Annotated in this window: 44 protein-coding genes, 1 tRNA gene, 1 pseudogene and 1 riboswitch (1 of these 47 running past the window's edge); of the genes and pseudogenes, 35 read left to right on the top strand and 11 right to left on the bottom strand. The window is 37.5% G+C overall.

All coding sequences use genetic code 11. The features are described from left to right. Nucleotides 1–145: 145 nt before the first annotated feature. The 3 genes from J0871_RS00675 to J0871_RS00660 all read right to left on the bottom strand — a co-directional run bounded on the left by J0871_RS00675 (nt 146) and on the right by J0871_RS00660 (nt 3,210). The gene (locus J0871_RS00675) at nt 146–1,441 is read right to left on the bottom strand and encodes an amidohydrolase family protein (RefSeq protein ID WP_208222767.1); all 1,296 of its coding nucleotides are present in this window, start codon (nt 1,439–1,441) and stop codon (nt 146–148) included. A gap of 430 nt (nt 1,442–1,871) precedes the next feature. Then, on the bottom strand, nt 1,872–2,528 hold the full coding sequence (locus J0871_RS00665) for a hypothetical protein (RefSeq protein ID WP_208222765.1): 657 nt from the start codon (nt 2,526–2,528) through the stop codon (nt 1,872–1,874). Further along, nucleotides 2,521–3,210, bottom strand: coding sequence for an HNH endonuclease (locus J0871_RS00660; protein ID WP_208222764.1), 690 nt, complete (start codon nt 3,208–3,210; stop codon nt 2,521–2,523). The genes J0871_RS00665 and J0871_RS00660 overlap by 8 nt, the downstream gene beginning before the upstream one ends. Nucleotides 3,211–3,432: 222 nt before the next feature. On the opposite strand from J0871_RS00660, the gene J0871_RS00655 reads away from it, so the two are divergent. From J0871_RS00655 to J0871_RS00625, 7 genes are all read left to right on the top strand, one after another. Further along, nucleotides 3,433–3,855, top strand: a complete 423-nt coding sequence (locus J0871_RS00655) for an OsmC family protein (RefSeq protein WP_075324798.1) — start codon at nt 3,433–3,435, stop codon at nt 3,853–3,855. Continuing rightward, nucleotides 3,855–4,361, top strand: coding sequence for a hypothetical protein (locus J0871_RS00650; protein ID WP_208222763.1), 507 nt, complete (start codon nt 3,855–3,857; stop codon nt 4,359–4,361). Before J0871_RS00655 ends, J0871_RS00650 begins: the two co-directional genes overlap by 1 nt. 194 nt (nt 4,362–4,555) lie before the next feature. Next, nucleotides 4,556–4,666: riboswitch (SAM riboswitch) on the top strand. A 52-nt stretch (nt 4,667–4,718) separates the two neighbouring features. Next, nucleotides 4,719–5,735 (top strand): homocysteine S-methyltransferase family protein, encoded by a 1,017-nt coding sequence (locus J0871_RS00645; RefSeq protein ID WP_208222762.1) that lies wholly within the window; start codon nt 4,719–4,721, stop codon nt 5,733–5,735. Further along, the gene (gene metH / locus J0871_RS00640; protein WP_208222761.1) at nt 5,732–8,467 is read left to right on the top strand and encodes a methionine synthase; all 2,736 of its coding nucleotides are present in this window, start codon (nt 5,732–5,734) and stop codon (nt 8,465–8,467) included. The genes J0871_RS00645 and metH overlap by 4 nt, the downstream gene beginning before the upstream one ends. A gap of 107 nt (nt 8,468–8,574) precedes the next feature. Continuing rightward, nucleotides 8,575–9,531: a methylenetetrahydrofolate reductase [NAD(P)H] gene (metF, locus tag J0871_RS00635; RefSeq protein WP_208222760.1), complete on the top strand. Its 957-nt coding sequence runs from the start codon at nt 8,575–8,577 to the stop codon at nt 9,529–9,531. Between the two features lie 24 nt (nt 9,532–9,555). Further along, complete coding sequence (locus tag J0871_RS00630; RefSeq protein ID WP_208222759.1) at nt 9,556–10,656, top strand: acyloxyacyl hydrolase; 1,101 nt, start codon at nt 9,556–9,558, stop codon at nt 10,654–10,656. Continuing rightward, complete coding sequence (locus J0871_RS00625) at nt 10,653–11,414, top strand: head GIN domain-containing protein (protein ID WP_208222758.1); 762 nt, start codon at nt 10,653–10,655, stop codon at nt 11,412–11,414. Before J0871_RS00630 ends, J0871_RS00625 begins: the two co-directional genes overlap by 4 nt. A gap of 113 nt (nt 11,415–11,527) precedes the next feature. Here the strand turns inward: J0871_RS00625 and gldA are convergent, their stop codons facing one another. Next, a complete protein-coding gene (gene gldA / locus J0871_RS00620; protein ID WP_208222757.1) occupies nt 11,528–12,433 on the bottom strand; it encodes a gliding motility-associated ABC transporter ATP-binding subunit GldA in 906 nt (301 codons plus the stop codon). Between the two features lie 422 nt (nt 12,434–12,855). On the opposite strand from gldA, the gene J0871_RS00615 reads away from it, so the two are divergent. The 12 genes from J0871_RS00615 (at nt 12,856) to J0871_RS00560 (ending at nt 23,693) form a co-directional block, all read left to right on the top strand. Beyond that, a complete protein-coding gene (locus tag J0871_RS00615) occupies nt 12,856–13,680 on the top strand; it encodes a prephenate dehydratase (RefSeq protein ID WP_208222756.1) in 825 nt (274 codons plus the stop codon). Further along, nucleotides 13,680–14,828 (top strand): aminotransferase class I/II-fold pyridoxal phosphate-dependent enzyme, encoded by a 1,149-nt coding sequence (locus tag J0871_RS00610; RefSeq protein ID WP_208222755.1) that lies wholly within the window; start codon nt 13,680–13,682, stop codon nt 14,826–14,828. Before J0871_RS00615 ends, J0871_RS00610 begins: the two co-directional genes overlap by 1 nt. Beyond that, nucleotides 14,825–15,673 carry a prephenate dehydrogenase gene (locus J0871_RS00605; protein ID WP_208222754.1) on the top strand — a complete coding sequence of 283 codons (849 nt, stop codon included), beginning with the start codon at nt 14,825–14,827 and terminating at the stop codon, nt 15,671–15,673. Before J0871_RS00610 ends, J0871_RS00605 begins: the two co-directional genes overlap by 4 nt. A gap of 23 nt (nt 15,674–15,696) precedes the next feature. Beyond that, complete coding sequence (locus J0871_RS00600) at nt 15,697–16,779, top strand: bifunctional 3-deoxy-7-phosphoheptulonate synthase/chorismate mutase type II (RefSeq protein ID WP_057480513.1); 1,083 nt, start codon at nt 15,697–15,699, stop codon at nt 16,777–16,779. A gap of 239 nt (nt 16,780–17,018) precedes the next feature. Then, nucleotides 17,019–17,969, top strand: a complete 951-nt coding sequence (rsgA, locus tag J0871_RS00595) for a ribosome small subunit-dependent GTPase A (protein ID WP_208222753.1) — start codon at nt 17,019–17,021, stop codon at nt 17,967–17,969. Next, complete coding sequence (dtd, locus tag J0871_RS00590) at nt 17,966–18,418, top strand: D-aminoacyl-tRNA deacylase (protein ID WP_075324788.1); 453 nt, start codon at nt 17,966–17,968, stop codon at nt 18,416–18,418. The genes rsgA and dtd overlap by 4 nt, the downstream gene beginning before the upstream one ends. A 2-nt stretch (nt 18,419–18,420) precedes the next feature. Next, a complete protein-coding gene (locus J0871_RS00585; RefSeq protein ID WP_208222752.1) occupies nt 18,421–18,747 on the top strand; it encodes a nucleotide pyrophosphohydrolase in 327 nt (108 codons plus the stop codon). Next, a complete protein-coding gene (locus tag J0871_RS00580; protein ID WP_208222751.1) occupies nt 18,747–19,010 on the top strand; it encodes a hypothetical protein in 264 nt (87 codons plus the stop codon). Before J0871_RS00585 ends, J0871_RS00580 begins: the two co-directional genes overlap by 1 nt. A gap of 12 nt (nt 19,011–19,022) precedes the next feature. Continuing rightward, the gene (aroA, locus tag J0871_RS00575; RefSeq protein ID WP_208222750.1) at nt 19,023–20,252 is read left to right on the top strand and encodes a 3-phosphoshikimate 1-carboxyvinyltransferase; all 1,230 of its coding nucleotides are present in this window, start codon (nt 19,023–19,025) and stop codon (nt 20,250–20,252) included. An 81-nt stretch (nt 20,253–20,333) separates the two neighbouring features. Then, nucleotides 20,334–21,389, top strand: a complete 1,056-nt coding sequence (gene queA, locus J0871_RS00570; RefSeq protein WP_177195650.1) for a tRNA preQ1(34) S-adenosylmethionine ribosyltransferase-isomerase QueA — start codon at nt 20,334–20,336, stop codon at nt 21,387–21,389. A gap of 201 nt (nt 21,390–21,590) precedes the next feature. Continuing rightward, complete coding sequence (gene rlmN / locus J0871_RS00565) at nt 21,591–22,634, top strand: 23S rRNA (adenine(2503)-C(2))-methyltransferase RlmN (protein ID WP_208222749.1); 1,044 nt, start codon at nt 21,591–21,593, stop codon at nt 22,632–22,634. An 81-nt stretch (nt 22,635–22,715) separates the two neighbouring features. Continuing rightward, on the top strand, nt 22,716–23,693 hold the full coding sequence (locus tag J0871_RS00560; protein ID WP_208222748.1) for a polyprenyl synthetase family protein: 978 nt from the start codon (nt 22,716–22,718) through the stop codon (nt 23,691–23,693). 64 nt (nt 23,694–23,757) lie between these two features. Here J0871_RS00560 and J0871_RS00555 read toward each other — a convergent pair whose 3' ends face one another. From J0871_RS00555 to J0871_RS00535, 5 genes and pseudogenes are all read right to left on the bottom strand, one after another. Next, nucleotides 23,758–23,988, bottom strand: a complete 231-nt coding sequence (locus J0871_RS00555) for a hypothetical protein (protein WP_208222747.1) — start codon at nt 23,986–23,988, stop codon at nt 23,758–23,760. A gap of 80 nt (nt 23,989–24,068) precedes the next feature. Beyond that, nucleotides 24,069–24,269 (bottom strand): hypothetical protein, encoded by a 201-nt coding sequence (locus J0871_RS00550; protein ID WP_346014316.1) that lies wholly within the window; start codon nt 24,267–24,269, stop codon nt 24,069–24,071. Between the two features lie 81 nt (nt 24,270–24,350). Further along, the gene (locus J0871_RS00545; protein ID WP_208222745.1) at nt 24,351–25,133 is read right to left on the bottom strand and encodes a TIGR03915 family putative DNA repair protein; all 783 of its coding nucleotides are present in this window, start codon (nt 25,131–25,133) and stop codon (nt 24,351–24,353) included. Then, nucleotides 25,134–26,392 (bottom strand): annotated as a pseudogene (locus J0871_RS00540) (putative DNA modification/repair radical SAM protein). It lies immediately after the preceding gene. A gap of 55 nt (nt 26,393–26,447) precedes the next feature. Further along, entirely contained in the window at nt 26,448–28,130 is a 1,683-nt protein-coding gene (locus J0871_RS00535) for a sulfatase (protein WP_208222744.1), read from the bottom strand. A gap of 93 nt (nt 28,131–28,223) precedes the next feature. Between J0871_RS00535 and J0871_RS00530 the strand changes: the two genes are divergently transcribed. The 10 genes from J0871_RS00530 to bglX all read left to right on the top strand — a co-directional run bounded on the left by J0871_RS00530 (nt 28,224) and on the right by bglX (nt 46,348). Next, a complete protein-coding gene (locus tag J0871_RS00530; protein ID WP_208222743.1) occupies nt 28,224–30,974 on the top strand; it encodes a LuxR C-terminal-related transcriptional regulator in 2,751 nt (916 codons plus the stop codon). Nucleotides 30,975–31,198: 224 nt separating this feature from the next. Then, nucleotides 31,199–34,201 carry a TonB-dependent receptor gene (locus J0871_RS00525; protein WP_208222742.1) on the top strand — a complete coding sequence of 1,001 codons (3,003 nt, stop codon included), beginning with the start codon at nt 31,199–31,201 and terminating at the stop codon, nt 34,199–34,201. Between the two features lie 10 nt (nt 34,202–34,211). After that, nucleotides 34,212–35,786 carry a RagB/SusD family nutrient uptake outer membrane protein gene (locus tag J0871_RS00520; protein ID WP_208222741.1) on the top strand — a complete coding sequence of 525 codons (1,575 nt, stop codon included), beginning with the start codon at nt 34,212–34,214 and terminating at the stop codon, nt 35,784–35,786. 6 nt (nt 35,787–35,792) lie between these two features. Continuing rightward, nucleotides 35,793–37,511 (top strand): LamG-like jellyroll fold domain-containing protein, encoded by a 1,719-nt coding sequence (locus J0871_RS00515; protein WP_208222740.1) that lies wholly within the window; start codon nt 35,793–35,795, stop codon nt 37,509–37,511. Between the two features lie 138 nt (nt 37,512–37,649). Next, the gene (locus J0871_RS00510; protein WP_208222739.1) at nt 37,650–38,984 is read left to right on the top strand and encodes a glucoamylase family protein; all 1,335 of its coding nucleotides are present in this window, start codon (nt 37,650–37,652) and stop codon (nt 38,982–38,984) included. Nucleotides 38,985–39,009: 25 nt separating this feature from the next. Further along, nucleotides 39,010–40,386: a glucoamylase family protein gene (locus J0871_RS00505; RefSeq protein ID WP_208222738.1), complete on the top strand. Its 1,377-nt coding sequence runs from the start codon at nt 39,010–39,012 to the stop codon at nt 40,384–40,386. A 5-nt stretch (nt 40,387–40,391) separates the two neighbouring features. Then, entirely contained in the window at nt 40,392–41,390 is a 999-nt protein-coding gene (locus tag J0871_RS00500; protein ID WP_208222737.1) for a metallophosphoesterase, read from the top strand. A 19-nt stretch (nt 41,391–41,409) separates the two neighbouring features. Beyond that, nucleotides 41,410–42,207: a prolyl oligopeptidase family serine peptidase gene (locus J0871_RS00495; RefSeq protein ID WP_208222736.1), complete on the top strand. Its 798-nt coding sequence runs from the start codon at nt 41,410–41,412 to the stop codon at nt 42,205–42,207. Nucleotides 42,208–42,230: 23 nt separating this feature from the next. Beyond that, complete coding sequence (locus J0871_RS00490) at nt 42,231–44,036, top strand: family 43 glycosylhydrolase (RefSeq protein WP_208222735.1); 1,806 nt, start codon at nt 42,231–42,233, stop codon at nt 44,034–44,036. 59 nt (nt 44,037–44,095) lie between these two features. After that, nucleotides 44,096–46,348 (top strand): beta-glucosidase BglX, encoded by a 2,253-nt coding sequence (gene bglX / locus J0871_RS00485; RefSeq protein ID WP_243870356.1) that lies wholly within the window; start codon nt 44,096–44,098, stop codon nt 46,346–46,348. A 130-nt stretch (nt 46,349–46,478) separates the two neighbouring features. On the opposite strand, the gene J0871_RS00480 is transcribed toward bglX, so the two are convergent. Beyond that, nucleotides 46,479–47,378 carry an alpha/beta hydrolase gene (locus J0871_RS00480; protein ID WP_208222733.1) on the bottom strand — a complete coding sequence of 300 codons (900 nt, stop codon included), beginning with the start codon at nt 47,376–47,378 and terminating at the stop codon, nt 46,479–46,481. A gap of 131 nt (nt 47,379–47,509) precedes the next feature. Between J0871_RS00480 and J0871_RS00475 the strand changes: the two genes are divergently transcribed. The 5 genes from J0871_RS00475 to J0871_RS00460 all read left to right on the top strand — a co-directional run bounded on the left by J0871_RS00475 (nt 47,510) and on the right by J0871_RS00460 (nt 49,518). Beyond that, a complete protein-coding gene (locus J0871_RS00475; RefSeq protein WP_208222732.1) occupies nt 47,510–47,962 on the top strand; it encodes a GatB/YqeY domain-containing protein in 453 nt (150 codons plus the stop codon). Nucleotides 47,963–48,029: 67 nt separating this feature from the next. Then, nucleotides 48,030–48,103, top strand: a tRNA-Arg gene (locus J0871_RS00470). Between the two features lie 108 nt (nt 48,104–48,211). Beyond that, entirely contained in the window at nt 48,212–48,586 is a 375-nt protein-coding gene (locus J0871_RS00465) for a hypothetical protein (protein ID WP_208222731.1), read from the top strand. 176 nt (nt 48,587–48,762) lie between these two features. Continuing rightward, entirely contained in the window at nt 48,763–48,885 is a 123-nt protein-coding gene (locus J0871_RS17355) for a hypothetical protein (RefSeq protein WP_262897373.1), read from the top strand. Nucleotides 48,886–48,927: 42 nt separating this feature from the next. Further along, a complete protein-coding gene (locus tag J0871_RS00460; RefSeq protein WP_208222730.1) occupies nt 48,928–49,518 on the top strand; it encodes a TrkA C-terminal domain-containing protein in 591 nt (196 codons plus the stop codon). Nucleotides 49,519–49,580: 62 nt separating this feature from the next. Here the strand turns inward: J0871_RS00460 and J0871_RS00455 are convergent, their stop codons facing one another. Continuing rightward, nucleotides 49,581–50,006, bottom strand: a complete 426-nt coding sequence (locus J0871_RS00455) for a DUF1801 domain-containing protein (protein WP_208222729.1) — start codon at nt 50,004–50,006, stop codon at nt 49,581–49,583. 281 nt (nt 50,007–50,287) lie between these two features. Between J0871_RS00455 and J0871_RS00450 the strand changes: the two genes are divergently transcribed. Beyond that, nucleotides 50,288–50,512: the 5' end (the start) of a glycosyltransferase gene (locus J0871_RS00450; RefSeq protein ID WP_208222728.1), read on the top strand. It continues 1,233 nt past the right edge of the window; only the first 225 of its 1,458 coding nucleotides appear in the window; it begins with the start codon at nt 50,288–50,290; its stop codon lies off the right edge, out of view.

The raw sequence follows: 50,512 nt of genomic DNA, 5'->3' as shown, positions 1-50,512 counted from the left end.
GGTCAATGCCAATTAGGAACTGGGGCATTATTTTAAATCAGTTCCTTACGATCTATGAAAAAAGGGTCAGACTTTAAAAAGTCCAACCCCTGTTATTTTAACTTTACACACTTTGCGGGATAGTGTCTTTGATTCAAATTTAATCTTAATCGGTTGTTCGGTCATAAATCTTTCCATCTTTCATTATGAATTCAACGTTTTCTATTGTAGAAATAAAATCATTAATTATATCTCCTTTTACAGCTATAATATCCGCATTAGCTTGAGGTTGTATATAGCCAATTTCATTTTCTTTATTTAAATGAAAAGCTGAAATGTATGTACTGGATTGTAGTATATCTAATGGTTTCATTCCTGCTTCAAAATAATATCGAAACATGTCTGATGACGATTCTCCTCTAGATACTTTTATATCTGTATAATTATCAGAACCGGCTATAATTGGTACTCCTTTATCAATTGCCTTGTTTAGCCTATCCTTCATTATGCTTAGATAATTATCAATCCATTCAGTCTCTTCATAACCGGCAAGCTTAACATATGTATTCATATAATCCCTACTGTTTTCTGTGGGTACCATATAAATTCGTTTTTCTGCCATTTTAGCTAGTGTGCTATCAGCTAAATTAAAACCATGTTCAATGCCATCAACACCAGCTTCTATTGCATTCCATGCAGATTGGTTGGTAACACAATGAGCTGTTACCTTTAAATTGTATGAGTGTGCTGTCTCAACAATAGCTTTTATTTCATCTATGGTTAAAAATGTTTTATTTGGAAGATTATCAGCACATATTTTAATTAAATCAACATTTTGGTTCACATGTTCACGGACAGCATTCTTTGCATCTTCAGGACTGGATATTATTCGATATTCTGAATCTATTATATTCTGGTGTTCAGGCAGTACACCGTAAATTTGCCCTCCAGTGGCAGCCAAAATAGGTCCAGAAGTAAAAATACGTGGGCCTTCAATCGTTCCTTCGTTAATGGCATTTCTAAGGGCTACATCAAGATATAAGCCTGAATTTCCTAAATCTTTAATACTCGTTATTCCCTGGTCTAAATAACTTTTGGCTCTTTTAGAACCCCGAAGGACTCTTAAAGCATCACTTTCCATGGTTAGAGATTGTATACTATGTTCTGAAAAATCTTCGTTGGCATCTTGAGAAAAAAGAACATGTGTATGTGCATCTATTAATCCTGGAAGAACAGTATACTCGGTTAAATCAATGGCTTTGCTATTTTTAGGTAAAGATTCAAATTCTCCAATAGATATAATTTTTGTGTCTTGAATATGTATAAGCTTGTTTTTTAGCAACTTATTTTCTTTGCTGTCATATAACAAGCCAGCCTTGATATAAACACTATTTTCCTGCCCTATTAATCGCTCTTGTGTGGAAATAAGAATTATAAATAAAAATATAAGGGTTTTGAACATGCGCTTTTATTTTAGTTTAAATGAATGCCAAACGTTTCGGTTATCGCCAGCTGGCGGAGAGAGGGGACGCGAACTTGTCAGATTAACCATTTGTTTCCTGGTTTCTAAAATTACATTTTTTCGATAAAACCCGTAATTTGAGATGAACCGCTGTTGTGTGTAGTTTTAATTAACTTAGATTTTGTTCGTTCAATAAAATCCAATTCAATTTCTTCCTTATAAGTAAAACTAGTGATATGAATTAATTGTTTCGAGAACTTACTACTAATTTGTTTAATAACTATTTCTAACTCTTTGTAGTCCTCGTAAACTATTAATAAATCTATATCAATAAATTTTTTTGAGTTAGCAAATGATCCAAAAACGTAAAACTTCAGATTACTGAACCCTAAAGGTTCAATTAATTCACACAATTCTTTTTTAAAATATTCTAGTTCCAGAATGAATTAAGTTTTCCCAGGAAGTTACCCCAACTACAAATATAAATACCTAAGTCTTTTGCAACAGCTTCAGCATCCTCAGTGATTCGAGCATTTGGATTAGTAGAAAGTATTACTTTAAAATCAACAAATTTAGCTTTTGTACTCCTTACGGATTCGACTCCTAAATCATAATCATTGTTCATTACTGCAATAACGTCCTTCATATTGAGTCGTTCAATTAGGATTCTTCTATTATCTAATCGTTCTAAGTTGAGAACTTTTGTATGTTGCTTCAATCCTCTTTTTACAAAACCATATTCTTTATCAAGATATAGAGAATTATTTTTTTGTCGAGTGAATCTCATCACATCGCTCATAGTTCCAAATGATATTCCACTAGACTCTAAATAATGTAATGATTCACCATCAATTTTAAAACTCTTTTTTATGTTGGAAATAAAATTTACTTGAGGATAACCTTGAACAATTTCGTGTATTTCTGCATAGTTAATATCCTCTAGTGACAAACTGAATACTTTAAATCGAGGGCCTTCTTTTCTATCAATTATAATATAATTTGAATCTTCAACGGTAATGGAAGAAACATTATCAAATTCTTCCAATTTTTCTTGAACAAAATTTGCAGACCAATTATCGTTATACATAAATGCTAGTTAATTTTTTTGGAAACCTAATACCATTTGTCTGTTCGTTATAAATGTGCTTTGCTTCGAAATCGTTTATATGATTTTTAAATTCCACGAGAGTCAATTTTTCATCACTGTTTAAGAGGGAATAATTCTTTTCAATGATATCTAATATTTTTCGATTGTTAGGAATTATAATTTCTCGAATTTTTTTTCTCCAGATCACGGGCATTGTGCTTTCAGGATTAAATTTTTCATCTGTGTTAGGACCATATGTTTCAAAAATAAAATTATTTTCAAGGAATAATTGTTCTAAAACTGACCTAACTTTTTCTCTAGTCGAATATTTTTTAATTCCAAATGTTCTATTCAGCTTTTGTTTATGTTCCTCTTTCCATTTTAAAATTAGCTTCTCTGGGAAATCCTCCTCTGATTTATCAATAGTAGTATGACAATTCGCGCATAGAAGTATGAGATTGTTATAAGATCCCTTTTGCTTAGGAGTAAGTTTATTATTTTTCCGGGCTCCTTTATTAACGCTGATAATGTGCGCTATTTCTGCTATGTGTATTTCCTTTTTATCAAATTCTTTAAATAAACTCTCATTACATTCTGGATTTTGACAATATCCTCCTGAGTTCGCAAAAAGTTTATGTTTTGTAAAAGTATTTGGTGATGCTTTTCCTCGAGTACAACTCATTTTTATTATTAAAATTACACACAACTATTTATATCCCCCACCTTTCGAAACTCTTAAATCAGATTTTGGTCGGAATAAAATCAGGTTTAATTCTAAGCGTTCCTGTAAATCTATTAAAAATTTGTTAATATCGTTTACGGAAAACCCTATCCCGGTATAAGCTTTAGAACTGTAAGGTTTTTTAATAAGCTTTAGCTAAATTTGTTTAAAACAAGATTTATTATGAAGATCAACCTTAAAAGACTTAATAAAGATTATCATTTTGAAACTGTAAACGAGCGTGGAGACATTGTTCATTTAGACAATAAAACCGATGCCGAACCAAAGGGAGCCAGCCCAATGGATTTATTACTGCGAGCCATTGCCGGTTGTAGCAGTATTGATATAGTAATGATTCTAAAAAAGCAACATCTGGAACTGGAAGATCTCCAGGTGGAAGTTGAAGGCTTTAGAGAAGATGGCGCAGTGCCTAATGTTTTTAAGAAAATTCAGCTTAATTTTCTTTTAAAAGGAGATGTGCCTGCGGCGAAAGCCAAACGTGCCGTAGATCTTTCTATGGAAAAATATTGTTCGGTTTCTAAAATGCTGGAAAAAGCAGCTGAAATCAATTATGCGATCACTTTAAATGGCGAGCTTATCAATTAATGAACTCTTTTGAAACCAGGATAGTTAAAACCTGCAAGCCTTCGGTGTTTTTAAGGATTGTTTTTATTATTCTCCTTCTGGGAGGTAGTGCGCTCACATCGATTTTCGAGGTAGAGGAAAAGTGGCTTCGGCTTACCGGTAGTTTTGCTTTTATGCTGGGAATGTTTGGAGCTTTAAGTCAGTCGTTTGTTAAACCCAAATATCTTGGAAATATGGAGATAAATGAAACCCGGGTGAAAATTGATTTAGCCAATTTCGGGAAAGAATTTTTAATTTCCGATTTGCAGGAAATCGGTTTCAAATATGGAGGTTACGCCAGTTTCTGGAAGTATACTTTATACGGAAATAAAAATCATATTTATTTTACTACGATTTCAGGTGAAAAATATAATTATGAGATCATTCTTCAGAATAAACAGAAGAAAGAAGAGCTGAAATCTTTTCTAAACGAATTAAATACCACTGATACTATTCAAATTAAGAAGTTTGGTAATTCGGCTTTTTAAGTCAATAGAAACTTTGGAAATTAAAGCAGTATTTGGAAGTAATCTTTAATTTTTCTCCCTTCTTTTTTTTTGTTTTATTAAAAATATAATTCAGTAAATCATATAAAATACATTATCCATAAAAATTACTCTTAGCCCTTGCATTTAAATGGCTGTGCCGTATATTTGCTGGTTCAAGTTCATTGTTTATAACATCGTTATCAAGAAAGGTTGAGGGAATAGACCCGTTGAAACCTTGGCAACCCTCCTGTAATGGGAGAAGGTGCTACATTCTACTTCGCTTCTTTGGCGCAGATAGATAACAAGAAAGAATTCTTTCCCGCTTCTTTTTTTGATAGTGATTTTAGATAAAATTATATGTCAAAATTAGAAGAACAACTTCAAAAAAATATACTCATTTTAGACGGTGCCATGGGCACGATGCTTCAGGAATATAAATTCTCTGAAGAAGATTTCCGTGGGAAACGTTTTAGTGATTGGCCGGTTTCCGTACAGGGAAACAACGATCTTTTGTCACTTACCCAGCCTGAAGCAATCGCTACCATTCATCGTAAATATTTTGAAGCCGGCGCCGATATTGTAGAAACCAATACGTTTTCTGCAACCACGATAGCTATGGCCGATTATAAGATGGAAGAGCTGGTAGAAGAACTCAATTACGAGTCGGCCAGGATTGCCAAAGAAGTCGCTGTAACTCTAACTAAAGAAAATCCCGAAAAACCTCGTTTTGTAGCCGGTGCCATTGGCCCAACCAACAAAACCGCGAGTATGAGCCCAGATGTGAACGATCCCGGCTTTAGAGCGATTTCTTTTGAAGAATTACGCGTAGCTTATAAACAACAGGCCAAAGCTTTAATAGAAGGTGGCGTGGATATTCTCCTGGTAGAAACCGTTTTTGACACTTTAAATGCTAAAGCTGCACTTTTTGCCATTGATGAACTTAAGGAAGAATTGCAGTTAGATATTCCAATAATGGTAAGCGGAACGATTACCGATGCTTCGGGGCGAACCTTATCGGGTCAAACCGCCGAAGCTTTTCTTATTTCGGTATCGCATATTCCATTGTTAAGTGTTGGTTTTAACTGTGCTTTGGGCGCTAAACAATTAACACCTCACCTGGAAGTTCTAAACCGTTTTGCGAACTGTGGGGTTTCGGCTTATCCTAATGCAGGATTGCCAAATGCTTTTGGAGAATACGACCAGGATGCTGAAGAAATGGCAAGACAGATTAGGGAATATTTAGAAAAGGGTTTGGTGAATATTCTTGGTGGTTGCTGTGGTACCACACCAGAGCATATTAGCGCTATTGCTGAAATTGCCAAAGATTATAGTCCAAGAAAAATAGTGAAACCTGAATTTTCCACCGCGTTATGATAGAAACAGTGAATCAAGAAAATATACAGGAAGAAATTTCCCCGGAAAAAGAACAACAAGAGATTAGGCCTTTAAAATTATCTGGTCTCGAACCGCTTATAATTACCCCCGATAGCAATTTTGTAAATGTTGGAGAGAGAACCAATGTTGCAGGTTCTAAAAAATTCCTTCGTTTAATTAAAGAAGAGAATTTTGAGGAAGCCCTGGAAGTCGCAAGAGACCAGGTAGACGGTGGGGCCCAGATTATCGACATTAACATGGACGATGGTCTTATTGAAGGCAAAGAGGCGATGGTAAAATTCCTTAACCTTATTGTAGCCGAGCCCGATATTGCCCGTGTACCCATCATGATAGATAGTTCTAAATGGGAAATTATAGAAGCCGGTTTACAGGTGGTGCAGGGGAAATGTGTTGTGAATTCTATAAGCCTTAAAGAAGGCGAAGCAGAATTTATTGAACATGCTAAAAAAATAAAGCGTTACGGTGCTGCGGTAATCGTTATGGCTTTTGACGAAGTTGGGCAGGCCGATAATTTTGAACGTAGAATTGAAATAGCAAAGCGTTCTTATGATATCCTGGTTAATACAGTAAAACTACCACCAGAAGACATCATTTTTGACCTGAATATTTTCCCGGTAGGTACGGGGATGGACGAGCATAAACGCAATGCCATAGATTTTATTGAAGGAACCCGTTGGGTAAAAGAAAATCTTCCGCATTGCAGTATTAGTGGGGGTGTGAGTAATGTTTCATTTTCTTTCCGCGGAAATAATCCGGTGCGGGAAGCGATGCATTCGGTGTTTTTATATTATGCGATTAAAGCGGGAATGAATATCGGGATCGTAAACCCCGCACTTCTGGAAGTGTATGATAATATTCCCAAAGATCTTTTAGAACACGTAGAAGATGTAATTCTTGACAGAAGAGAAGATGCCACAGAGCGCTTGCTTGAATTTGCTGAAACCGTAGTGGGCTCTAAAAAGGCAAGCAAAGTAGACCTTTCCTGGAGGGAAAATCCGCTTCAGGAGAGGATTACCCACGCTTTGGTTAAAGGAATTGACGCTTATATTTTAGAGGATATAGAACAGGCCCGCCAGGAAGCTGACAAACCTATTGAAGTAATTGAAGGTCATTTAATGATTGGAATGAATGTGGTAGGCGATCTCTTTGGAAGCGGAAAAATGTTTCTTCCGCAGGTAGTAAAATCGGCCAGGGTAATGAAGAAAGCAGTGGCCTACCTTCTTCCTTATATTGAAGCAGATAAGTCCAGTAAGCGCTCCTCGGCTGGAAAAGTTCTTATGGCAACCGTTAAAGGAGATGTGCACGATATTGGGAAGAATATTGTAAGTGTGGTTTTGGGCTGTAATAATTACGAAATTATTGACCTGGGCGTAATGGTGCCTCCGGAAAAAATTATAGAAACTGCAAAAGCTGAAGGTGTTGATGCCATTGGTTTAAGCGGATTAATAACACCTTCTTTAGACGAGATGGTGTTTTTAGCTAAGGAAATGGAACGCCAGAATTTTGATGTGCCTTTACTTATTGGTGGCGCCACAACTTCAAAAGCGCATACGGCGGTAAAAATAGATCCGCAGTATAAAAATGCGGTGGCTCATGTAAACGATGCATCGCGTGCGGTCACGGTAATTGGCGATCTTTTAAAGGAAGAAACGCGCACTAAATATATGAGCGATCTTAAAGCCGAATATGATAAATTCAGACTTAATTTTAAGAAAAGAAGTAAAGTGAAATCTTTTCTTCCAATTGGAGAAGCGCGAAAAAATAAATATTCTATAGACTGGAAAACCACTCAAATTACAAAACCGAACAAACCGGGAATTCAACAAATAGATAATTTCGATTTAAAGGAATTGGAAGCTTTTATAGACTGGAGCCCCTTTTTTAGAAGCTGGGATCTGCACGGGCGTTATCCGGATATTCTAACCGATAAAGTGGTGGGGGAACAGGCAACTTCTTTGTTCAAAGATGCAAAAGTTTTGCTGAAAAGAATTCTGGATGAAAAGTTACTAAAAGCGAAAGCTGTCTACGGCTTATTTCCGGCGAATACGGTTAATGATGATGATATTGAAGTGGAATATGAAGAAAATTCCGAAGAAAAAAAGATGCTTTTCAGAACCCTTCGGCAGCAATTGAAAAAACACGGTGGAAAACCCAATTTTGCGCTTTCCGACTTTATTGCGCCAAAGGAAAGCGGGATTCAAGATTATATTGGTTGTTTTTGTGTGACTACAGGTTTTGGTACTGCAGAATTAGCTAAAAAATTTGAGGAAGATTTCGATGATTATAATTCAATAATGATAAAAGCCCTTGCCGATCGTCTCGCAGAAGCTTTTGCTGAATATTTACACAAAAAAATAAGACGGGAAGACTGGGGCTACGCGCCCGAAGAGAATTTAAGCAACCAGGAATTAATAAAAGAAACTTATAAAGGAATTCGCCCGGCTCCGGGTTATCCTGCCTGCCCAGATCATTTAGAGAAAATAAGTATTTGGGAAATTTTAAAGGTAAAGGAACGAATTGGAGTTGAACTTACCGAAAGTTTAGCGATGTGGCCGGCTGCGAGTGTAAGTGGATATTATTTTGCCAATCCCGAAGCACGTTATTTTGGCCTGGGAAAAATTAAAGATGACCAGGTGAAAGATTTTGCTGAAAGAAAAGGAATTCCACTAAAAAAAGCCGAAAAATGGCTGAATCCAAATATTGCAGATTAAAAAGCCCACCTGGCCTCCCCAATGGGGAGGAATTGGAAAAAATAAATTTAGATTAATTAATAATCCAACCAATATTTTCCTATTGGATAAAGAACTGGGAAGTATTTATGAAAGTAACAGAACATATAAACCGGGCAAAAGGAGAAACATTGTTTTCTTTTGAAATTGTTCCGCCGCAAAAAGGAAGAAGTATACAGGATCTTTATAATAATATAGATCCACTAATGGAATTTAATCCGCCGTTTATAGATGTAACTACCTCACGGGAAGAACACGTTTACATTAAAAAAGATGATGGACTATTGGAACGGAAGATTACCCGTATGCGCCCGGGTACGGTTGGTATTTGTGCTGCAATAAAGCAAAAATATAATGTAGACACCATTCCGCACGTACTCTGCGGCGGGTTTACCCGTGAAGAAACCGAGTATTTACTGGTAGACTGTCACTATTTGGGGATAGAAAATGTAATGGCACTTCGCGGGGATGCGATGAAACACCAACGCTATTTTGAACCAACCCACGGGGGTAATTGTTTTGCCAGTGAACTGGTAACCCAAATTAAAGATTTGGGAGAAGGAAAATATTTAAACGAAGTTATTGAATCTAATAACAATGCCGATTTTTGTATTGGTGTGGCCGGTTATCCTGAGAAACACCTGGAAGCTCCTTCTTTACAAACAGATCTAAAACGCCTTAAGGAGAAAATTAATGCAGGCGCCGATTATGTGGTTACACAAATGTTTTTTAATAATAAAGCTTACTTCGATTTTGTAGAGCAGGCAAGGGAAGCGGGAATTACTGTTCCAATAATTCCCGGTATTAAACCCATAGCCGTTAAAAGGCATTTGCAATTATTACCACAGGTTTTCAGCATAGATATGCCCGAGGATTTAATTAAAAATGTAGAAGCCTGTAAAGATAATAAAGAGGTAAGGAAAGTTGGTATTGAATGGGCCATAGCACAATCTAAAGAGCTTAAAGCTGCGGGCGTTCCGGTTTTGCATTATTATTCAATGGGAAAAAGCACCAATATTCAAAAAATTGCGAAAGCGGTTTTTTAAAATATTAGGCTACATTTGCGGGTAATGAAGAAAATTACCGCCCTTATTTTTCTTTTCAGCATTTTTAATAGTTCTGCCCAGGAGTTCGGGAAGAACTATTATTCTTTTGATGCCAGTTATTTCTACGGAACCATTGCCGAACACAATCCTGATATTGCCCATTTAATTACCGGGCATCCAACGGGTTTAATTCTTGGTTTTAATAAAAAAGGTTTCGGATTTGAAGATTGGGAAAAGCGCTATAATTATCCCGATGTTGGCGCCTCTTTTACCTACCAGGATATGAAAAATCCCAGTTTAGGTGAGAATTACGGACTCTATGCGCATATGAATTTCTACCTTTTCAAAAGAAATTTAATGTTTAGAATAGGGCAGGGGTTGGCGTATGCTTCCAACCCATATCATCCAGATGATAATTATAAAAACAATGCCTACGGTTCGCGCTTACTTAGTTCAACTTACCTAATGGCAAATTATAAAAAAGATAATATTTTTGAAGGTTTGGGAATACAGACCGGGCTTTCGTTAATTCATTATTCCAACGCCGATTTTAAATCGCCCAATGCCAGTACAAATACCATCACCTTTAACCTGGGCGTGAATTATGCTTTAGATCATCAAAACCAGCCTAATTATATTCCGAAAGGGCCACGAGAAAAATATACAGAACCCATTCATTTTAATTTTGTATTGCGAAGCGGCGTAAATACTATGGGAATTATTGGTTCTAAACAGTATCCGTTCTTAACTTTTTCAGCTTATGCCGATAAGGTGCTTAACCATAAAAGTACACTACAGGCAGGAGCCGAAGTTTTCTTTTCTAAAGCTATGGAAGAAAGAATTTACTACCAGTCGGTAGCTTTTCCTTCTGGAAATACCACCGGAGATGAAGATTCCAAGCGAGTAGGGGTTTTTGTTGGGCATCAGCTAAACTTTAATAAATTATCGGTTATCACGCATTTGGGGTATTATGCGTATTATCCCTACGAGCATTTTGTAGATCAATTATATAACAGGGTTGGTCTGCAAAGAAAAATCACCGAAAATCTTTGGGCATCGCTTACCGTTCGCTCTCATTATGCGAATGCCGAAGCCGTAGAATTTTCAATTGGCTATCGTTTATGAGAAAGCAAATATTAGGAATAGCGATATTGATTTTTGTCTTTTTAGGATGTGATTCTGAAGAAGTGCCGACTTGTGTACAAACTTCCGGAGAAATTATTTCTGAAGAATTTAGCGTTGATGCTTTTGAAGAAATCATCGTTTATGAACGCATAAAATTGTTTATTGAACAGGGCGATGAATATAAAGTGGAGATCGCAACCGGAGAAAATCTTCGAGAAGATATTTTTGCTGAAGTTGTAAATAACCGACTTGAACTGAGAAATGAAAATTCCTGTAATCTTTTTCGGGATTACGAGATCACTAAAATTTATGTCACTACCCCAACTTTAAACTGGTTACAGAATAGTAGCGGCAGCGCGATTGAAAGTGTTGGCACTCTAAATTTTCCTGAACTTTGGTTGCGATCTTTTAACCAGGAACGTGATCCTAATATTCATACCAATGGCGATTTTATTCTTGATCTTGAGGTTGAAAATTTAAGAATTACCAACGACAATATTTCTAATTATTTCCTAACCGGAAACGCCGAAAATGTAAATCTGTTTTTTGCAAATGGTGACGGCAGGCTGGAAGCCGAAGATTTAATCGTTCAGCATTACGATATTTTACACCGGGGCACCAACAAATTAATTATCAATCCGCAGCAGTCTTTAAAAGGTGATATTTTTGGATTTGGCGATATAATTTCAAAAAACCGTCCACCGGAAGTTGATATTGAAGAACACTACACCGGCCGACTTATATTTGAAGCCCCCTAACCCCCGAAGGGAGAGTTTAGTTGCTGCTTCTTTGGTTTTATTATTTATTCAAAATAAATTCAGTCGAGTTGGCTAGGTATTTTGCGCAACGCTTAGAGTTCCCCCTTTGGGGGTTAGGGGGCTGTAAGTTCAGCAAAGAGACTTTCTAAATTCTTTGTTTTTTGATTCAACTGTAAAGTTTTTAATCCGTTATCGTGGGCAAAATCGAATACTGCGGGACGCATATCTTTTTTAGTGTCGAACGTGAGTTCATAGGCAAATCCGCCTATATTTTTAGCTGAAATTAGGTTTGGAATTTTCTGAATGGCCACTTGCTCTACCCGGTAATCGAATTCCACTAAAATAACCTGTTCATTTTCTTCCCTTAAATCTTTTAAATTTTTATCGGCAACTACCTTTCCTTTATTAATAATAATCACACGGTCACAAACGGCTTCAACTTCCTGCATAATATGAGTAGAAAGAAAGATGGTTTTTCCAGATTTTTCCTTTCCAATATTCTTAATAAGATTCCTTATCTCTACTAATTGATTGGGATCTAATCCAGTAGTAGGTTCGTCTAAAATCAAAACCTGGGGATCGTGTAGCAGGGCAGTGGCGAGACCAACACGTTGGCGATAACCTTTAGAGAGCTGCTCTATTTTTTTATTGGCTTCGGGTTTTAGCCCTGTGAGTTCTATTATTTGCTCAATTCGGGATTTATCGGTCTTAAAGATCCTGGAATTAAATTCCAGGTATTCCCGAACGTACATTTCAGTATATAAAGGATTGTGTTCTGGCAGATATCCAATTTGTTGCTGAATTTTATGTAAATCGTCTTCAAGGGAAATTCCATTTACTTCCGCTTTTCCTTCTGAAGCAGTTAAATAACCGGTAAGGATTTTCATTAAAGTGGATTTCCCGGCACCGTTTGGCCCCAAAAAGCCAACAATCTCTCCTTTGTTCAGCTTAAAAGTAACGGAGTCCAGCGCTTTTTGTTCGCCATAAAATTTTGAAATTCCTTCAACATGAATAGACATAGCAAGCATTTTTTCAAAAGTAAGGATTTTTAACGCGCCAATTATAGTTCAAAATTAGATATAAAGGGTTTCAGAAAAGTCATCTCGTTAGGAATTTCGGAATTACTAAGTGATTATTTTAAAAGCTATTATAAATCTTTCGATGAATCTTTATAAAAAAAATCAAGTCTGTAAAAAGCTTATGAAAGCTTAAAAAAATCTAAAAAATGGTTTTTGTTTAGGTAATAATATTCTAATTTAGCCCCATAACAACGAAACAATGAATCACTTAATTAGCTGGAACGCATTTTACTTTTTTTATTTCTATTTCAGAGATAGGAACGGGAATGCTATGTAATTAAGTAAGAAATTATATAAAAAAGTCCCGATAAACATCGGGACTTTTTTTTTTACTCGATAATCGAGATTTATTATAAAAATTAATGGATAAAATTATTGCAATTCAGGGAGTGCAGGGTTCATTTCATCATTTGGTGGCCCAGGAATATTACCACCAAGAGGTAGAGGTTTTAGAGTGCATGTCTTTTGCTGAACTCACTAAAAGCCTTTTAAACGGTGATGCTACCGAAGGTGTGATGGCTATAGAAAACTCTATCGCCGGTTCAATATTGCCAAATTATGCACTTATAGATGAGAATAATCTAAAAGTGGTTGGCGAGCATTATATCCCGATAGATATGAATTTTATGGCTATGCCGGGACAAAAAATAGAGAATATTAAAAAGGTCTATTCGCACCCTATGGCGCTGTTGCAGTGCAAGGAATTCTTTAAAAAACACCCACATATAAAATTAATTGAAGACAGTGATACCGCCGAAGTAGCCCGAAGAATTTCAGAAAAAGGAAGTACAAAAGTTGCGGCGGTGGCAAGTAAAGCAGCGGCACAATTATTCGGACTGGAAATTCTTGCAGAAAGTATTCATACCAAGAAAAGTAATGCGACTCGTTTTTTAATTATCAGTACTAAGAAAAAAGAGCCAAACGGCGATAAAATAGATAAAGCTTCTTTAAAATTTGAATTGGAAAGTAAGCGTGGGAGTCTGGTTTCAGTATTAAATATTTTACGGGATTTCAACCTGGATATGACCAAAATACAGAGTATGCCCATTATAGAGTTTCCATGGAAATATTCATTTTTTATCGATGTGACTTTTGAAGATTATTCCGAATTCCAGAAAGCGATGGATATTCTAGAAGTAATGACCGAGCGATTAACAATTTTAGGAACCTACAAAAACAGTTTGTAATGATAGAGCAGGCAAAAAGGTTGAGCAACGTAAAAGAGTACTATTTTTCTACAAAATTGAAGGAAGTACGTGCAATGGCAGCTGCCGGGAAAGATATTATAAATCTTGGTATTGGTAGCCCAGATTTGGCGCCACCGCAGCAGGTTATCTCAGCTTTAAACGAAGCTTTGGTAAATACCGGTGCTCACCAATATCAGCCGTATAAAGGCACGCCAGATTTTAGAAATGCCATTGCTGAATTTTACCAAAATCATTACCAGGTTTCCCTGGATGCTGAAACTGAGATTCTTCCGCTAATGGGGAGCAAAGAGGGAATTACCCATATTTCTATGGCTTTTTTAAATGAAGGCGATGAGGTGTTAATTCCAAATCCCGGGTATCCAACTTATTCTTCGGTTACTGAACTTGTAGGCGCTAAAGCGGTTTATTATGATTTAAATGTCGAAGGAAATTGGTTGCCGAATTTGGAAGAATTAGCCCAAAAAGATTTGAGCAAAGTAAAACTTATGTGGGTTAATTATCCGCATATGCCAACCGGAGCTTCTGCGAATGAAAAGCTTTTTGCTGATTTGGTAAAGTTTGGAAAGGAAAACAACATCTTAATTGTAAACGATAATCCTTACAGTTTTATCCTGAACAACAACCCAAAAAGTATTTTAAAAACAGAAGGAGCCAAAGAGGTAGTTTTAGAACTGAATTCTTTAAGCAAAAGCTTTAATATGGCCGGCTGGCGAATAGGAATGCTCTGCGGAAGCGAAAAAAACCTAAATACGGTTTTAAAAGTAAAAACCAATATGGATAGCGGGATGTTTTATCCGCTTCAAGCTGGAGCTGCAGCGGCATTGCGCTTAAACGGAGAATGGTTTTCTGCCCAAAATGAGGTTTATCAAAGCAGAAAAGAAAAAGTATTGAAATTAGCTGAAGCTTTGCAGTGTAAACCTGAAAAAGACCAAACCGGAATGTTCGTTTGGGCCAAGGTTCCGAAGGGAACAAACGCAGAAGCTTTTGTAGATTTTCTACTGAATAAATATCACATTTTTACCGCGCCGGGTTTTATTTTTGGAAGTAATGGCGAAGGTTATATAAGATTTTCACTTTGCGCTACGGAAGAGAATATTCAACGAGCTATAAAAAGAGTTACATCATGAAAGTTCAAATAATAGGAATAGGACTTATAGGCGGATCTTTTGCACTTGATATTAAATCGGCTTTTCCCGAAGCTGAAATCTACGGAAGCGATGCTGATGAAAAGAATTTAAAAAAAGCGAAGGAACTCGGTATTATAGATCACTTGGCTCATATTGAAGATGTTCAGCACGCTGATGTTGTTTTGGTGGCAGTTCCCGTAGATGTTGCAAATAAAGTGGTGACAGAAGTTTTAGACCTGGTGAATGAGAATACGCTGGTTTTTGATGCCGGGTCTACAAAATCGGGGCTTTGTAAAGAGATCGCTAATCATCAAAACCGTAGAAATTTTTTAGCGACTCACCCTATTGCAGGAACCGAGTTTTCCGGGCCTGAAGCGGCAATTTCTAACCTGTATAGGAATAAAACAAATATAATTTGTGAAGTTGAAAAAACAGCTTTTAAACTTCAGGAAAGAGCGCTAAACATCTTTCAGAAACTGGGAATGCGAATTCGATATATGGATCCGGTTTCGCACGACAGGCATATTGCCTACGTCTCGCATCTATCACATATAAGTTCATTTATGCTTGGAAAAACGGTTTTGGAAAAAGAACGTAACGAGCGCGATATTTTTGATTTGGCGGGCAGTGGATTTGCTTCTACGGTAAGACTTGCCAAAAGTTCGCCGGCAATGTGGTCGCCAATATTCAGGGAAAATAAGGAGAATGTGCTGGAAACTTTAACTGAATATATTAATAACCTTACGCATTTTAAAGACTTGCTGGAAAATGATGATTTCCAGGAAGTTTATAATGAAATGCAACGCACCAATCATATTAAATCAATTTTAAACGGAATAAATTAAAAATCAGGATTAAATTTTAAATTATGGAAAACAACAAAGAACAAAGAAAGTGGCTTGACGATTTCGGATTAGATCATCCGTTAGTAATCGCAGGACCTTGCAGCGCTGAAACCGAAGAACAGGTTTTAAAGATCGCTCACCAGTTAAAAGATACCGATGCCACGGTTTTACGTGCCGGAATTTGGAAACCCAGAACCAGACCGGGAAATTTTGAAGGAGTTGGAGCGCTAGGTTTAAAATGGTTAAAAAAGGCCAAAGAAGAAACCGGAATGCTAACCACTACTGAAGTTGCGAATGCACACCACGTAGACCTTGCTTTAGAAAACGATGTGGATATTCTTTGGATTGGCGCCAGAACAACGGTTTCGCCGTTTATTGTTCAGGATATCGCAGATGCTCTTAAGGGCACTGATAAAACTGTATTGGTGAAAAACCCGGTAAATCCAGATCTTTCTCTTTGGTTGGGTGCTGTAGAAAGATTTCATACTGCCGATATCAAAAATTTAGGAGTAATTCACCGTGGATTTTCAGCTTACGAAAAAACCAAGTACAGAAATAACCCTGAATGGCAGATCGCTATTGAGCTTCAGAATAAATTTCCAGATCTTCCACTAATTTTAGATCCGTCACACATTGCAGGACGTAGAGACATTATTTTTGATCTTTGCCAGACTGCATTAGACCTTAATTACGACGGACTTATGGTTGAGACCCACCACACTCCCGATGATGCCTGGAGTGACGCAGCACAGCAAATCACCCCCGCAACACTAGTTCAGATTATGAAAGATTTGAAGATTAGAAAAGAGGTTTCAGAAAGTGAAGAATTTCAGAATAAATTAAGCACTTTAAGAGCTAAAATTGATGTAGCTGATAATCAACTGATCGAGCTGCTTTCAAAAAGAATGAAAATTTCTGATGAAATTGGCCAGGTGAAAAAGGCACAGAACGTTTCGGTTTTACAAACCAAAAGATGGAACGAAATTCTTGGAAATATGGTTTTGGAAGGAGAGCAACATGGGTTAAGCGAGGAATTTATTCTGCGTTTATTTAAAGCGGTTCACCAGGAATCTATTAACCACCAGGAGAAAATTATGAAAGCTTAAGAATCTTGTTTTCCATGATTTTTGGTTTAAAGGCAAGTAGTGAATGTTGCATTTGCTATTTTAGCAAAGTGGTTGTTTGATTTTTTTTAACCGTCATCTTGAACTTGTTTCAGGATCTAGGTTGTTAACATATTAGAAGCTGAAACAAGTTCAGCTTGACGGGAACAATCCCGAAGCGTCGGGACAGGATGACGTCTATAAGAAAACTTTCAAACAGCCACTTAAAAACCATAAAATGAATGAAAGGAACCGTTTATAAATCTACAGGAAGCTGGTACCAGGTGAAAAGTGAAGCGGGAACGTTTTATGATTGCCGAATTAAAGGAAAATTCAGGATTAAAGGTATTAAAAGTACCAATCCTGTTGCTGTGGGTGACCGTGTAGAATTTGATATTGAAGATAAGGAAGGCGCAGAGCAGGGAGTGATCAAAAAGATTGAAAAGCGGGAGAATTATATTATTCGAAAATCGGTTAATCTTTCTAAGCAAACCCATATCATTGCCTCCAATATAGACCAGGTTTTTTTACTGGTTACACTTAATAATCCGCCTACACTTACTACTTTTATAGATCGTTTTTTAGTTACTGCTGAAGCTTACCACGTAAAGGCGGTTTTGCTTTTCAATAAAGTTGATAGCTATAATGAAGACGAACTGGTGGAGGTGAAATACCTTGCAGCGATGTATAGAAATGCGGGTTATGAATGTATAGGAATTTCAGCAACTACCGGAAAAAATGTAGATAAAGTTAAGGAGATGATGCTTGGTAAAACCAGTATGTTTGCCGGCCATAGCGGAACGGGAAAATCTACCTTAATCAATGCCATAGAACCCGGTTTAAATTTAAAAACTTCCCGGATTTCTGAACAGCATAAACAGGGGCAGCATACTACTACTTTTGCTGAAATGTTTGATCTTACTTTTGATGCAAGAATTATTGATACCCCGGGAATTAAAGGTTTTGGAGTGATAGAAATTGAGCGTGAAGAATTGGGTGATTATTTTCCAGAATTTTTTAGAATAAAGCAAGATTGTAAATTTCATAATTGTTTACACCTGGAGGAACCAAAATGCGCTGTAAAAGATGCCCTGGAAGAAGGTGAAATTGCCTGGAGCCGTTATAAAAGTTATTTACAGATTTTGGAAGGAGAAGAAGACAATTACAGAACAGATATTTATCCAAAGAAATGAGAGTAGTTTTACAGCGGGTTTCTAAAGCCTCCGTGCAAATAAACCACGAAATTAATGCGGTAATGCGTACCGGATTATTGATCTTATTAGGAATAGAAAATGAAGACTCGCAGGAAGATATTGACTGGCTTTGCAATAAAATAGTGAAAATGCGCATTTTTAGCGATGATAATAACGCGATGAATCTGTCTTTGTTAGATGTTGACGGCGATGCCATTGTGGTGAGTCAGTTTACATTACACGCTTCCACCAAAAAAGGGAATAGACCCAGTTTTATAAAAGCTGCCAAACCTGATGTTGCGGTTCCACTCTATGAAAAATTTATTGAGAAATTTGAAGAAACTTTAGGAAAACCAGTGGGAACCGGAGAATTTGGTGCAGATATGAAGGTGGAACTAATTAATGATGGGCCGGTAACAATAATTGTAGATTCTAAACAAAGGGAATAAAAATGAACATAGAAAACGCGCAAAAAGCGGTAGACGATTGGATAAACGAACACGGAGTTCGGTATTTTAACGAGCTTACCAATATGGCGCAACTTACCGAAGAAGTAGGTGAAGTTGCCCGAATTATTGCACGCCGTTATGGTGAGCAAAGTGAAAAGGAATCAGATAAAAATAAGGATCTTGGTGAGGAGCTGGCAGATGTGATGTTTGTGGTACTATGTCTGGCCAATCAAACCGGGGTTGATCTCCAGGAAGCTTTTGATAAAAAACTGGATTTAAAAACCAAAAGAGATCACGACAGGCATCATAACAACGAAAAGTTAAAATAATGAAATTCAAAGAGATGATTTCGCAAAAAGCTTTCTGGAAATCGGTTTTATTCCTCGGCCTGGGCTTTCTAATTGTGTATGATGTAGTAAGTATGCTGTTTGAATACGGCGGATTTCATTTTGAAGCCTATTTCACTGAACGTACAGAAGATGGGAAGTTATTTCGCTTTATTGTGGGGCAATTTCTTGCAGCTTTTGTTTATGGATTCATCATTTCGTTTGGACAATTCAGGGCAAGAAAAAAGAAGGATGCTGAAAATTAATATACGCAATTAATGAACTTAGAAATTTCAAATACAAAGAAGCACCTTAGCGGCACTATAAAAGTTACCGGTTCTAAAAGTGAATCTAACCGTTTACTAATTTTACAGGCTTTATATCCAAATTTAAAGATTAGTAATCTTTCTAATAGTGACGATACCCAATATTTGCAAAAAGCTTTAAAAACTGAAGATGAATTAGTAGATATTCATCACGCGGGTACCGCAATGAGATTTCTAACCGCTTATTTTTCAAGCCTGGAAGGTAGGGAAGTAGTTTTAACCGGAAGTAAAAGAATGACCGAGCGCCCTGTAAAACTCCTTGTAGATGCACTAAAACAAATGGGAGCCGATATTTCTTATGAAAAAAACGATGGTTACCCTCCAATTAGGATTAAAGGAAAAAAACTTACCGCAAATCGTGTTTCTTTACAGGCTAATATTAGTAGTCAGTATATTTCGGCTTTAATGCTTATTGCACCTTCACTTCCCAACGGACTCGAAATAAATTTGGAAGGCGAAATTACTTCTACCCCTTATATTAAAATGACTTTAGAAATCTTGCAACGCGCAGGAATTAAAGGAAGTTTTGAAGGAAATACGATTAAAATTGAACCTACGCAAGAACTAGAAAGGCAAACTTTAGCCGTAGAATCAGATTGGAGTTCGGCTTCTTACTATTATAGTTTGGCCGCTATAAGTGAATATGCCGATCTTAAATTAAGTACTTATAGAAAAACCAGTTTACAGGGAGATTCCTGCCTGGCTAAAATTTATAAGCAATTTGGTGTAACCACCAGGTTTGAAAATGATCATATTATTTTAGAAAAACGTCCTGGTACTAAACCAAAACATGTTGAAGAAAACCTTCAAAATTCGCCAGATATTGCCCAAACAATTGCAGTAACCTGTTTGGCCTTAAATGTACCCTGCCACCTTACCGGTTTACATACGCTAAAAATTAAAGAAACCGATAGGTTAGTCGCTCTAAAAACCGAAATTGAAAAATTTGGCAGTCAGGTAAAAGTGACCAACAACAGTTTAGAACTTCTTCCGAAGCAAAATTTCTCTCAAAATGTTTCAGTAGCCACCTATAATGATCATCGTATGGCGATGGCTTTTGCGCCTTTAGGACTTAAAATTCCTTTTGAAATTGAAGATGCTGAAGTAGTTTCAAAATCCTACCCGGGGTTTTGGGAAGATTTTGAAAAACTCGGTTTTAAGATTGAAAAAACTTCAGTTTAAAAGCTTTTTTCAAATAAATCCTTAAATACTTGACAACCCCTATCTTGAGATTGTATATTTGCCGCTTCTAAAAATGCAATTATGGGAATGAAACTTTCACACTTCAATTTTGAACTTCCAGATGAACTATTGGCAGAGTACCCTTCAGAGAATAGGGACGAAGCTCGCCTAATGGTTCTAAACAGGAAGGAGCAAACAATTGAACATAAACAATTTAAAGATATTCTTGATTATTTTGAGCCTGAAGATGTTATGGTATTGAACAATACCAAAGTATTTCCGGCGAGATTATATGGTAATAAAGAAAAAACCGGTGCTAGAATTGAGGTTTTTCTTTTAAGAGAATTAAATCCTGAAACCAAACTTTGGGATGTTCTTGTAGATCCTGCAAGAAAAATTAGAATAGGGAATAAGCTTTATTTTGGTGACGATGAAAGTTTAGTTGCTGAGGTTATAGACAATACTACTTCCCGTGGGAGAACACTTCGTTTTCTTTACGATGGTTCTTACGAAGATTTCAGAAAAAAATTAAAGGAACTGGGAGAAACTCCACTTCCAAAATATATTAAGCGTAATGTTGAACCTGAAGATCAGGAGCGTTACCAAACTATCTACGCAAAAGAAGAAGGGGCTGTAGCAGCACCAACTGCCGGGCTTCATTTTTCTAAACACCTTTTAAAGCGTTTAGAAATTAAAGGAGTAGATTTTGCTGAAGTTACATTACACGTAGGCCTGGGAACTTTTAGCCCGGTTGAGGTAGAAGATCTTAGCAAACATAAAATGGATAGTGAAGAAGCTTTTATTGAAAAGAAAGCTACACAAACCATTAACAAAGCAAAACTGGAAAACAGGCGGGTTTGTGCCGTTGGTACTACGGTAATGCGTGTTCTGGAAAGCTCGGTTTCTTCAAACCATACTTTGAATGAGTTTGGTGGATGGACCAATAAATTCATCTTTCCTCCTTACGATTTTAGTATAGCGAACTGTATGATTACTAATTTCCATACTCCAAAATCTACGCTGCTTATGATGATCTCGGCCTTTGCCGGTCACGATTTTATGAAGCGTGCTTACGAAGAGGCGGTAAAAGAGAAGTACCGTTTCTATACTTATGGAGACGCGATGTTGATTATCTAGTTTTTAATTTGATATAATCTTAGGCCACGAATTCATTAATATTACTGAATTCGTGGCTCTTTTATTTTTTAGAAAAAAGGATATTATTCCTGTACGGTTTTTAAGTAGTTTTTCAACTTCAAATTTTTCTTATCATCACAATTTAAAACACTTAGCTTCAGCTTAACTTAAAAATCCTTTAATTCTTAGTACTTTTGCAGCGTGAAAAACAAGAAGAAAGACATACGGGCACTTACCAAAGCACAACTGCAGGAATTTTTTGTAGCCAATGGCGATAAATCTTTCCGCGGAAGCCAGGTATATGAATGGCTTTGGAATAAAGGTGCGCACAGTTTTGAGGCGATGACCAATATCTCTAAGGCTACCCGCGAAATGCTGGACGAGAATTTTGTGATTAATCATATTCGTGTAGATCAAATGCAGCGCAGCAGTGACGGTACCATTAAAAATGCCGTAAAATTACACGATCAACTTACGGTAGAATCGGTTTTAATTCCTACGGCTAGCAGAACCACGGCCTGCGTTTCTTCGCAAGTAGGCTGCAGCTTAGATTGCCAGTTTTGTGCTACCGCAAAGTTAAAAAGAATGCGAAACCTGAATCCTGATGAAATTTACGATCAGGTGGTTGCTATAGATAATGAAAGTCGTTTGTATTTTGACAGGCCTCTAAGCAATATTGTTTTTATGGGAATGGGTGAGCCCCTTATGAACTACAATAATGTAATGAAGGCTGTAGAAAAGATCACTTCCCCCGAAGGTTTGGGAATGTCCCCAAAGCGAATTACAATTTCTACCTCTGGAGTTCCAAAAATGATTAAAAAACTGGCCGACGATGAAGCGAAGATAAAGCTCGCTGTTTCCCTTCACTCTGCTATAGATGAAGTGCGAACACAAATAATGCCTTTTAATGAAACCTTTCCTTTAAACGATCTTCGGGAAGCTTTAGAATATTGGTATTCTAAAACTAAAAGCCGAATTACTTACGAATACATTGTTTGGAAAGATATTAACGACACTCGAAAAGATGCCGAAGCCTTGCTGCGCTTCTGTCAATATGTGCCGTGCAAGGTGAATTTGATTGAATATAACCCTATAGACGATGGCAATTTTCAGCAGGCTTCTTCCCGGGCTACAGATATGTACCAGCAAATTCTAGAAAGCAATGGAATTACGGTAACTGTAAGGCGCTCTCGCGGAAAAGATATCGACGCGGCCTGTGGCCAATTAGCTAATAAATCGGCTTAAATTACGCTTTAAAATTACTTAATCTTTCAAAGAAAAACCACTGATGAATATTCTCTATAAATAATTATCTTTGGTGGCTTAATGAAAGTAATTTCCCAAATAAAACTTCCGGTTGAGAAAGAGATGGAGCTTTTTGAAAAAAAGTTCCTGGAATCTATGTCCTCCAAAGTTGCACTGCTCAATAGGATAACACATTATATTGTTAATCGCAAAGGAAAGCAGATGCGGCCTATGTTTGTTTTCCTGGTTGCCAAAATGGTTTCAGATGGGAGCGTGAACGAGCGTACTTATCGCGGGGCTTCGGTAATAGAGCTTATTCATACCGCTACTTTGGTTCATGACGATGTGGTAGACGATTCTAACCGCCGCCGCGGATTCTTTAGTATAAATGCGCTATGGAAGAATAAAATTGCCGTTTTAGTGGGCGATTATTTACTTTCTAAAGGTTTATTGCTTTCTATAGATAATAATGATTTTGACCTGCTGAAAATTATTTCGGTTGCGGTTCGGGAAATGAGTGAAGGTGAATTGCTTCAAATAGAAAAAGCCAGACGTTTAGATATTACTGAAGCTGTTTATTACGACATTATTCGGCAAAAAACCGCTACACTTATTGCCGCTTGTTGTAGTTTGGGAGCGGCTTCGGTGAAACCAGATTCTGATGCGATTGCTAAAATGAGACGATTTGGCGAGTTAATTGGGATGGCATTTCAGATTAAAGATGACCTTTTTGATTATGGTGATGAACAAATTGGTAAACCCACTGGAATTGATATTAAAGAACAAAAAATGACTTTGCCTTTAATTTACGCCCTAAATAATTCGACTAAAAAAGAGAAGGATTGGGTGATTAATTCGGTTAAAAATCACAATAAAGATAAGAAACGGGTAAAAGAAGTAATCCAGTTTGTAAAAGACAAAAATGGTCTTAATTACGCAGTAAAGCGTATGGAAGAATTTCAACGGGAAGCTTTATTAATCCTGGAAGATTACCCGTCATCACCTTATCGAGAATCGCTGGAACTTATGGTAAATTACGTAATAGAGCGAAAAAAATAAGGCTGTTCGTTAGGTTTAATGTAGTCACGAAACAGCCTTAAATAGTTCTTGGAGAAATTATAGATTAGTTATCGTCTTCATGAATTTCTTTATCTATTTCTCTTTCTACTTTTTCTGCGCCTTCCTCAACTTTTTTGGCACCCTCTTTTACTTTATCCCCGGCTTTATTCACATTGTCTTCAATGTCTTTGCCAATTGCTTCTACAGCATCTTCTGTTTTTTCCTGGGTAGTTTCACGGCAGGAATATAAACTAAGGGTAAAGATGCTAATTAATAATAAAACTAACTTTTTCATTGAAATTTGATTTTGGTTTAAACTAAAAAAAGCCACTTTCTATTACAAAAGTGGCTTTAGAATTTCTTAGAAAGAAACGATTACATATTATCGTCTTCGTTCATTTCTTCTTCCATTTCTTGCTCAGCTTCGTTAGCTTCAGCTTCTATTTCGTTACCAGCTTCTTCCATCTCGTTTCCTGCTTCATCAGCAGCGTTTTCGATGTCTTCACCAGCAGACTCCATAGCGTCTTCTGTGTTTTCTTCAGTAGTTTCTCTACAAGAGTAGATAGAAAGTGACATTGTTGCAACAGCAAAAAGTAAAAATAATTTTTTCATTTTAGAATATGTTAATTAGTTGAAGGAACAAATTTAAACTATTTTTTAATTGTGCAAGGGATTCTTTTCAATCAAATATTTCCAATATCTTTTAGGTACGTGTTGATGGTGAAGCCTTGTGTTGATGCGGGATTTAATGGTAGTGGCTTCAAAATAATTCTTCCATAATTTCTGAAAATTCTGCTCCATGGAATCAAATAAGTATTCGTTTTCTTCTAAGAAACCGGGATTTTTAGCGAATTCAATATTAATAATAGCTGTTGTATGTAGATTATAGTAGAGACCGTATTTCCGTTTTAAATCGTAAATTATCCATTCCTGATCGGTATAACGGGAGGTAAAATGATGCTTTATAACCGGAAGTACATTAAAATCGGGTTCAATCGTTGCAAAATAAATATTGTCTTTTGTGAGTTGAAATCTTACAAAAGCTTCCATACGATGTTTTTCCCGGCTTACCTTTTTAGCGGTTTGCGCAATTTTAAGCACGTGCGAATTCGCGAAATCTCCTTCTATACTCTCTTTACGCTGAAATGTATGCTGAAAATATTTTAAAATTTCTAATTCAATTCCAGGTTCTTCACTTAAATAGGCGAAATATATGTTTTTTGCGCCTCGAGCTGTTGCAATCTTTTTAAAAGATTTCCAAACCCTTTCAGCCTTTGGTTTTTCAGTAATTACTTCAAGGTGGTTGCTAAATAATTCTTCACTGGCTATCCCGGGAGGATGTATTGCCACTACCTGCAATTTTTCCTCATAATTAAGGAATATGCAGGTAAGTAATCCATTAAAAGTACCATCGTAACTTAATGACGTTGTAGATTTCATTTAAAACAAACTTAACTGGCTGCTATATTCTTTCCTGAATTTCCCAACCGAATTTCGAAGAATAAGCGATTTGATTTTTGCTGAACCCAGATCTTTTGTTTCCCAACCGCGGGAATCACAAATTATAAAATATTTCGCCCGGTTAAGGGCAACGCCAATTGCCTTTAAATGATCATAGTTCAATTTTCGGTATTTTCTTGCGTTTAAAATCTTGCTTACCGATTTTAAACCAACTCCTGGAATTCTCAACAAAGTTTCTTTTTCAGCACGATTAATATCTACCGGGAAATGCTGCGGATTTCTTAAAGCCCAGCTTAATTTTGGATCTACTTCTACATCTAAATTTGGAAACTGCGGGTTTAATAATTCGTTTACTTCAAACCCGTAAAAGCGCATTAGCCAATCGGTTTGATAGAGCCGATTTTCCCTAAGCATTGGTACTTGCGAGCCAAGCGAAGGTAACCGCGGATCGTTTCTAATTGGCACATACCCGGAATAATATACCCGCTTCATATTATAATTCTTATAATAATGATTTGCCGAAAGCATAATCTCCCGATCACTTTCTCCCGTGGCGCCAACAATCATTTGCGTGCTTTGGCCGGCCGGGGCATATTTTGGTGTGCTTTTAATTAATTTTTTCTCAGAATTATATTGAATAATTTCATTCTTCACCTTTTCCATAGGTTTTATAAAATCGGAGTGATCTTTTTCGGGAGCAAGTTTTTTTAATCCCGAAACTGTTGGGATTTCAATATTCACACTTAACCTATCAGCGTAAAGTCCGGCTTCGTGCATAAGCTCATCGCTGGCTCCAGGAATTGATTTTAAATGAATATAGCCGTTAAAATTTTCTTCCAGTCGAAGTTTTTTTGCCACCTGGATAAGCCTTTCCATCGTGAAATCGGCATCTTTAAAAATCCCTGAACTAAGAAATAATCCTTCAATATAATTACGCCTGTAAAAATTGATGGTGAGATCTACCACTTCCTGAACTTTAAAAGCTGCTCGTTTAATATCGTTACTGCGGCGGGTTACACAATATGCGCAATCAAAAATGCAATGATTGGTAAGCAGAATTTTAAGCAAAGATACGCAACGACCATCCTCCGTATAAGAATGGCAAATTCCCATTCCGTCAGAATTTCCAAGGCCTTTATTTTTATTGGAGCGCTTACTGCCACTACTGGAACAGGAAACATCGTATTTTGCGGCATCAGCCAGAATTTCCAGTTTTCCTTAATTCGGTCAAACATCATATTATTCGAAGTTTGAGTCAAAAATAGGAAAAAATCCTATAATTTGGAATAAATACTAATTTTTAAAATCTGGGTAGTTTTCAGGATCTTCCCCCGCCAGTTTCGCGAAATTACGATAAGCCCTTTCTACCTGTTGTTCTGGAGTTGTTTTAAATTCTTCCTCGGTAACGTTATATTTTTGCTGAAGGGAATCCAGCCTTTGGTGCATTTCTTCTCTAACTTCGGCATAATCTGGATGATTATATAGGTTGGTCATTTCTGTTGGATCTTCTTTGAGGTCGTATAATTCCCATTCATCTATATCATCATAAAAATGTATTAATTTAAAACGATTGGTTCTTATACCGTAGTGTCTTTTCACCATATGAAAGGCCGGGAAATCGTAATAATGATAATAAATTGCATTCCTAAAATCTTTATCTGAAACTGAATTATTCATTAAAGTGCGTAAAGATTTTCCCTGCATATCCTGGGGGATTTCTGCATTCGCAAAATCGAGAAAAGTTGGCGCAAAATCCAGGTTTTGCGTTAGCGCATTTATTTCGCTTCCTGCTTCAATATCGCCTGGAAGTTGCATTAACATAGGCATAGCCAAAGATTCTTCGTACATAAACCGCTTGTCAAAAAATCCTTTTTCACCTAAATAAAAACCCTGGTCTGTGGTATAAACAATTAGGGTATTTTCATCTAGACCCGATTCTTCAAGATAATCTAAGATTTCCCCAACCCCTTCATCTACGGATGCAACAGTGGCAAGATAATCTCTTAAATAACGCTGGCCTTTCCATTCTGCTAATTCTTTCCCGGTCAAATTAGCATCGTGAAAAGCATCATTTTTAGGTCGGTAAGCTGCATTCCAGGTATCGCGTTGTTCTTTGGTCATTCTGCCAAAATCTGTTTTCCAGGGATTATGCCTTAAAGAATCGCTACCTTTCTCTACACTCATTTTTAGATCGTGACCTTCGTACATATCTTCATAAATGGTTTGCAGCTGTTGTTGTGCGGCTACCTGGCCTTCGTGATCTGAAAAATAACTATCGGGTAAAGGGAATTCAATAGAATCATATTTATTTAAATGCCTTAAAGCGGGCATCCAGTTCCTGTGGGGAGCCTTATGTTGCACCATAAGCATAAAGGGTTTGTCTTCTGCACGGTTATTTTTTAACCAGTCCAGGCCCATTTCGGTAATAATATCGGTGGCATAACCTTCAATCCTGGTCGTATCTTTTCCTTTAATGAAATCTGGATTATAATAATTTCCCTGATCTACAAGTATATTCCAGTGATCAAAACCTTCAGGTAAACCGTGAAGATGCCATTTTCCTACCAGGGCGGTTTGATAGCCCACTTCTTTTAAGAATTTTGGAAGGGTAGGTTGGGAACCATCAAAAACTTCCCCATTCATTCTAAATCCGTTTTCGTGGCTATGTTTTCCTGTTAGGATTACAGCGCGGCTGGGCCCGCAAATGGAATTAGTGCAAAAGTTATTATTAAATTTTACACCATTCTGGGCAATTCTATCAATATTAGGTGTAGGAGCTAATTTACTAACGGGATGACCGTATGCACTAATGGCCTGTGCCGCATGGTCATCGGTCATTATAAAAACTATATTGGGTCGTTTTGTTTCAGAATTTTTATCTTCTTCTTTTTCTGAATTATTGTTTTTACAGGAAATCAAAGAAATACTTAGTAGAAAAAAGCTGAAAAATAGGAGAGAAATTTTGTTAGAAAACATAAAGGAAGATTTTGGTGAGTAAGAACTAATGTACAAAAAGTATGTAATTTTGTTTTAAATTAGACCTATACAAAAACTGCTCAATTGGAATTTATGAAGTTTTTTAAACTGAAAATATTATTTCTTTTCTTATTTGGTTTTCAGTGCTATAGCTTGTTTTCACAACAGCTTACGCCTCCCATACATAATTATTCTTCTACAGCTTATGAAGCAGCCAGCCAGAATTGGGATATTGATGTAGATGAAGAAGGTGTGATTTACGCCGCAAATAATCAGGGTCTCCTAAGTTTTGATGGTCAAACCTGGGAATTATCTTCTTTGCCCAATGGTAGTATTATTCGTTCAGTTTTCGTTTATGAGGATAAAATCTTTACGGGGTCTTATAAGGAATTTGGATATTGGAAGAAGGATGATACGGGCAAATTGTTCTATACTTCACTTATTCCAAAGCTTGGAAAATACGCAATGCAAAGTGAAGAATTTTGGGAAATCCTGGAGTTTAACGGTGATATTTATTTTAGATCCTTTGGAGCGATTTATAAATATGATAATAAGACTATAAAACCTATTCAGAATATTGTAAGTAATAAGATGTTGGTTTATAGAGATAAGCTCTTGTTTGCGGTGAGAAAGAATGGGATACATTTTTTAGATGAGAATAACGAATTACAAAAACTTCCAAATCAGGAAATTTTAAATGATGAAGTAATCGTAGATATGGCAATCCAGGGAGAAAATCTCATTATTGGAACCCGGGAGAAGCTATTTAAGTACAACACCACGGGCTGCAAATTGTTGAAGGATACTAAATTGATGAATGAGTTGGAAAGTTCTGAACTTAACCACATCATGACCTTAGATAACCAAAGAATACTTTTAGGTACTGTTAAGAACGGAATAATAAACTATGATGAAGCGACGCAATCTTACACTATTTTTAACCGAAATAGTGGACTTCAGAATAATACCGTGCTGGGCTTTGTTGAGAAACATGGTAATATTTGGTTAGGCCTGGATAACGGAATAGATCGGATAGAAATTGACTCTCCAGTAGAGTTTTACACCGATGATACCGGCGAATTGGGAGCAGTTTATGATCTCGTTTTTTATAATAATAAAATGTTCCTGGCCAGTAATACCGGCGTTTATACTTTTAATAATAATCAGCTTGAGATTATTAAAGGTGCAGAGGGCCATACCTGGAACCTCGAAATCCTTAACGATACTTTATATGTGAACCATAATACGGGCACTTACTACTTAATTCGGGATAGACTGATGCCTGTAGAAACTTCTACAGGAAGTTTTAAAATTAGTGCGGTACCCTACAGCAGAAATGATTATTTAATTAGCAGTTATACCGGAATTCGAAATTTTAGCAGAAAAGATGACAGCATCTATAATCTTGACAGTTTAAATTTTCCGGTTAAAAATGTTGTTTTTGAAAATGAAACCAGCCTTTGGGCAGCACACCCTTACGAAGGTCTTTACAGGGTAGGATTAAAAAATAACTTCAAGGAAACTCAGTTTATAGATAAAATCAAAATCCCCGACGGCGGGAACAGTATTAATACGAATGTTTTTGTAATTAATAATCAAATAGCTGTTTTTAATGGCGACCAATGGTTTAAATACAATTCGTTTAAAGATTCATTATTTGTTTTTGAAGAATTACAGGCTTTTAGAAAACATAAAATGTTACTGAAAGATGCAGGTTCATATTGGTTTAGCCATACCGAAAACAATTCGCTTAAATTAACCAATTTTGATGATGAAAATATTGTAATTGCTCCCGGAAACCTCAATAACAGGCTGGTAAAGAATTATGAGGAAATATTAAAAAATGGAGATTCGCTCTACTATATTGCCTTAAATGATGGTTTCGCAAAATTAGACCTGGCCAGATATGTAAAAAATTTAGATGATGTTCATATTAGCACGCCTACAGTTAAGGGTTTTCTTAATATTAATGGCCGCCATTCTCTGGAAAATAATCCTGAGATTCCTTATAAAAGTTCAAGGGACCTAAATATATATACTTCTTTTCCGGTCTCTGAAGCTATGGGATTACGGTATCGTTTAAGGGGAGAAGATACACTAAGCGGAGAAGTTAAAAATGGAGTGATAAATCTGCAAAACCTTAATCATGGCGATTATGAGTTGCAACTTCTGGCCGTAGGGCCGCAAGCTAAAATAGCAAAAAAGAACAGTTTTAATTTTAGTATTCAGCCCCCGTGGTATCTCTCTAACTTAATGAAACTGGTTTATATGCTTATTATTTTGTCTTTGGTGGTTTTGGTGTATTGGTATAACCAGCGGAAACTTAGAAAACACCAACGAGTGTTAGAAGAGAAATTTGAAAAAGAACACCAGGAAAGGCTCAATAATCTTGAAAAAGAAAGATTAAAGAATCAAATAAACTTAAAAAGAAAAGAGTTGGCTAATACTACTATGGTGGCGGCAAAGAAAAATGAAATGTTGATGGAAATTCAAAATGAATTGAATAAGGATAAAAGTAGTTTTCCCAATCAATTTAAAATGAAGCATATATTAAATAAGATAAACCGTGCTATTAAAAATAAGGATGAATGGCAGGTATTTGAAACTAATTTTAATGAATTGCACCAGGATTTCTTTAAAGATATTCTGGATAGTTATCCTCATCTTACCAGCAAAGATTTAAAGCTTTGCTCTTATCTTAAAATGAATCTTACCTCAAAAGAAATTGCTCCATTAATGGGTATTTCTGTACGCGGTGTAGAAGTACATCGTTATCGCCTTCGGAAGAAAATGGACCTGGATAAAAAGGAGAATTTGACAAATTTTCTTATAAAAAATTTCTAAGTTCTTAAATTAAACCTCCAAAATTAACATAAAAAGAATACATCATTACTACATCATCGATTTAAAACAATGTTAAAAATTTACTTCAAAATGTAATTAAATAACTGTTAATCAATCAATTAAAACCTTAATTTTTTTGATGTAGCGGTAGTGTACTATATCGTTTGCGTAAAAACTAAGCTTGGTTGTATCTTTCTGTTAAAATTCAGTAAAAATTCAACCGTATGAAATTAAAATTATTTGCCATTTGTATGGTCTTATTATCCAGTTTTGGATTTGCCCAGGAAACCAAATCCATTACCGGGATAATAACAGACCAAAATGAAATGCCTTTACCGGGAGCCGAAGTAAAGGTTATTGACAAAGAGATTTTTGATGTAACCGACTTTGATGGGAATTTTAGTCTCGACAATGTTGAAGTTGGTGATGCCGTGAGAGTAACATTCCTTGGTTTTATGCCGCAAGAATTTACGGTGGGACAAAATAATCAATACACTATAGCATTGGAAGAAGATACCGATCAACTTGAAGAAGTTGTGGTAATTGGTTATGGTACCCAGGAGAAAAGGGATTTAACGGGTTCTATTAGTACGGTATCTGCTGAGGAGATTGAAAAAACACCTACTTCTAACGTTATGCAATCTTTACAGGGAAAAGTTTCCGGGGTGCAAATTGTTAACTCCGGTTCCCCCGGTGATTCTCCTACAGTAAGAATTAGAGGACTGGGCACCTTTGGGGAGGGCACCAATGTACTATATGTAGTAGATGATGTTTTATATGATAATATTGATTTCCTAAACACAAAAGACATTAAGTCAATAAACGTTTTAAAAGATGCCTCATCTTCTGCTATATATGGAGTTAGAGCGGCAAACGGGGTTGTAATCATCGAAACAAAATCTGGTAGAAAAAACCAGAAACCTCAATTTGAGTATGATGGCTATACCGGTTTTCAACGTGCACAGAATGTTGTGAAACTTGCCAATACAGAACAATTTGCTACTATGGCAAGAGAATCTGGGTCTGCGCCAGATGCTCAATTTATTGAAAATGCAATTCAGCGTTATGGCCGTAGCCGAATTAATCCTAACGTTCCTGCAGTGAATACCGATTGGTATAAGGAAATTCTTAGAGAAGGTTTAATTCAAAACCACAGTATTTCTGCTTCAGGTGGAGGGGAAAGTGTGGTTTATGCGGTTGGAGCCAACTATACCGGGCAGGAAGGTATTCTTGATATGAAAAATGATTACGAACGTTTTAATATTCGTGCTAAAGTAGATATAGATTTAACCGATCGGTTAAAAATGGGAGTAAATTCTATTTTTAGTAACGCAACCAAACATGCTCCAGAGAACGGAGCCTGGTTTAGAGCTTATTTTGCAGTGCCTACAATGCCGGTAATTGACGAAACGAATACAGAAGCCGGACCTACTCGCTACTCTAATGCTCAACTTCTTGGGTATAGAAGTACGCAAAACCCATTTCAGGATCTTGCTTATAACGAGAATAGGCAAAAAATAAGAAAACAACTTACTTCTGCCTTTTTACAGTATGAATTAATAGAAGATAAATTAGATATTAAAACTACTTATAGTCACGATTATTCCAGTTTAGAAATACGTGAAGTGAACCTTCCTTATACACTTGGAAATAATTATGAAAGACGTTCTAGTATTAAAAGAGAAAATAATAATTTCTCTAATCAATATTGGGATAATGTATTGACTTATGAAGATACTTTTGGGGATCACGATTTAACTTTAATGGCCGGTACATCATTTAGAGATGAAGCCAGGAACGAATTTGAAGCTACCGGTTTTGATATATCGGGAATTGGTCTTGAAACAAGCTGGTACCTGGATTTTGCTGATCCTGATTCTTTTGCTAATAATGTAGGAGAAGTAGGTAGAAGATTTTACGGGCTTTCATACTTTGGTAGGGTAGCTTATACCTTTAAAGATAAATACATTTTTTACGGTACCTTTAGAGCAGATGGATCTTCCAAATTTACCTTAGATCCCTGGGGCTATTTCCCTTCCGTTGGTTTAGGTTGGGTAGTGTCTGAAGAAGAATTTCTTGTAGATAACGATCTTATAGATTTCTTTAAATTAAGAGCCAGTTGGGGTAAATTGGGTAATGATAATGTAGCAGCCAGTGCAGGCTCTAACACTATTGAAGTGGTAACCGCTCCAATAGGCAATCAGCCCAGAACTGGTTTAACTTCTACCAGTGTGTTTTCCAATAATACCTGGGAGGTTATTGAAGAATATAACTTCGGGTTAAATCTTGAAGCATTTGATAGAAGGTTGTCTCTTGATGCCGACTATTATATACGTGATACCCACGATGCAATTCTTCCTGTTTTTATTCCAATTGTGAATAGAAGTATAGATAGAAATTCGGGCGTAATAAGAAACGAAGGGCTTGAACTTGTAGCAAACTGGAGTCAACAGGTTTCTGAAGATTTTAGCTTTAGAATAGGTGCAAATTTCACTACGCTAAAGAACGAAACTCTTGAAATTGAAGATGAAAGAGGTTATATCGATTCCGGTTCAGCTGAATTTAGACAGCGAACTACTATTGGTGGCCCATTACTTGGTTTTTATGGATATGAAAGAATTGGGGTGTATCAAAATCAACAGGAAATAGATGCCGATCCAGTTGCTGTGGAAAACAACCTTGTTCCCGGAGATTTAATTTATAGAGATCAAAATGGCGATGGCGTAATAGATGATTCCGATAGGGTAATCCTGGGATCTTTTTTACCTAAATATACCTTTGGTGGTAATATTGGCGTAAGCTATAAAGCCTTTGATTTTTCAATGGACTTTTACGGGCAGGCCGGGAATAAGATATTAAATAGAAAACGTGGTGAAATTATTTTCACCCAGGATACAAATATTGATGCCGATCTTGCTGTTAACAGATGGCACGGGGAAGGAACAAGTAATACCTATCCTTCTTCAGCAGGACTACGTAAGGCCTGGAACCAACGTTTAAGTGATTTCTGGGTAGAAGATGGAGATTTCTTCCGAATTCAAAATATTCAGGTAGCTTATAATATTGAAGCAGAAGGTTTACCGGACACCAGGATATATTTTACTGCAGAAAAACCATTTTCATTCTTTAGTTACAATGGTTTTAATCCTGAAGTATCAGACGGGGTAGATAGACAAACATACCCGGTTCCAGCCATTTACACTATGGGTGTTAATTTAAAATTCTAAAAAAATGATTATGAAAAGATATAGTTTCACAAAAATTTTCCTCCTGTGTCTCATTTTAGCCTTTGGAGTTAGTTCCTGTACCGATAAGCTCGAGGAGCGGCAGGGACAATTAGATACCGGTGATCTTGATGTTACCGATGCCAGCAATATGGTACAGCCGCTAATTGGTGCTTATTACGAATTTGCAACCCGTGGTTGGGAAGAACCGCTTTTGTTAGGGGTTAGAGGTGACGATGTTAATGCAGGTGGCCTGGGAGACCAGCAACCCTTTGCAGATACCGATAGGTTTGAGTACAATAAAGATTATTGGATGTACAATTCGCTATGGAATGTTCATTACAACGATATTGTTAATATGAACAGTGCTATTCTCCAAATTGAAAGCTTTAAAGAGTTTGCTGATGCCGGGGATATAGATAGGGCAGACCAATATATTGCTGAAATAAAAGTATTGAGAGCCTATCTTCATTTTAACCTGGCCAGAACCTGGGAAGAGGTATTTATTATTACTTCCAATCAGCCCGAAGAAGAACTGGAACAGGGAGTTTCTTCAAAAGCAGAGGTAATGCAATTTATTTCAGATGAAATGGATATGGCTATAGAAAATCTGCCCGATGCACGTCCAAACGAACGTACCGATATCCAGGGTGGAGTTACGCGCTATACAGCTTATGCTCTTAAAGCACTTGCACATCAGGAATTAGAGAATTACCAGGAAGTTGCCGATGCTGCGGGAGCTATTATTAGCTCAGGGAAATTTTCTCTTTATTCAGATTTCTACCAACTCTTTAAAAAACCTGGAGAACTAAGCAATGAGAGCTTACTTGAAATACAATATTCAGATTATGGAACTGAAGCAGGAGGTGAATTATATCATCTTTTTGCACCTTTTGGTCCGCAAAACTGGACACCCGCTCGTGAAAACGCGCAGAGTGGATGGGGATTCTATGAACCAAGCGATAAATGGATAGAATTCATGATAAACCGGGGTGAAGAAACCAGGTTAGAAACAAGTGTTTTGTTTACCGATAGAGGTATTGCAGAGCTGGAAGAAAATGGGGTTGAAGTACCAGGATTTGTTACTAATACTACTCCTTCTGGAGATATTATTAACGATTATGCTCGTGCAAAATTCGCCAGTGGGAAGCATTATCTTCCTTCCATTCAGCTTACCGATGGAAGAAATCAATATAGCGCCGGAAAAAATATGATCGTAATTCGTTATGCCGAAGTGCTACTGATGTATGCTGAGGCTATAACTTTAGGCGCAAGCGGTTCCAGCATTTCTGCTGATGAAGCAGTGAATATAGTGAGAAACCGTGCCGGTATGCCTTCTTTAAGCGGGGTTACTCACGAACAGGTTTTAGATGAAAAATTCGCTGAATTAGCAATGGAATGGGGGATAAGATATTATGATATGATTCGTCACGATAAGTATGGGGAATTAAGTTATGATGGTAGAAATTTTTCTGCAGATAAGGAATACTTACCATATCCGCAGGAGCAATTAGATGCCTTACCTATTGAGGCCACAGCAGTAGACAGAAATACTGTGATGAACGATATTTTGTCTGACTTAAACTAAAAAACAATGAAAAAAATCAATAAATATTATTTCGGAATATTTTCATTCATCCTGCTACTCACTTCCTGTGAGTACGATGGAATAGATCCGCTTACCCAGGTAGATCCGGGTGAAGATGCCGGTGCGCCCGAGGTTACTATTAACTATCCTAACGAAGGGACTACAATTCAGGTGCCTGAACCCGTAGCTGCAATTAACATTCGGTTTGAGGTGGTTGATGATATTGAGGTAGATATGATTGAAGTTCTGGTAAACGGAGATCAAATTGCAACTTTTAACGAGTTTCTCGATTATCGTATAGTAAACCGGGAAGTAAGTTTTGAAAATGTTACCAATGGGGAACATACCTTAACGATTAATGCTACAGATATTGCGGGAAACACTACGAGTAAAACCGTTAATTTTAGTAAAGAACCTCCTTATACTCCAAAATATGCTGGAGAGTTTTTCTATATGCCTTTTGATGCAGATTTTACCGAATTGGTAAATATTTATATGGCCGATGAAACAGGAGATCCGGCTATTTCAGGAGATGCTTACCTGGGAACAGGAGCCTACGAAGGTGTAGCTGAATCTTATATAGACGTGCCACTGGACCAGGAAGACCTTGGTAGCGAATTTAGTGGTGCCTTTTGGTATAAAGTTAATACTGATGAAGCTAACCGGGCAGGGATTCTTGTAGCGGGAGCTAACGAGGAGCGCCAGCAAGGTTTCCGTTTATTTAGAGAAGGTTCAGCTGAAGAGCAAACCATCAAAATGAACGTTGGAACCGGTACTGGTGAAAGCTGGAATGACGGTGGAATAATAGAGGTAACCAATAATGAATGGGTTCATATTGCTTTTAGCGTAACTCCAACAGAAACTGTGCTTTATTTTAATGGAATGCCGGTAAATACCGGAACTATGACCGCAGCTATAGATTGGACGGGAGTAGAACAACTTACCGTTGGTGCCGGGGGAGAGACTTTTAGCTATTGGGATCATAGATCTGATATTGGTAGTAATATAGATGAACTTAGATTGTTTAATACTGCCTTAGCCCAGGAAGATATTCAGCAACTAATCAATGCTTCTTCCATTACTTTAGATATGCCTTTTAACGGTGACTTTAGAGATATGGTTTCCAACCGTGAAGTATTAGAAGTTGGTTCTCCGGGATTTGCAGGAGAAAGTGTAGAAGGGAATAATGCTTATGCCGGTGCTGAAGGATCTTACCTGCAATTACCGTCAGATGGACTGTTAAGCGAAGAATTTAGTACTACTTTCTGGTATAAAGTTAATGCCGATCCAGATCGTGCCGGGATTATTGTTATAGGGCCTGAAGATGAAGAAAACCCTGATGCACAAAATAAAAGAACCAGTGGCTTCCGTCTCTTTAGAGAAGGCAATGCCGATGAACAACGTATTAAGGCAAATGTTGGAAATGGATCTGCCGATAGTTGGAATGATGGTGGTGTGATTAATGTTGCTGCAGGAGAATGGGTGCACGTTGCCCTTGTGATCACCGATTCCGAAAGTCATATTTATCTGGATGGTGAACTGGTGAATACTGGTGACGTTCCAGGTGGAGTAGACTGGACGGGAACCGATATCGTTTCTATTATGTCTGGTGCTCCAAGATTCACAGGATGGAACCACCTGGCTGATAGAAGTTATATGGATAACCTCCGTTTCTATAACAAAGCTCTGACTGCCGAGGAGGTGGAAGCAGCGATGGAAGAATAGAATAATTTTAGAAATAATTCCGGCTCTAATTAGGGCCGGAATCTTTACATCCTACTATCACACTTAGTAAGACTGGCCTATACATCTCAAATTTTTAACAAATCTATGTTATCCGCTCCTTCATTAATAAAATTCAAAATGTTTAGAAGCTTTTATTTTATAGGATTAATACTTGTTTTTTCTTCCTGTTCTTCTGATGATGGACCTGGTTACCAGGAACCTTATCAACCTGGACAGGAGCCCGAAGGAGAGGAGGAAATTTTAAGTGATTCAGAATTGTTGGAAAAAGTTCAACAACAAACCTTTAAATATTTCTGGGATTTTGCCGGGGAAAATTCGGGCTTAGCGCGTGAACGCTCGCAGGATGATGCTTATGGAGGTGAAGGAAGGAATATTGTTACCATTGGTGGCTCCGGTTTTGGCCTCGCAGCTTTTCCGGTAGCTGTAGAGCGTGGTTGGATAAGCAGAGCGCAAGCAACTGAAAGACTGGAAAAAATTCTTGACTTTTTGGAAGAAGTTCCTACATATCACGGCGCTTTTTCACATTGGTATTTAGACGATGTTGCACAAACACGTCCCTTTGGAGATATGGATGATGGCGGCGATCTGGTAGAAACTGCTTTCCTGATGCAGGGCTTACTTATAAATAGACAGTATTTTGCCGAAGAAACAAGTATTTCAGAACGAATTACTGAATTGTGGGAAGCTGTAGAATGGGATTGGTACACCCAGGGAGAAAATGTGCTTTACTGGCACTGGTCCCCAACTTATAATTTTCAGAAAGATTTAAAAATTCAGGGATGGAACGAATCTCTAATGGTGTATGTACTTGCTGCATCATCACCCACTCATTCTATAGAACCTGAAGTTTATCACCAGGGTTGGGCATCAAATGGTGCTATGGTAAATAATCGTCAACACTACGGACTTGAGTTACCACTTGGCCCATCATACGGCGGTCCCTTATTCTTTGCCCATTATTCTTTTATAGGTCTTGATCCTCGAAACCTGAGCGATCAATACGCTAATTACTGGGATCAAAATACCGCACATAGTCTTATTCACTATAATTACGCAATAGATAATCCACGGAATTATGAAGGCTATGGAGAAAACAGTTGGGGTTTTACCGCCAGCGATAATTATGAAGGTTATTCCGCGCACAGCCCGGCCAACGATTTAGGAGTAATCACACCTACTGCTGCCTTGTCTTCTTTTCCATATACTCCAGAAGAATCTATGAAAGCCTTACGCTATTTTTATGAAGAAATGGGAGATAAATTGTGGGGACCTTACGGTTTTTATGATGCGTTTTCTGAAGAGGAAAACTGGGTAGCCGATGGTTACCTTGCCATAGACCAGGGTCCAATAATTACTATGATAGAAAATTACCGAACAGGCTTGCTTTGGGATCTTTTTATGCAAGATGAAGAAATACAAGCCGGTTTAGACAAACTGGAGTTTAATTATTAATTCCGAAAATTAAAAATTATACAAAATGACCAACTATAAATCAATTCTAAGTTTTCTTCTAATCGGTTTCGTGCTTTTTAGCTGTAAGAACGAATCAAATAAGGAGAAGCAGGAATTAGAAAAAACTGAAACCTCATCTCTTTCCAGGGAAGCATTATTAGATACGGTTCAAAAGCAAACCCTTAAATATTTCTGGGATTATGCCGAGCCAAATTCGGGAATGGCAAGAGAACGCTATCATCCAGATGGTGAATACCCAAAAAATGATTCCCACGTGGTAACCACAGGAGGATCGGGATTCGGACTTATGGCTATAGTTTCCGGGATGGAACGGAAATGGATTGAGCGTGATTCGGCTGTTGCCCGCTTAGATAAGATCGCTGATTTTTTAGATAATGCTCCAAGATTTCACGGGGTATGGCCACATTGGCTAAATGGAGAAACCGGTGAAGTTCAGGCTTTCAGCGATAAAGATAATGGAGGAGATCTTGTGGAAACTTCATTTTTAGCACAGGGCTTTATTGTAGTTCGTGAATATTTGAAAAATGGAAACGAAGAAGAACAAGCAGTAGCTGCTAAATACGATGAGCTTTGGAAAGGCATAGAATGGGAATGGTATACCAATAATAAAAACGGACTTTACTGGCACTGGTCGCCAGATTATCAGTGGGAAATGGATTTTATGATAGAAGGTTACAACGAATGTTTGATCACTTATGTCATGGCTGCTTCTTCTCCAGATCACGCGATTGATGCTAAAGCTTATCACGATGGTTGGGCTCGTAGCGGCGATATTGTAACCGATAAAGAAGCATACGGAATTCCGTTAATTCTAAAACATAACACCAGTGGTGATAAAGCCGGACCACTTTTTTGGGCACATTATTCTTATTTAGGATTGAATCCGAAAGGCCTTGAAGATAAATATGCTAATTACTGGGATCTGAATGTAAATCATACCAAAATCAATTATGAATACACACAGGAAAATCCGAATGATTCTGAAACCTATACAGAAAATTCCTGGGGTCTAACCGCAAGCTATACCCGTAACGAAGATGATGGTATAGGCTATACCGCCCATTCTCCAGATGATGATAAAGGAGTGGTTTCGCCAACTGCGGCGATTAGTTCTATCCCTTATACTCCAGAACTTTCTATGAATGCGATGAGGTATTTCTTTGAGGATCAAAACGAATTGCTGTGGGGACCAGCCGGATTTTACGATGCTTATAGTCTTGAAGGTGAGGATTGGGTAGCTCCAAAATACCTGGCAATAGACCAGGGGCCACAAGTGGTAATGATAGAAAATTACAGAACCGGTTTGATCTGGGATCTATTTATGGGCGCTCCCGAAGTACAAAACGGTCTCGAAAAATTAGGATTTAATACTTCTGATTAATTTATATGAATTACCAGCTAACATATTTCAACCCTATTCGAAGTCTTATTCTGATACTTGTAGCAGTATTGATTACAGGTTCTTCATTGGCTCAACAGAAGTCTTTTGAATTTGTAGTACTGCCGGATACCCAGACTTATGTTGAAGAGTATCCAGAAATCTATTTACATCAAATGCGTTGGTTGGCCAACAATAATGATAGATTTTCCTTCGCCCTGCACGTTGGTGATATTACCCAGAATAACAACGGTAAGGAATGGGATGTGGCTAAGGAGGGCTTTAATATTATTGACGAAAAAGTACCATTTTCCTTTGTGTTAGGTAATCACGATATGGGAAGTGCCAGCGGTAAATTTGCCGATACCCGGAATACCGCTATGGCCAATGCTTACTTTTCAACAAATGAGATTCCTAATCTTATAGCTTCATTTCCCGACGGAAAAATCGATAACCTATTGAGTGAGTTTAAGATCGGGGATCAAAATTGGATGGTACTATCATTGGAGTTTGGTCCCAGGAATAAAACGATTAAGTGGGCAGATGAAATGATCGGAAAATATCCGGAGCATAATTTCATCATAGCAACTCATGCCTATGTTTATGAGGATAGCACACTGCATGACGGTGAGGATTGGTGGCTTCCTGAAAACTACGGAATAGGTGAAGATACCGGCGAAGAAGCTCCAAATAATGGTGCTCAACTTTGGGAAAAACTAATTAAAAAGCACGATAATATTTTAATGGTATTTTCAGGACATATTCTTAAATCGGGTGTTGGAACTTTAGTAAGCGAAGGTGAAAATGGAAATAAGGTTTACCAGATGCTTGCCAATTATCAAAAAGGAGTGGAAGGCTCAGAAAATGGTGGAAATGGTTTTTTAAGAATTATTAAAGTTAATCCCGAAAATCAAAGAATTGAAGTGAAAACCTATTCGCCCTGGCTTGACGAGTTTAAGACAGAAAATGAGCACGATTTCACTTTTGAAAATATTCAATTAAAATAATAGCATCAAAAAAATAAATATGAAAAAGAGATTCTTATACGTCTTAGCGGTTTTACTGGTCATTCTACTCATTGTGCCATTTTCAGTAGAAGCACAGGAGAATGAAACGTTTAAAAAAGAACATTTTATTAAAGATTCTGATACTTTAAATTATCGCATTCTTTTTCCGAAGGATTTTTCTGAAGAAAAGGAATATCCTGTGGTTTTGTTTCTGCACGGTGCGGGAGAAAGAGGTAACGATAACCAGGCCCAATTAACACACGGCAGTGATTTGTTTTTGAAACATCAGGAAGAATTTCCCGCAATAGTTATTTTCCCGCAGGCCCCAAAAGACGACTATTGGGCAAAGGTTGAGGTGAACCGCGATAGCGTTCCGCTTCAATTCAATTTTATGAATAAAGAAACGGCTACTAAATCGCTGCAATTAGTTATGGATCTTATGGATGAAATGACTTCAAAGACTTATGTCAATAAAGATCGAATTTATGTTGGCGGACTTTCAATGGGAGGAATGGGAACCTATGAGATTATCTATAAAAAGCCTAAAATGTTTGCGGCAGCCTTCGCAATTTGTGGAGGAGCAAATCCTGAAATAGCTCAAAAATATCCGGAAGCCTTTAATATTTGGCTTTTCCACGGAAAAAAAGATGATGTAGTACTTCCAAAATATTCTGAAGCAATGGCGCGATCTATTAATCATTACGGTGGCAATGCCAAGCTTTCTTTATATCCGGACGATAATCATAACAGCTGGGATTCAGCATTTGCAGAACCTAATTTATTACCCTGGTTATTCTCTCATAAAAGGGAAGAATAAGGAAGTAGAATAAAAAAGAAATGATGAAAAATTTCAAAAAGTTATTTACAATTACCGCCATACTTTTTTGTGCCATTTTAAATGCTCAGGAAGTAGTCCCGGAAACCTATATCAATCCCCTGGATATTGATTACACCTATATGGTGTATAATTCCAGTAAGAATATTTCTTATCGTTCAGGGGCTGATCCTGCCGTAATTGAATTTCAGGGTGAATATTATATGTTTGTTACCCGATCTTTTGGGTACTGGCATTCTAAAGATTTGATCAATTGGGAATTTATCAAACCAGAACAATGGTATTTTGAAGGTTCCAACGCACCAACCGCTTTTAATTATAATGACTCCCTTGTTTATTTTGCCGGTGATCCTGCAGGTTACGGTAGTATTCTTTATACCGATGATCCTAAAAGTGGTAAATGGACTCCTACGGCTTCTATTTCTAATAATATTCAGGATTCAGAACTGTTTATCGACGATGACGGGAAAACCTATTTGTACTGGGGCTCTTCGAATGTGCATCCCCTTAAGGTTAAAATGCTGGATAAAGACGATCGTTTTCTTGAAACCGGGGTTGAAAAGGAACTTATTAACCTGGTAGAAGAAGAACACGGCTGGGAACGCTTTGGAGAGAATAATTACCATCCAACCTTAAAAGAAGGTTATATGGAAGGGGCTTCCATGACAAAGCACGACGGGAAATACTATTTGCAGTATGCAGCGCCCGGGACACAATTTAATGTTTATGCCGATGCCGCCTACGTGGGCGAAACGCCACTTGGCCCTTTTAAATACATGAAAAACAATCCTATGAGTTTAAAGCCGGGCGGATTTACCAATGGTGCCGGTCACGGGATTACCATGCAACAAACCAACGGACAATACTGGCATTTTGCCACCATGGCGCTGGCTTCTAATTCTCATTGGGAACGCAGGCTGGCTATGTTTCCAACCTATTTTGATGACGAAGGTTTAATGTATACCATTACCAGCTATGGCGATTATCCTTTGTACGGTCCAGATCATCCCACGAAAGCAGGACTGCACAATGGCTGGATGTTGCTTTCCTATAAAGGAAAAACAACCGTTTCTTCTTCACAAATGCAGGTTAGAAAAAGCACTGCTACAGATGGTGATTTTGATATTACCGAAATGCCACTGGAAAAGAACAGTGAGGGTGAAATTATTTCGAAATTATTAACAGATGAAAGTCCGAAATCTTTTTGGGTTGCTGAAGCCAATAACGATAAGCAATGGGTGGAGATCGAAATGCTGGCGCCCGGAAATATCTATGCGTTTCAACTGAATTTTCATGACCAGGAATCTGGTATTTATACCCGTACCGAAGGTTTACGACACCGGTATACCTTAGAGGTTTCAGAAGATGGTAATAACTGGAAAACTGTTGTAGACAGAAGTAAAAGTTTCGAAGATACACCGAATGCCTACATTCCGCTTAATCAGCCAGTAAAGGCTAAATACATGCGCTATAATAATATTGAAGTTCCGGGGAATAACCTGGCTTTATCTGAAATTAGGGTTTTTGGGAAAGGTTTAGGTCAAAAGCCTGCTAAGGTTAAGGGATTCGAAATTTCCCGCGAGGAAGACAGGAGGGATATTTCCCTGGAGTGGAAGCCGGTGAAAGATGCCCAGGGTTATAATATTCGCTGGGGAATCGCTCCAGATAAATTATACCATTCCTGGTTAATTTATGATAAAAATGAGCATTTTATGCGCAGCCTGGACCGTGATACAGAGTATTATTTCAGTATTGAAGCTTTTAATGAAAATGGAATATCTGAAAGATCTGAAATATTGCAAACAGAATAACCGAAAAACCAAATTATAAAATCTAAAGAATAGGAAAAATGAGAAGAATTTATCTATCAATGAGCCTCATAATTTTTATGGGAATTTCATTCCTAAATGCCCAGGAAAGAGTTCCGGAGGTAGAGGAATTATTACAGAAAATGACGCTGGAAGAAAAAATTGGGCAGCTTAACCTGCTTACTCCCGGTGGCGGCGTTGCTACTGGATCTGTAGTAAGTGAAGACGTAGAAACCAAAATTAAAGAAGGAAATGTTGGAGGTGTTTTTGGTGTTTCCAGCCCAGAAAAAGTAAGACAGGCGCAAAAATTAGCCGTGGAAAATTCACGTTTGGGAATTCCATTGTTAATTGGGTCTGATGTTATTCACGGGTATAAAACTACATTCCCTATTCCGCTAGGACTTTCTTCCAGTTGGGATATGGATTTGATAAAAGAAACCGCTCAAATTGCGGCTAAAGAAGCTACAGCCGATGGGATTAACTGGAATTTCTCGCCAATGGTAGATATAGCTCGCGATCCGCGTTGGGGTCGTATTGCTGAAGGTGCCGGGGAAGATCCTTATTTGGGTTCCCAGGTTGCAAAAGCAATGGTGGAAGGTTACCAGGGAGATGATTTTACTGCGCCCAATACAATGATCGCTACCGTAAAGCATTTAGCGCTTTATGGAGCTTCTGAGGCCGGCCGGGATTACAATTCGGTAGATATGAGTAAAATAAAAATGTTCAATGAATATTTACCGCCATACAAAGCTGCGGTAGATGCAGGTGTTGCGAGCGCAATGACTTCCTTTAATGATATTCACGGAGTTCCGGCTTCCGGAAATAAATGGTTAATTACAGATTTATTTCGTGAGCGTTGGGGTTTTGAAGGTTTTGTAGTTTCAGATTATACTTCGGTAAACGAGATGATCGCCCACGGAATGGGAGACCTGCAGGATGTTTCGGCTTTGGCTATAAACGCCGGACTGGATATGGATATGGTTGGAGAAGGATTTTTAACGACTCTGAAGAAATCTGTAGAAGAAGGCAAAGTTTCCGAAGAACAAATCACCAAAGCGGCTCGCAGAATTCTCGAAGCAAAACATAAATTAGGTCTTTTAGATGATCCCTATTTATATTCAGATGAAAGCAGACCCGAAAAAGATATTCTCTCCAAAGAAAATAGGGCAGTAGCGAGGAAGGCAGCAAAACGTTCTTTTGTGCTTTTGAAAAAGCATGAAAACACACTTCCATTGGCCAAAAATGCGAAAATTGCATTGGTTGGGCCGTTGGCAAATAATAAGAATAATATGCTTGGAACCTGGGCACCAACCGGAGATCCACAGCTTTCCGTTCCGGTGATGGAAGGAATAAAAAATGTAGCTCCAGATGCTGAGATATCCTACGCCAAGGGAGCCAATATTAGTAACGATACTACATTTGCTAAAAATGTAAATGTTTTTGGGCCGCGTATTGAGATTTCTGAAGAAACCCCTGAAGCAATGATAGAAGAAGCTTTACAGGTTTCTGAAGATGCCGATGTAATTGTTGCCGTAGTTGGAGAAGCTACCGAAATGAGCGGGGAAGCTGCAAGCCGTACCAATTTAAATATTCCTGATAGTCAGCAGAAATTGATCAGGGAATTAGTGAAAACCGGGAAGCCCGTAGTTTTAGTATTGATGAGTGGCCGACCGTTGGTGATTTCCGAAGAAATGGAAATGCCGGTGAGTATTCTGCAGGTTTGGCATCCAGGTGTAGAAGCCGGAAATGCCATAGCCGATGTGCTTTTTGGAGATTATAATCCTTCAGGAAAGTTAACGGCTACCTGGCCAAGAAATGTTGGGCAAATTCCAATTTACTATCGAATGAAAACCACCGGAAGACCAGCACCATCACCATCTGAATTTGAGAAATTCAAGTCAAATTATTTAGATGTTGAAAACACTCCGCAATTGCCATTTGGCTACGGACTTTCGTACACCGATTTTGAATATGGGGAGACAAAAGCAAGTAGTGATAAATTAAGCGAAAACGGAAGTATAACCATTACTACTACGGTTACAAATACCGGTGATTTTGATGGGGAAGAAGTGGTGCAGTTATATACGCACGATAAAGTGAGAAGTATTACGCCGCCAATGAAGGAATTGAAAGCGTTTAAGAAGATAAGTTTAAAGAAAGGTGAAACAAAAGAAGTGAGTTTTGAGCTTACCGCTGAAGACCTGAAATTTTATAATGCAGATCTGGAATTTGTTGTAGAACCCGGCGAATTCGAGTTTTTCGTTGCCGGAAGTTCAGACCACGAATTTACCAATGAATTTACGGTAGAGGAGTAGTTTTTTATTGATGCGCACAACCTTGAGATACCCTACTATCTCTGGGTTATTGAATCCCGCTTCGGCGGGATTTTTTATTTTAAGCGTTTAAACAAATTCTTTGATCGCTCTTTACTTAAGCGGTTGGTTGCTATTTCCATACTTCAATTTGCTGATTTTCTCCATTTAAAAATACCGAATTAAAAAAGTGGAAAACTTCAGGGAAATGGTCGAATGGCATTCCGGAGTGTTCGTGTTTTCCGCCTTCGAAACTGTAAAGTAAGTATGAGGTATTCAGTTTTTTAAGTTTTTCAGTAATTGTTTTGGAGCCGTCCAGCATAATATATCCCGGTTGGTCCCCATCACACCAATGATGAGGTGCGGTTGCATAAGGCACAAGATTATCTTCAGTGCCGTGGAAAAATACCCCGGGAACAGCGTTTTCTTCAGTAATATATCGTGCATCTACAATAGCGCCGGCAAGAGAGAAAACTCCGGCAAAATCAAAGTTCTGGTATTTAGAAAAATCCTGGAACATAAGTTTCTCGTTGTAAACTGCGTTTAAAACCGCTTCTGCGCCGGCACTGCTTCCGCCAACAATTATCTTTGCTGGATTTATATTATATTCTTCTTTATTTTTAACCATAAAATTCACGGCATCCATAAAATCTTCAGCAGCCATTTTAAAGGTTTCCATTTTTCCCGAAGCTTCATAGTCACAACCAAAAGATTGTCCTTTTCGGGTTAACCGATAAGAAATTTGTACGGCTACATAACCTTTTTTAGCAGCAGTTTCAGCAAAATTTACTTCGTCGGGATTAGTGCGGGTGCCGCCTGCAAATCCGCCGCCGTGCATAAAAACTATTACAGGTCTGTGCTGCATAGTGTCATTTTTAGGCTGATAAATGTCCAGTTTTAATTCTTCGCCTTCCTTAGTAGCATAGGTTTTGGTTTCAGTTTCTTCTAGCTGAAAAGATTCATCTATAAATCTTTGTTGGGCTGAGATTGAAAAACTTAGCAAGAACAGTAGGATGAAAATCGGGTTTTTCATAAATGAATTATAATTTAGCGTCTCAAGATACTTAATTTTGCAGGGAGAATAAGTGGGGATTTTAATTTTAATATTTTATCTTCGCTGCGAAATTAAGATTTCCGCCTGCGCGGAAATGACACTAATAAGTTATGAGTTTACAGGATAAAGTAATGGCAGAGATGAAAGCTGCTATGAAAGCTAAGGACAGTGAAAAACTGGAAGCTTTACGATCGGTTAAAAGTGCTATTTTATTAGCCAATACTGAAAGTGCTGCAAAAGACGGTTTAACTGAAGATGAAGAACTTAAAATTTTGCAGAAACTTGTAAAACAACGCAAAGAAAGTGCTGCGATTTACAGGGAGCAAAACAGGGCAGATTTGGCCGAGCCCGAAGAAAAACAGGCCGCGGTGATCGAGTCTTTTTTACCTGAACAGTTGAGTGAAGCTGAAATTGAAGCTAAAGTAGACGAAGTTATCGCTAAAACCGGAGCCAGCGGAATGCAGGATATGGGTAAAGTGATGGGAATGGCAAGTGCTGAATTGGCCGGTAGAGCCGATGGAAAAACTATTTCTACTATTGTTAAGAAGAAATTGAGTAAGTAATTATTCAGAATAAATTTGATAAAATATTTGTTAGTTTTTGCTAACTGCTAACTGCTAACTAAATAACGGCCCCGTGGCGCAACTGAATAGCGCATCAGATTTCGGCTCTGAGGGTTGCAGGTTTGAATCCTGCCGGGGTCACTTAAAGCAGAAAGTCTACACGAGAGTGTAGACTTTTTTATTTCCTGAAAAGCTGAGCTTGCTCAGAGCTTTTCAGGAAATAAAAAAGTACGCTGCCCGCAGGGCAGGGTGACTTTATATTTTCACGTGGGAGCTCAAAGGAAAAACGAAGTTAATCCTGTCTGTTTTCTATTTTTAGAAGCTGAGCTTGCTCAGAGTTTTTCCGGAAATAAAAAAGTACGCTGCCCGCAGGGCAGGGTGACTTTATATTTTCACGTGGGAGCTCAAAGGAAAAACGAAGTTAATCCTGTCTGTTTTCTATTTTTAGAAGCTGAGCTTGCTCAGAGCTTTTCAGGAAATAAAAAAGTACGCTGCCCGCAGGGCAGGGTAACTTTATATTTTCACCTGGGAGCTCAAAGGAAAAACGAAGTTAATCCTGTCTGTTTTCTATTTTTAGAAGCTGAGCTTGCTCAGAGCTTTTCTGGAAATAAAAAAGTACGTTGACCGCAGGGCAGGGTAACTTTATATTTTCACGTGGGAGCTCGAATTTTATACGAAGTTAATCCTGTCTGTTTTCTTCTTTAAAGGGCAGCTTATTTCAAGCTTTTTGAAGGCCAACCCGTAATTACCAAAAAATGATTAAATTAAAATAATAAATCATTAGTTGGTAAAATCGTTCTATGACTGCGGTAATTTCATTACTCATTATAATTTCTATTTCATTACTTATTACCAGAATTGGCACGCTCGCTTTTGTGCATACCGAACTTTCTAAAGAAGTAGCAAAATTTCAGGCTCGTTAAGCTTATTTGGGAGTAGGCTTTACTACCCGAGAATCTGAGTTAATGGTAAATGATCCTGTGAGAAGAAAAATATTGACTTTCCTGATTTTTACGGGAAACGCGGGTGTCATTACTACCATTTCTTCGGTAATTTTTAGTTTTTTATCGCTTCAGGAAACAGGATTTTTTTCAATTGAAATGCTTGTACTTGCCGCAGGAATCACCCTTCTTATATTTTCGGCTTACAGCGGATTTATTGATCGTAAACTATCAAAATTTATTGAAAAACTGCTTAAAAAATATACATACCTGGACGTGAAAGACTATTACAGCCTATTAAACCTTGAAGGTGATTACCGGGTTTCAGAGTTGAAAGTGGAAGAAGGGGACTGGGTAGATCAAAATTCTTTGAAAAACCTTAAACTGGATGAAGAAGGAGTACTTGTGTTGGGTATAAAAAGACCAAATGGGGAATATATTGGTGCACCATATGGAAAAACCGAAATTAAAATTGGGGACATTTTAATTTTGTACGGTGAAAGTTCTGGTTTAAAAAACCTTGAAAAACGTAAAAAAGGAGAAACCGGCGATGAGCAGCACGATGATGCCGTTAGTGAGCATAGTAAAAGGAAGAAGGAACAGGAAGACAATTAATTTTAATCATAGTTCACAAGATTTCACCTCTTAAAAAAGATTTCGCTTTTTAATGCTGAATTTTATAATCCTAAAGTAACCAAATGCTTTACTTTATGGTAGGTTATGGCGGTTTTAATGCATTGTTTTAATTCGGTTTCTGGTAATTCCTGGTCAATGCGAAATATTATTGCCCGCTTTCCTTCGAAATTGAACTCATCATTAAATACCAGTCTAAAGGTATCTATCAATCTACTGCTACAATGAAAATACATAGCGTATTGATCCGGCTGTTTTTCTTTCCAGTCTATTCGTAATGTACTTCCGTTTTTAGTAATAAAACTGGGTTCATTCCACTTTAGGGTTTCTTCTAATTGAGTTACGCCCTCGGTTTCTTCAGCAGTTTTCCTAATAAGTATTCTTAAATACTCCAATTGAGGACGGATAAAATCGGGGTAATTTTTAAAGACTTCTTCCAGCCTGGGATCGGTTTTTATAGATGTTTTCATTTAAAATTTTAATTAGCGGCAGAAGTAAAATTACATCTTTCGGTTTAAAATAGGGTAAAAATCAATTTTCTACCTTCCTATTCCCGTGGTTAATGTAGACTTTCTCCACAACTTTCCCATAATAACCCCATTTTTATCTACGAAGGAGATATTCAGGAGTCTCATTTTCAACCTTAAAGCCTGTAGGTATAGATATTGCTATTCGCTATCGGAATTACACCCAGACTATTTTGGTTCTTACTAAGAATCGTATAGAAGGTTTAAACTAAAAATTTATAAAAATGATGACTTCGAATTTTAATTACTCTTCTGCGGCTTCGCCAAAAGATTTTAAAATTAATAATACCAGCTTACAGGCAGAAAATTTGACTGCTAAAGAGGAAGATTCAGTTAATTACAGAAAGGCAACATTTACTAAAAAACATTTGTTCATTTTAGCGTCAACATTTCTAATTCTTATTGGAGGAGCTTTTTCCTTCTACCTGTTACAGGCTGAATTTCAAGCT

It is taken from the genome of Salegentibacter sp. BDJ18 (assembly GCF_017579965.1).
In the GTDB taxonomy this organism is placed as follows: Bacteria; Bacteroidota; Bacteroidia; order Flavobacteriales; family Flavobacteriaceae; genus Salegentibacter.
The sequence above is the reverse complement of the archived record's forward strand: the minus strand, read 5'-3'. Positions and strand labels throughout refer to the sequence as shown.

Excerpts from the sequence above, each read along its gene's own strand:
- J0871_RS00525 (WP_208222742.1), top strand. The coding sequence starts at position 31,199 with ATGAAATTAAAATTATTTGCCATTTGTATGGTCTTATTATCCAGTTTT.
- J0871_RS00500 (WP_208222737.1), top strand. The coding sequence starts at position 40,392 with ATGAATTACCAGCTAACATATTTCAACCCTATTCGAAGTCTTATTCTG.
- J0871_RS00675 (WP_208222767.1), bottom strand. The coding sequence starts at position 1,441 with ATGTTCAAAACCCTTATATTTTTATTTATAATTCTTATTTCCACACAA.
- J0871_RS00615 (WP_208222756.1), top strand. The coding sequence starts at position 12,856 with ATGGATAAAATTATTGCAATTCAGGGAGTGCAGGGTTCATTTCATCAT.
- J0871_RS00665 (WP_208222765.1), bottom strand. The coding sequence starts at position 2,528 with ATGTATAACGATAATTGGTCTGCAAATTTTGTTCAAGAAAAATTGGAA.
- J0871_RS00605 (WP_208222754.1), top strand. The coding sequence starts at position 14,825 with ATGAAAGTTCAAATAATAGGAATAGGACTTATAGGCGGATCTTTTGCA.
- J0871_RS00650 (WP_208222763.1), top strand. The coding sequence starts at position 3,855 with ATGAACTCTTTTGAAACCAGGATAGTTAAAACCTGCAAGCCTTCGGTG.
- J0871_RS00455 (WP_208222729.1), bottom strand. The coding sequence starts at position 50,006 with ATGAAAACATCTATAAAAACCGATCCCAGGCTGGAAGAAGTCTTTAAA.
- J0871_RS00630 (WP_208222759.1), top strand. The coding sequence starts at position 9,556 with ATGAAGAAAATTACCGCCCTTATTTTTCTTTTCAGCATTTTTAATAGT.
- J0871_RS00535 (WP_208222744.1), bottom strand. The coding sequence starts at position 28,130 with ATGTTTTCTAACAAAATTTCTCTCCTATTTTTCAGCTTTTTTCTACTA.
- gldA (WP_208222757.1), bottom strand. The coding sequence starts at position 12,433 with ATGTCTATTCATGTTGAAGGAATTTCAAAATTTTATGGCGAACAAAAA.
- J0871_RS00545 (WP_208222745.1), bottom strand. The coding sequence starts at position 25,133 with ATGAAATCTACAACGTCATTAAGTTACGATGGTACTTTTAATGGATTA.
- bglX (WP_243870356.1), top strand. The coding sequence starts at position 44,096 with ATGAGCCTCATAATTTTTATGGGAATTTCATTCCTAAATGCCCAGGAA.
- J0871_RS00580 (WP_208222751.1), top strand. The coding sequence starts at position 18,747 with ATGAAATTCAAAGAGATGATTTCGCAAAAAGCTTTCTGGAAATCGGTT.
- J0871_RS00480 (WP_208222733.1), bottom strand. The coding sequence starts at position 47,378 with ATGAAAAACCCGATTTTCATCCTACTGTTCTTGCTAAGTTTTTCAATC.
- J0871_RS00600 (WP_057480513.1), top strand. The coding sequence starts at position 15,697 with ATGGAAAACAACAAAGAACAAAGAAAGTGGCTTGACGATTTCGGATTA.
- dtd (WP_075324788.1), top strand. The coding sequence starts at position 17,966 with ATGAGAGTAGTTTTACAGCGGGTTTCTAAAGCCTCCGTGCAAATAAAC.
- J0871_RS00550 (WP_346014316.1), bottom strand. The coding sequence starts at position 24,269 with ATGTCACTTTCTATCTACTCTTGTAGAGAAACTACTGAAGAAAACACA.
- J0871_RS00460 (WP_208222730.1), top strand. The coding sequence starts at position 48,928 with ATGGTAAATGATCCTGTGAGAAGAAAAATATTGACTTTCCTGATTTTT.
- J0871_RS00530 (WP_208222743.1), top strand. The coding sequence starts at position 28,224 with ATGAAGTTTTTTAAACTGAAAATATTATTTCTTTTCTTATTTGGTTTT.
- J0871_RS00585 (WP_208222752.1), top strand. The coding sequence starts at position 18,421 with ATGAACATAGAAAACGCGCAAAAAGCGGTAGACGATTGGATAAACGAA.
- J0871_RS00515 (WP_208222740.1), top strand. The coding sequence starts at position 35,793 with ATGAAAAAAATCAATAAATATTATTTCGGAATATTTTCATTCATCCTG.
- J0871_RS00610 (WP_208222755.1), top strand. The coding sequence starts at position 13,680 with ATGATAGAGCAGGCAAAAAGGTTGAGCAACGTAAAAGAGTACTATTTT.
- metF (WP_208222760.1), top strand. The coding sequence starts at position 8,575 with ATGAAAGTAACAGAACATATAAACCGGGCAAAAGGAGAAACATTGTTT.
- J0871_RS00490 (WP_208222735.1), top strand. The coding sequence starts at position 42,231 with ATGAAAAATTTCAAAAAGTTATTTACAATTACCGCCATACTTTTTTGT.
- J0871_RS00560 (WP_208222748.1), top strand. The coding sequence starts at position 22,716 with ATGAAAGTAATTTCCCAAATAAAACTTCCGGTTGAGAAAGAGATGGAG.
- J0871_RS00475 (WP_208222732.1), top strand. The coding sequence starts at position 47,510 with ATGAGTTTACAGGATAAAGTAATGGCAGAGATGAAAGCTGCTATGAAA.
- queA (WP_177195650.1), top strand. The coding sequence starts at position 20,334 with ATGGGAATGAAACTTTCACACTTCAATTTTGAACTTCCAGATGAACTA.
- J0871_RS00495 (WP_208222736.1), top strand. The coding sequence starts at position 41,410 with ATGAAAAAGAGATTCTTATACGTCTTAGCGGTTTTACTGGTCATTCTA.
- J0871_RS00645 (WP_208222762.1), top strand. The coding sequence starts at position 4,719 with ATGTCAAAATTAGAAGAACAACTTCAAAAAAATATACTCATTTTAGAC.
- J0871_RS00510 (WP_208222739.1), top strand. The coding sequence starts at position 37,650 with ATGTTTAGAAGCTTTTATTTTATAGGATTAATACTTGTTTTTTCTTCC.
- J0871_RS00625 (WP_208222758.1), top strand. The coding sequence starts at position 10,653 with ATGAGAAAGCAAATATTAGGAATAGCGATATTGATTTTTGTCTTTTTA.
- J0871_RS00505 (WP_208222738.1), top strand. The coding sequence starts at position 39,010 with ATGACCAACTATAAATCAATTCTAAGTTTTCTTCTAATCGGTTTCGTG.
- rsgA (WP_208222753.1), top strand. The coding sequence starts at position 17,019 with ATGAAAGGAACCGTTTATAAATCTACAGGAAGCTGGTACCAGGTGAAA.
- metH (WP_208222761.1), top strand. The coding sequence starts at position 5,732 with ATGATAGAAACAGTGAATCAAGAAAATATACAGGAAGAAATTTCCCCG.
- J0871_RS00660 (WP_208222764.1), bottom strand. The coding sequence starts at position 3,210 with ATGAGTTGTACTCGAGGAAAAGCATCACCAAATACTTTTACAAAACAT.
- J0871_RS00555 (WP_208222747.1), bottom strand. The coding sequence starts at position 23,988 with ATGAAAAAGTTAGTTTTATTATTAATTAGCATCTTTACCCTTAGTTTA.
- J0871_RS17355 (WP_262897373.1), top strand. The coding sequence starts at position 48,763 with ATGACTGCGGTAATTTCATTACTCATTATAATTTCTATTTCATTACTT.
- J0871_RS00655 (WP_075324798.1), top strand. The coding sequence starts at position 3,433 with ATGAAGATCAACCTTAAAAGACTTAATAAAGATTATCATTTTGAAACT.
- aroA (WP_208222750.1), top strand. The coding sequence starts at position 19,023 with ATGAACTTAGAAATTTCAAATACAAAGAAGCACCTTAGCGGCACTATA.
- J0871_RS00520 (WP_208222741.1), top strand. The coding sequence starts at position 34,212 with ATGAAAAGATATAGTTTCACAAAAATTTTCCTCCTGTGTCTCATTTTA.